The organism is Natrinema pallidum (assembly GCF_005890195.1).
GTDB classification, from domain to species: domain Archaea; phylum Halobacteriota; class Halobacteria; order Halobacteriales; family Natrialbaceae; genus Natrinema; species Natrinema pallidum.
Map to the genome: position 1 here is coordinate 1,184,817 of NZ_CP040637.1, position 56,202 is coordinate 1,241,018.

The window sequence follows — 56,202 nt, forward strand, 5'->3', positions numbered from 1 at the left end:
CCGCGAGATCGTCCCGCCGCGTCACCTCGAGTTCGCCGACAGGGTGAGAGACGAACCGGCCCTGTGCCTGCCGGGCGGGCGTCGAGAGATCGACCCCGAAGACGGCGTTGACCGGGTTGCCGGGGTCGGGGAGGAAGAAATCGGTGAAGACCGGCGTGTCGGGTGGCAGCCCGTCTGCACCGTCGAGTTCGCTCGCGGGGATCACCGAGACGCCGGTCGTCACGTCGTCGGGATCGGCGTCGCTGGCGAGCGCCAGCAGGATATCGACGAGCCCGCGGGTTACGTAGACCACGGGTGTGCTATGAGTGGCCGGTAGTTAGATGTATGCCCATTGGCGGCGGCTCGGGACGAGCGACCGACACCGGGACCTCAGATCGGAAGCATCTCCCACGCCGTTTTCGCGTACAACTGGGGCGCTCGCTTGCGGGATCGGGAGAGCGCCGCCTCGAGAACGCGCGCAGCGTCGTCCATGACGCCGGCACCGTGGCCGACGAGCACGCGTTCGGGTGCGACGCCGCGGAGGGCCCTCCGAGGGGGGGTCAGTCGCAACATCGGATGGACGCCGAGTTGCTCGTCGCCGGTCAGGAAGTAGTCGACCGCCCCGACGGATTCGGGAACGACGAACGTCCCGTCGGCGGGGTTATAGAGGGCGACCTCCTGCCAGAAGCGGCTGTCGATCACCGGGATCGCACGGATACCGGTATCGGAGAGTTCGTCGTCGAACCGGGCGACGGCGGCGTCGATCTCGTCGGTGACGCCCTCGAAGAAGTCGGGGAGATAGACGGGGACGTTGTGGCGGTTCGCGATCGCGGCGGCGTCGCGTTTGTGCCGGTCGAGTCCGACCACGACGCCGGCTACGTCGCCGAACTCGGCGACGAGTTCGTCGATCCCCTCGGCGTCGACGGGGTCGACGAGCCAGACTTCGCCGTCCACCGCGATCGCGTGGCTGGCCCGTTGCATCCGTTCGTCGGGATGGGCGATCCAGCCGACGCCGCTGTCGAAGCGGTCGATCTCGCGAAAGTCGGTCGCACGCTCGTCGGCACGAAAGCTCATGTCGACGGGTACGGTCGCTCAGTGCATAAACGTGGGTAAACGGTACGTCATGCAGTCGCCGTTGTCGACTCGGAGCGGTGCCTCGATGATCGCTCGCGGCTCGGTGCAGTCGCGTCGGGCGACGCTTCTATGCACGCCCGCCGCGTACAGCCGCCCATGTTATCCGGGCTGGACTGGCTGGCGCTCGAGGCGAAGGACCTCGAGTCGGCACGGGAGTTCTACGCGGAGCGGCTTGGACTGGCCATCCGCGAGCAGCGACCGGACGAACTCGTCTTCGCGGCGGGAGAAACCGACCTCGTGTGTCGTCGCCCCGATGCGCTCCCGCGGGGCGGGTTGCACACTCACTACGCGTTCTCGATTCCCGACGGCGAGTACGACGACTGGTGGGCTCGGCTGGCCGCGGCGTACGATCTCGAGGAGGCCCAGTTCGGCTCCGCACGGTCGCTGTACCTGTACGATCCCGACGGGAACTGCGTCGAACTCGGCCAGCGGGACGTGACTGGCCCGGGCATCGACGGGATCTTCGAAGTCGTTCTCGAGGTCGAGCGCCTCGAGCGTGCGCGGGAGTTCTACGAGGACCTGGGCTTCGAGGCGGTCGACGCGGGCGACGACCGCAAGCGCGTGCGATTGCGCGGGCCGATGGCGCTGGAACTCTGGGAACCGCACCTCGGGATCGCCGATGCCCGCGGCGGCGTCCACGTCGATCTCGGATTCGAAACCGCCGCTCCCGAAGCGGCACTCGACTCGGTGGCCGATCGCGTTCGCTCGCTCGAGCGAGCGAGCGACGACGCGGTCGTCGTGCGCGATCCCGACGGTCATTTCCTGACGTTCACGTCGGCGTGAGCGGCCGGCAACGGCGCGACCGGGTCCCGGTGCGACTTCACGCTCTGAAACTCCCGAGTGAGGACTTTACAGTCTCACCCCCTCGTGGCAACCATGTCGGTGCCCGCTCGCGGCGTGGCTGTCGTGTCCGGCAGTCTCGTCGCCGTGCTCACTGCGCCCACCGGGATCGGAGCCGCCCTTGGTGGCTGGATCGCTGCCAGTCGGACGGATGGCCCGAACGCGGGAGCGGTCGCGGGTGGGACGGTCGGCGCGCTCGCCGCGATCCCGTGGATGACCCTGGTGTACCTGGCAAGTACCGGGATGGTCGGCCGAATCGGCTATCGCAGCGAGTGGCTACGGATCGGCCTCACTCCGGCCGCGCCCGAAACGCTCGGTCCGACTCAGGAGGTCGCGCTTACCGTTCTCGTCGGGTTCGGAATCGTTACCGCCGCCGTTTCGGGCGGGTTCGTCGCCGGTCGATCGACCGACGGCTCCGACGGGGGTCGGCGGGACCCGATGCGAGCCGACTCGGAACTGTCTCGGACCGGCGACCGGTCGGATCGCGATTAGAGCCGCTCCGTACTCACGTCGACGCCCGGCGGCGTGACGATCAGAAAGCCACGGAAGTGGACGAGTTCGCCGCCCGATTCCTTGATGTCCCGTGCGAACCCGGCAGCCAACTCGTTGACATCGCCGTCGACGTTCAGGATGAGAACGTTGCCGTTCGAAATCGTCTCGAGCCATTCGTCGGCCGGCGTCTCCCCGTCGAGGACGCCGAGGACGAGGCTGCCCTCGAGATCGAGTTCGTCGTCGATGTGTTCCTCGACGGCCCGAAGATCGAGGTCGAAATCGCTCATACGGGGTGGGTCGAACCGGGGCGAGAAAAACGTTCGCCTCCACCCGTTTGTGCTGGCTCACTCGCGTCGCTCGGTCGGGGTGGCTATCAAGTGCGGACCGATCAGTCCATGGGGAACTCCTTCTGGAAGCCGCGGAACTCGGTGCGGTGGGCCTCCTCGTCGGCCAGGATCGTCACCGCCACGTCCTCCGTGACGGGGTCGTTCGCCTCGGTCGCGGCCTCGATCAGCGACCGGTAGGTCTCGATGGCGGACTCCTCGGCCGCAAGGACGCCCTCGATGACCGACTGCACGTCGGTCGTATCCGCGGGCGGCTGGAGGCTGTGTTGGTCGGCTGCGAACGATTCCGAACCGGGCGGCGACTCGTCGAGTTGTTTCAGCCGGTCGCCGAGCAGCCGTGCGTGGTCGAGTTCCTCCCGAATGTCCTCCTCTAAGCTCGTCTTGACCTCCTCGGCGTGGATGCCGTCGAGGACGATCGCGTTGGTCTGGTAGTTCATCACGGTCTCGAACTCGTCGATGTACGCCCCCGTCAGCAGGTCGGTGATCTCGTCGGTCGTCATGGACGCCGTCCTACCACGACCAGTTATAAAACACTCACACGCGGGCCGGTTCGTCCGCCCCGCCGACGGAGGGCGTTTACGGGTTCTGTCGTCACTCGAGGTGACGGGACCACTACCGTTCGTTCCGGTGCGGATCGGATCGATACCAGTGGCTGGACGAATGACCAGTTATATGGCCTACAACTCACGGAGAGGTCCATTCATCAAGCTGGGGTGGGGGTGAGGATGACCGAACGTCTATCGACGGCCGCGCGCCAGCGCTTTCGGGTGCCGGTCGCGGCGGAGCGGAGTATAATTCGCGGTGAATCCGTGGGAATCGAGCCGAACGGCGGAGTCCATCTAAACAGTACTAGGAGATACGGTCAGATAATAGGCCGACGCAGTCGTGCGGTTTTGAAACCATCACGGTTGATTATGCGTTATCCGCCCGCCGAGCATCGTTGGTCGCAGCGGTAGTTTTATATACATCGTCGCACCTCGGGTTGAGACACAATGTCTTCACAAGACAGCCCATCCTCTGATACCAATCAGGGGGGTCGAGTTCTTCCAGGGCACGTTAGATTCAACTGACGAAATAGAGTCAGCACGTGTCTTCGATACGACCCTCCGGGACGGCGAACAGTCGCCCGGCACTTCGTTCTCATACGACGATAAACGGCAGATCGCGTCCGTTCTGGACGAGATGGGGACCCACGTCATCGAGGCCGGGTTTCCCGTCAACTCCGACGCGGAGTTCGAAGCCGTTCGTGATATCGCTTCGGCAACGAGTTCGACGACCTGCGGGCTAGCCCGCGTCGTCGACGGTGACATCGAAGCGGCACTCGATTCCGGCGTCGAGATGGTACACACGTTCGTCAGCACCAGCGACGTCCAGATCGAGGATTCGATGCACGCCACCCGGGAGGAAGTCGTACAGCGCGCAGTCGAGTCGGTCGAACGCATCACCGAGGCGGGCGTAACCTGTATGTTCTCGCCGATGGATGCGACTCGAACCGACGAGGAGTACCTGCTCGAGGTGATCGAAGCGGTCACCGAGGCGGGTACCGACTGGATCAACGTTCCCGACACCTGCGGCGTCGCCACGCCGGGACGGTTCCGGGCCATGATCGAAAAGATCTGTGCCCACACCGACGCGCGGGTCGACGTTCACGCCCACGACGACTTCGGGCTGGCCACCGCGAACGCCCTGGCCGGCATCGAAGCGGGCGCGGCGCAGGCGCAGGTCTCGGTCAACTCGATCGGCGAGCGGGCCGGCAACGCCGCCTACGAGGAGTACGTGATGGCCGTCGAGTCGCTCTACCAGTGTGATACCGGGATCGACACGACGCGCATCGCCGAACTCTCGGAGATCGTCGAGGAGAAAAGCGGCATGGATACGCCCGGCAACAAGCCGGTCGTCGGCGATAACGCCTTCTCCCACGAGAGCGGCATCCACGCCGCCGGCGTCATCGAAAACTCCGATACGTTCGAACCCGGCGTCATGACCCCCGAGATGGTCGGTGCCGAGCGCCGACTGGTCATGGGGAAACACACGGGGACCCACTCGGTCCGCGAACGACTCGTCGAGCGCGGCTTCGAGCCCACCGACGACCAGGTCCGAGCGGTCACTCGTCGCGTCAAGGATTACGGGGCCGAGAAGCGCCGCGTCACCGTCGACGACCTCGAGCGCTTCGCCGAGGAGGCTGGCATCGACCGTCAGTCCCAGGAGGAGGTGCGCGTCTGAGCGATGTCCCCCCCGTTTGCCACCGTCCACGAGCCCTGGCTCTCGCGTTCGAGCGATCGGTGCCGGGAGACTCGTAAGGGTTATATCCCTCGAGGAAGCTACGTAGACAGTAATGACGGTCCGCGCTTCCCTGTCGGCGTCCGCCCACGCGGTCGACAGCAGCGCGTTCGCCCCGATTCGTATTGTAGGGGCACTATAGCCCCTCATCTAGTACTTCGTCGCTTCAGACCCGAATTCGCCGCATCGTTCTCCGAGCGACCAGCAATCCCCCAGATGACACACTACCGTACACCACCCGATCGCCGGCCAACGGCGGGAGGCAACCGATGAGCGAACGCGCAGCAAAGGTGCCGCCAGCGGAAGAGGAACAGGACGACGACCCGATCACCGACAGCGCCGCGCCCGACGCGGTCGCCGAGACCGACGACGCCGAGACGACGACCGACCCCGTCACCTCGGGTGCCGAGGCCGTCGTCCGCGCGTTGGAGAACGCGGGCGTCGAGTACGCCTTCGGCGTGCAGGGCGGGGCGATCATGCCCGTCTACGACGCGCTGTACGATTCGGACATCTACCACGTGACGATGGCCCACGAACAGGGCGCGGCCCACGCGGCCGACGCCTACGGCATCGTCTCGGGCGAGCCGGGCGTCTGTCTCGCGACGTCTGGACCCGGCGCGACCAACCTCGTGACCGGCATCGCCGACGCCGACATGGACTCGGACCCGATGCTCGCGCTGACGGGCCAGGTCCCGACGGAATTCGTCGGCAACGACGCCTTTCAGGAGACCGATACTACCGGCGTCACGACCCCGGTCACGAAGGACAACACCTTCGCGAGCGATTCGGACCGCGTCGGCAGCGACGTCAGCGAGGCGTTCGCCCTCGCCCGCGAGGGACGCCCGGGACCGACCTTGGTCGACCTGCCGAAAGACGTCACGAACGGCGAGACCGACCGCGAGCCCGACGCCCCGACCGTTCCGGATACCTATCAGGTCCAGGAGCGGGCGGAGTCGGACCTCGTCGCCGCGGCGGCCGAACGCATCGAAAACGCGTCCCGTCCGGTCATGCTGCTCGGCGGCGGCGTCATCAAAGGTGAAGCCACCGATGCCTGCCGCGAGTTCGCCATCGAACACGAGATCCCGGTCATCACCACGATGCCCGGCATCGGCGCGTTCCCGGAGGATCACGAACTCTCCCTCGAGATGGCGGGCATGCACGGCACCGGCTACGCCAACATGGCGATCACCCACTGTGACACGCTGCTCGGGATCGGCACCCGGTTCGACGACCGCCTGACCGGCGGCATCGAGACCTTCGCGCCCGACGCGGAGGTCATCCACGTCGACATCGACCCCGCCGAAATCTCGAAGAACATCTACGCCGACTATCCGCTGGTCGGCGACGCCGAAACGGTCGTCGAGCAGTTGGCCGCAGCCGTCGACGAGTCGCCCGAAGCCACGAAATGGCGCGCCCAGTGCCAGCAGTGGCAATCCGACTACTCGATGGCCTACGACGCGCCGGAGGACAAGCCGGTCCAGCCGGAGTTCGTCGTCGAGGCCTTAGACGAGGCAACGGGCGACCGCGCGATCGTCACCACCGGCGTCGGCCAACACCAGATGTGGGCCTGCCAGTACTGGACCTACACCGAGCCACGAACCTGGGTCTCGAGTCACGGGCTGGGCGCGATGGGGTACGGACTCCCCTCGGCGATCGGCGCGCGACTCGCGGCCGACGACGATCAGGAGGTCGTCTGTATCGACGGCGACGGCTCGTTCCTGATGACGCTGCAGGGTCTGTCCGTCGCCGTCCGCGAGGACCTCGACATCACCGTCGCCGTGCTCAACAACGAGTACATCGGCATGGTTCGACAGTGGCAGGACGCCTTCTTCGACGGCCGCCATTCCGCGTCGGACTACGGCTGGATGCCCGAGTTCGATAAACTCGCCGAGGCGTTCGGCGCTGAAGGGTTCCGGATCGACGACTACGACGACGTCGCCGACACGATCGACGCCGCGATCGCCTACGACGGCCCCTCAGTGATCGACGTCCACATCGATCCCGACGCGAACGTCTACCCGATGGTTCCGAGCGGCGGCGACAACGGCCAGTTCGCACTGGCGGAGGAGCAGCTATGAAGCGCGGACTCGAGGGGCCGCCGCCGGAGGAACGGCCAACCCCCGCGGGACGGCGCAACAAACAGGGCATTCGTATCGACCCCGAGGTCGAAGCGACCCACGAGCCCCGACGCACCGTCATCTCCGCGCTGGTCGAACACGAGCCCGGCGTGCTCTCGGACGTCTCGGGACTGTTCTCGAGGCGGCAGTTCAACATCGAGAGCCTGACCGTCGGCCCGACCGAAGACGAGGATCGCGCGCGAATCACGATCGTCGTCGAGGAGCCCGACCCGGGAATCGATCAGGTCGAGAAACAACTGCGAAAGCTCGTGCCGGTCATCGCCGTGCGCGAACTCGAGCCCGACGCGATGCGGCGCGAACTGGCGCTCGTGAAAGTCGCCGCCGCGGACCCCGCGGCGGTCAGCGCCGTCGCGGACATGTACGACGCGACGGCCGTCGACTCGAGTCCCGAGACTGCCACCTTCGAGATCACGGGCTCGCGACAGAAGATCGAGGCCGCGGTCGAGACGTTCAGCCAGTTCGGGATTCGAGAGATTTCCCGAACGGGGACGACGGCGCTGGCACGCGGCACGGACCGGACCGCGGCCCCCGAAACGACAGCACAGCCCGCCGACGAGGCGACCCACAACGAGACATACCAGACAGCAGACGATGACTGACGAATTCACCACCGACATGTATTACGACGATGACGCAGCCGTATCGACTCTCGACGACGACACCGTGGCCGTGCTCGGCTACGGTAGCCAGGGCCATGCCCACGCGCTGAACCTCCACGAGAGCGGGGTCGACGTGGTCGTCGGGCTGCGCGAGGGCTCGTCCTCGCGATCGGCCGCCGAAGCGGACGGGCTGACGGTCGAGACGCCTGCCGAGGCGGTCTCTCAGGCGTCCTACGTCTCCGTGCTGGTGCCCGACACTGTGCAGGCGGACGTGTACGAGAACGCCATCGCGCCGAACCTCGAGGCGGGTGACACGCTCCAGTTCGCCCACGGGCTGAACATCCACTACAACCAGATCGAGCCGCCGGAAGACGTCGACGTGACGATGGTCGCGCCAAAGAGCCCGGGTCATCTCGTCCGGCGCAACTACGAGAACGACGAGGGGACGCCCGGCCTGCTGGCGGTCTATCAGGACACGACCGGCGACGCCGATGAGCGCGCGCTGGCGTACGCGAAAGGCATCGGCTGTACGCGAGCGGGCGTCATCGAGACGACGTTCCGGGAGGAAGTCGAATCCGACCTCTTCGGCGAGCAGGCCGTCCTCTGTGGCGGTGTCACCTCGCTGGTCAAACACGGCTACGAGACGCTGGTCGACGCCGGCTACTCGCCGGAGATCGCCTACTTCGAGTGTCTCAACGAACTCAAACTGATCGTCGATCTGATGTACGAGGGTGGCCACGCCGAGATGTGGGATTCCGTCTCCGACACCGCCGAGTACGGCGGCCTCTCCCGCGGCGACCGGATCGTCGACGAGAACGTTCGTGAGAACATGGAGGAGACCCTCGAGGAGATTCAAAACGGCGAGTTCACCCGCGAGTGGATCCTCGAGAACCAGGCCGGCCGCCCGAGCTACAACCAGCTTCGGGAGGCGGAGAAGAACCACGAGATCGAGGCGGTGGGCGAGCGCCTGCGCGATCTGTTCGCGTGGGCCGAGGACGAACCGACCGAAACCGACGACGAGTCCGTCCCGGTGCAGGCGGACGACTAACAACGATCCCCGAACGACCATGAACGAAACAGACGACACGACAGAGACGATGGCTACTGTCAGCCACACGAACCCCTACACTGGGCGGACGGCCGGCCAGCTGTTCAGCCGCGGACCGACCGTCGCAGCGGACGGTGGCGAGCCCGAATCGACCCCGATCGAGACTGACGAGGAGGACGAACGGGCGGAGCAACGAACGAAAATGCGCGACGTCGACCACACGCCGCCGAACAGTGCCGACGACGCGAACCGCGTCTTCGAGCGCGGCGTCGAGCACGGCGACACCGTAGAGGACGAGGAATGAGCGCGGAGACGCTGTACGACAAGGTCTGGGATCGCCACAAGGTCACTACCCTCCCGACCGGTCAGGACCAACTGTTCGTCGGCCTCCACCTCATCCACGAGGTCACGAGCCCGCAGGCCTTCGGCATGCTCCGCGAGCGCGACCTCGAGGTCGCGTTTCCGGACCTGACCCACGCGACGGTCGACCACATCGTGCCGACGGCGGACCAGTCCCGCCCCTACGAGGAGGACGCGGCCGAGGAGATGATGGCCGAACTCGAGGACAACGTCCGCAACGCGGGCATCGAGTTCTCGGACCCGACCACGGGCGATCAGGGGATCGTCCACGTCATCGGACCGGAGCAGGGACTGACCCAGCCCGGCAAGACGATCGTCTGTGGGGACTCCCACACCTCGACCCACGGTGCCTTCGGCGCGCTCGCGTTCGGCATCGGGACCTCCCAGATCCGCGACGTCCTCGCGACGGGGACCGTCGCCATGGAGAAACAGAAGGTCCGCAAGATCCAGGTCGACGGCGAACTCGGCGAGGGTGTCGAAGCCAAGGACATCATCCTCGAGATCATCCGCCGACTCGGTACCGAGGGCGGCGTCGGCTACGTCTACGAGTACGCCGGCGAGGCCATCGAGAGCCTCGGGATGGAAGGTCGGATGTCCATCTGTAACATGTCCATCGAGGGCGGCGCTCGCGCGGGCTACGTCAACCCCGACGAGACCACCTACGAGTGGCTGAAACGGACCGATTACTTCCAGGAAAACCCCGAGCGGTTCGAGGACCTCAAGCCATACTGGGAGTCCATTCGCTCCGACGCGGACGCCGAGTACGACGACGTCGTCCATATCGACGCGAACGAACTCGAGCCGGTCGTCACCTGGGGGACCACGCCCGGGCAGGGGATCGGCATCTCCGATCCGATTCCGGAACCGGAGTCGCTGCCAGCGGAGAAGCAAGACACCGCTCGACGCGCCCAAGAGCACATGCGCGTCGAACCCGGCGACACGATGGAAGGCTACGACATCGACGTGGCCTTCCTCGGTTCCTGTACGAACGCCCGCCTGCCGGACCTGCGACGCGCGGCCCGGATCATCGAGGGCCGCGAGGTCGCCGACGACGTCCGCGCGATGGTCGTCCCCGGCAGCCAGCGCGTCCAGGAGGCCGCCGAGGAGGAAGGCCTCAAGGACACCTTCGAGGAGGCCGGCTTCGAGTGGCGCAACGCCGGCTGTTCGATGTGTCTGGGCATGAACGAGGACCAACTCGAGGGCGACGAGGCTTGCGCCTCCTCCTCGAACCGGAACTTCGTCGGCCGGCAGGGATCGAAGGATGGGCGGACCGTGCTGATGAGCCCCAGAATGGTCGCGGCCGCAGCGATTACCGGCGAAGTCTCTGACGTGCGCGATCTGAAGGAGGTGAACCTCGCATGACGGATGACGTCGAGATTCCGGAAGTCAACCACGTGTCCGGTTCGGGTGTCCCGATTCGGGGCAACGACATCGACACCGACCAGATCATTCCCGCCCGGTTCATGAAGGTCGTCACCTTCGACGGGCTGGGCGAGTTCGCGTTCTTCGATCTGCGATTCGACGACGACGATAACCAGAAGGACCACCCGTTCAACGAGGCCCGCTATCAGGACTCCTCGGTGCTGGTCGTCAACAGCAACTTCGGCTGTGGTTCCTCGCGCGAGCACGCCCCGCAGGCGCTGCTGCGCTGGGGGATCGACGCGATCATCGGCGAGAGCTTCGCCGAAATCTTCGCGGGCAACTGTCTGGCCCTCGGGATTCCGACCGTCACGGCCGACAGCGAGACCATCGCGGACCTCCAGGACTGGGTCGACGCGAACCCCGACGGCGAACTCGAGATCGACATCGAGGCCGAGGAAGTGACCTACGGGGACGAGACGATCGCCGTCACCGTCGACGACGCCCAGCGGAAGGCCCTCGTCGAGGGCGTCTGGGACACGACGGCGCTGATGAAGTCCAACGCGGCGGCCGTTCGTGAGACGGCTCGTGAACTGCCCTACGTCGACGACGCGGCGATCCCCGACGCCGAGTAGGAGCGGGGTGTTTTCCGACGCCGTGGTCGCCGGTAACCGCCATCGGACGTTTCGTTCGGCTTTCATGTCCCCCGCGATCGGCGGCGTGCAGTCGTAGTGACACACCTGCGCCGACAGGAGATCGCCGAAAGCGCGACTTATGAGTTACTTAGGAATGTGATTTCTGCTGGGGGATCAGTGGCAATGAGGTCGTCGTCAGTCGTACCGGATAGCGGAAACCTCGAGTCGTCCGCCGTCTTAACTCCCCAATCGTCTTTTTCCGACGAACTCATCTCATCAAGCCGAGTATCCGGGGTGGGGACTTCGATCTCGAAACCGGCGACAGGTGCGTCCGGAGCACCACCACCCCCCTTATGTCTCCATGTCGTTCGGAAGACAGCTTCGGCGGACCGGTTATTGTGTCCGTCGTGGTTTACCTTCTCGAGTGGTTTGAACGTCTGTGAATCCGTATAGGGGTACGACTCGCCGTCACGGAGATTTCCGGAGTTGTCGTTATCGTAGTCCCACTTGTACGTCGTCGTGTATCCGGGATCCTTTTGATCGTATAACGTCTGAACGAGCGCGCTTCCGCCGTCGAATAGATCTTTGAGGGTTCCGACACCGGGAGTGTTGCCTACCAGGAAGTCGACGCCCCACGTGAAAAATTCATTCGGGCTCTCGTTTGCGTCGCTTGCGACCCCAGGACAACACTCGAGATACTCATTTTCCCGATCCGAAAGCAACCAGCCATCAGAAATCGTTTTCACGTTCAATTCGGACTCTGTGATCCAGCCTTCCGTTGTATAGACTGGATCTCCGCGTGAATCCCTGCCAGTCTGGCGGTTTGCTTCATGTGCGGTCGTTATAACCGGATTGTGCTCGAAATGTCCGTCGGAACTCCAGCTGATGTAGTAGTCGAGATTCAAATTCGAGATACTCCGATATCGTTCGTCGTATCCGTCCTCCCATGTGGACTCACGATCTCGGAGTGGCCATGATTGATCGGAGTATGCGGTAACGGTGCTGATTGCGGTGGAACCACCAAGAATCGCAGCAGCTCCAAGTGAGGCCGATTTAAGGAATCGCCGTCGCCCTTTCTGTGGGTTATTAATCATCTTCGATACTACATCATGAATCCGGACACTTATATTTTCCCAATATATAGATAAAATATATTGCATCACTCGGACGGACAGATATGACGACTTACTATACCCCAACCGGCAGAAATAGTCAAGAGTAATCGAAACCATCCGTGACGGGGGTCTCACCATAGAGTTCGCATTCGATCGGGCTCGATTCGTTACGTGATTTGCTGTGAACGAGACTGCGGACGCGAGCGACGTACACGTCTCGCCGTCGGTATCGATACCCTCTTTTCGGCTCCCCATCGATGAGTGAGTATGACTCACGAAATCGCCGTCATTCCGGGCGACGGGATCGGACGGGAAGTGACACCCGCCGCGGTCGACGTGCTCGAGGCCCTCGAGATCGACTTCGAGTTCGTCGAGGCCGACGCGGGCGACGCGGTACGGGAGGAGACCGGCGAGGCGCTGCCCCAGGAGACCTACGACCTCGCGGCGTCGGCGGACGCGACGCTGTTCGGCGCGGCCGGTGACACCGCAGCGGACGTCATCCTGCCGCTCCGCACGGCGGTCGACTCGTTCGTCAACATCCGCCCCGCAAAGGCCTATCCCGGTATCGACGCGGTGCGTCCCGAGACAGACCTGGTCTTCCTCCGAGAGAACACCGAGGGCGTCTACGCGGGCCACGAGGACCGCCTGACGCAGGACGTCTCGACGCTCACCCGCGTCGTCACGGAGTCGGCCTCGGAACGGCTCGCCGAGTTCGCCTGCGAGTACGTCGACGGCGACGACCACGACGGCTTCTCGATCGTTCACAAGGCGAACGTCATGCGCGAAACGGACGGCCTCTTCCGCGATACCGTCGTCTCGGTCGCCGATGAGCACGGCGTCGAGACCGATCAGGTCCTGATGGACGCCTTCGCGACACGGGTCTGTCTCGATCCCGACCAGTTCGACGTGGTCGTCTGCCCGAACCTCGCGGGTGATGTCCTTTCGGACCTCGCGGCCGGCCTCGTCGGCGGCCTCGGCCTCCTGCCCAGTGCCAACGTCGGCCCCGATCGCGCTCTGTTCGAACCCGTCCACGGCACCGCCCCCGACATCGCCGGACAGGGGATCGCGAACCCTGCCGCGACGATCGTTTCCGCCGCCATGCTGCTCGAGTACCTCGGCTACGACGAGAAGAGCGCGGCCGTCCACGAGGCCGTCGAGGCGACGCTCGAGAACGGACCGCGGACGCCGGATCTGGGCGGCGACGCCTCGACCGCGGACGTGACTGCAGCGATCATCGACCGGCTGTAAGCGACGGCTCGCTCGCCGTTTTTTAGTGGCCCGCCACCGCCGAAGCGAGTATGGATCGGAACGACAGGGCGGTAACCGCCTTTGCCATGCTCGGCCACGCCGTCTTCCACACCTACGAGCTGGTGATCCCGATCTTCGTCGTCAGCTGGCTCGAGGCGTTCTCGACGACGCCGGCGTTTCTCGGCGTCATAGTCGGCGCGAGCTACGCCCTGATCGGCGTCGGCGCGCTCCCGACGGGGCTGCTGGCAGATCGGGTTCGTTCCAAGCGGCTCATCCTCGCCTGTCTGCTCGGGATGGGCGGTGCCTTCGGGCTCGTTGCTGCCGCCCCGACTATCGGCGTTCTGACGGTCGGATTGCTGGTGTGGGGCGCGGCGGCGAGCCTCTATCATCCGGCGGGCCTGGCGCTGCTCAGCCGCGGAACGAAAGAACGGGGCACCGCATTCGCGTACCACGGCGTTGCGGGCAACGTCGGCGTCGCGACCGGGCCGTTGCTCGCGGCGGTTCTGCTGGCGTTCGTCGACTGGCGGACCGTCACCGCCCTGCTCCTGGTGCCGGCCCTCCTCGCGGCGGTCGTCGGGGCGCGACTGGAGTTCGACGAGACCGCCGGTACCTCGGCTCGCGGCGCGGACGATGCCACGGCTGGCGAGGGGCCGCACGGCCTCGCGGCCTTCCTCACGGGTTCGCGGCGGCTGTTTACCGTCGGCTTCGGCCTCGTCTTCGCGATCGGTATCCTCTACGGCGTCTCCTACCGGGCGACGTTTACCTTCCTGCCGGACATCCTGGCGACCCTGCCGCTGCTCGACCCGATCACGTTCGTCGGCCGCTCGTTCGAACCCAGCCAGTACGTCTACTCGGGGCTCTTGCTCGTCGGCGGGTTCGGCCAGTACGTCGGTGGCAAACTCGTCGACCGCGCGCGACTCGAGACCGTCCTCGTGGGCGGCTACGTCGCCCTGGCCGCCGTCGCGCTCGCGTTCGTGCCGTCGACGAAGGCGGGGCTGGCCCCGCTGTTGGTCGTCGCGGGCGTCCTCGGATTCCTCACGTTCATGATCGCACCGATCAACCAGGAAGCGATCTCGACGTACACGCCGGCCGATGCGAGGGGTCTCTCCTTCGGCTACACGTACACCGCGATCTTTGGGGTCGGTGCGCTCGGGTCGTCGCTCGCGGGTCTGATTCTGACGCGGTCGACGCCGACGGCGCTGTTCGTCGTCGTCGCCGCCTGCGCCGTGATCGCCGCCGTTATCGGCGGGACGCTCCGTCGCCGCTCCCCTCGGCGGCCTCGAGACGGCGTCACCGCGGACGATTGAACCGGCGCAGTCGGGTCGACCGAACGGCTCAGCGACCGAGTCTCGGCCCGGGAGTTATCAGGGGAGCCGTAGTACCGGCGGCCATGCCTCGAGACGACACCCTCGCCGGGGTCGACTCGCGAACCGTCGACACCGGCCGCCTTGACACTCATTTCCTTGCGTCGGGTGGGACCGATCGAGCCACCGACGGCGGCCGGACGATCGTCTTTCTCCACGGCAACGTCTCGTCCTCGCGGTTCTTCGAGGACGTACTGGCGGCGCTTCCGGGGCGTCACCGTGCGATCGCGCCCGATCTACGAGGGTTCGGTAATTCGGAGCCGAAACCGATCGACGCGACGAACGGGCTCGGCGACTTCGAGGCCGACGTTCGTGCGCTGGTCGTCGAACTCGGCCTCGAGAGCCCCCTCGTCCTCGTCGGCTGGTCCAACGGCGGCGGGGCCGCCATGCGGTACGCGATCGACCACCCCGATGACGTCGCCGAACTCGTACTCGTCAATCCGCTCTCGCCGTACGGTTTCGGCGGGACGAAGGGGACCGAGGGAACACCGTGTTTCGACGATTACGCCGGCTCCGGCGGTGGACTCGCGAACGACGGATTCGTCGCGGGGCTGGCGAACCGCGACCGGAGCGAGGAGGGGCGGACCGTGCCGCGGAAAGTACTACGAACCTACTACGTCGATCCGACCCACGAGTTCGACGACGACCGGGAGGAATCGTATCTGACAGGGATGCTCGACACGGCGACCGGTGACGGGCACTATCCGGGCTCGTGGGAGCCAAGCGACAACTGGCCCGGCATCGCACCGGGCGAGATCGGCGTGAACAATGCCATCTCGCCCAAATACTGCGATCTCGAGGCGATCACCGAGATCGATCCCGACGAGAAACCGTCCGTGCTGTGGATCCGCGGCGATTCCGACCAAATCGTCTCGAACGCCTCCCTGTTCGATCTCGGGACGCTCGGCCGAATGGGGGAGCTCCCGGACTGGCCCGGCGAGGACGTCTTCCCGCCCCAGCCCATGGTCGACCAGACCCGCGCCGTCCTCGAGACCTACGCGGATCGCGGCGGCGAGTTCGAGGAGGTCGTCTTCGGCAACACGGGGCACACGCCGCAGCTCGAGGTCCCCGGCGACTTCATGGATCGGCTCGAGGCCGTCCTACACGGCTGAGGGGGACATGGACCCGCCCGCGTTCGGACGTGCCGTCCGGCGCTACGGTCGGGCGTTTCGCGCCGCAGTCGCGTCCCGTTCCGTTTCCGCTTCCGCTTCGTCGGTCGCTCCCTCACTGCGCATCGATCGCAGCGTCGACAGGCCGCCTTTTCGGGTCACCCCTTTCGAGATTCTGACGCCGTCGAACGTCCCCTCCCAGCGGCTGTCGCTCGCGCCGAGATGGTCCATGTAGTACGCGAACGCACCGAGCCACAGGAGGACGGCCGTGAGTACGAGGAAGGCGATCCCCGAGCCGATCGGGGACGGTCCGACCGCGCCGACCGCGATGCCGGCGACGACGTAGACGAACGCGGCGATCACCATGAGGACGGTGATCGTCGCGAACATGTCGTTGACGGCCGTCACCCGGGCGTTGTACTCGATCCAGCGCCCGTAGCTGCGGAGCAGTCGCACTTCGAACCGATCCGCGTCGGCCGCGGGATCGGCTCGAGCCGTCGCGAGCGCGACGTCGACCGCATCGCCGTCGATGCCGCCCCGGAGGTTCGAGGCGGTGTACGTCACGCCGGCGAGTCCCGTCGACGCCAGCAGGAGGAGCGCGCTGGCGATCGTAAAGGGGTTGATGAAGGGATCGACGTCGAGTTGCGTCTGGACGACGATCGAACCGCCCGTGACGACCAGCCCGATCAACAGGAGGTTCGCCTTCAGGATCTCGATCGCCTTCTCGTCGATCTCTTGGATGCGCTCGACCTGATAGTCGAACGTGATTCGAAGTTCCTCGCGGGCCAGTTCGAGGGTCTCTCGGTCGAGGTCATCCCCCGTCATCGTCGATCCGTTGGGATCGGGCTCCCCGTCGTCCCGACTATTCATCGGCCATCGTTTTTCACTCCGATGGTAAATAACCGCCTCCGATCCCGATCGAACCACCGCCGTCCGGACGGAGTCGGTCTCAGGCGATCTCCAGGGCGTCCCGGTCGGCCCCCGCCAGTTCGACCAGTGCGTCGGCCTCGAGCAGGTGACACTCGCCTGGCACGACGAGTAGATGCAGCGGCTCGCCGAACTCCCGAGCCGCCAGCTCGGACATCGTCCCGGCCTCGACGAGCGGATCGGGGCTGCCAGCACGGGCGACGACGACGCCCACGAGGTCTGGATACTCCTCGGCGAGCAGTGTTGCACCCGTGTCGGCGGTCATGTACTCCTCCCGTTCCGTCTTGATATCCAGATAGACGACCGTGTGCAGGCCGTCGGCCCGGTTGTCGTCGATCGTCTCCGTCACGCTCGCGGGGAGACCATCGGCCCCGTGGGCGTAGGGGAAGGGCAGCGTCGTCGCTTTTCCGAAGCGGTAGTTCTGCAGGCCAGTCAGCGCGCTGGTGGCCGTCTGGGCGGTGACGCCGTGGATCACGCGGGTCTCGATGCCGCGGTCGTGAGCCCGCAGGCGGAGGTCGACGTGAGTCGTCGAGATCATCGTGTCGCCCGCGGTGAGGAACGCGACGTCGTCGCGCTCGGCCGCCTCGAGCATGTCGTCCGGATGTTGTTCGACGCCAGCGCGGTCCCGGACTTCGATCTCGATGTCGTGGACGGACTCGAGGTCGTCGATCGTCGTCCCGATCAGTTTACTCGTGTAGAACTCGGCGTAGACGCGGTCGGCCGCCTGAAGTGCCTCCCGGCCCTCGACGGTGATCGAGCGCTCGTCGTAGAGTCCGAGACCGATGAAGGTGAGCATAGGCGGTCGTACTGCCAGCGCCCGGAATACCCTTTCGAGACGACGGTCAGACCGGTGCCGACCTACCCGTCCCGTTGCTCGTCGACGACTGCCACCGCCTCGATCTCGACCGCGTGCTCCGGCTCGATCAACCGCTGGACCTCGACCATGCTGCAGGCGGGACGACCGTCGGCGAAGAACTCGCCGTGGGCCTCGCCGATCGCTTCCCAGTCGTCGATGTCCGTCACGAAGAGCCGCGTGCGGACCACGTCCTCGAGCGTCGCGCCCGCCTCTTCGAGCGCATCCTCGACGATCTCGAGCGCTCGGACGGTCTGGGCGTACGGATCGCCGGGTGCGACGACGGCTCCGTCCTTGTCGGTCGCCGTCGTCCCTGAGACGTGGACCTGCGAGCCGGCGCGGACGGCACGGGAGTATCCGACCTGTGGTTCCCACTCGGTGCCGCTCGAGACAGTTCGTTTGTCCATACGTCGAACCAGCCCGCAGTGAGTGAAAAGCCCTGTTTGACGCCGACGGTACCGCTTGAGCCGTTGGTATCGATCCGATCAGAACCCGATATGCGATGTCGACGCGGGATCGTCGTCATCGTCTCCGTCGTCGATGCCACCCTCGTGAGCGAAGCTCACGTCGCCGTCGGTCAGATAGACGATCCCGTCGTCGACGGTGATCTCGATCGACGGCAGCGTCGTGTCGGCCGCCTCGCCGTTGTCGCAGTAGCCCGAGCAGGAGTCAAACATCGAGCCGTGTTTCGGACAGATGAGCTGGCCGTCGCGCATTGCGACCCCGCGACCCGTATCGAACCGCTGCGCCTCGTGCGTACAGCGGTTGATCCACGCTTTGACACCGTCATCAGCCCCTGACTGACTACTCGTGGAGCCGCGCCCGTCGCTGCCCTCGCAGGGGACGAGGATCGCTTCGTCGGGTTCGCCGTACTGATCCCGAACCGTAAACAGCCACGATCGGTTCTCGTAGACCGTCTCGACGGTCGTGAGTCGCGTCCGGTCGTTCATCTCGAGCGAACAGTACGGGCGTCCAATAGAAAACGGTCCCGGCGACACACCACGACGACCCGGATCCGATCGCTCACTCGCCCTCGATTTCCCGTGCCGCCTGCCGGATCAGGTCGTCGTCGATGTGCTCGAGCAGTCGTTTCTGCCCGCGTTCGGTCCGGCGCTCGATCTCGTCCGCCGAGAGATGCGTCGCGAGCCTGCGGTCGACTTCCCGATCACGGAGTTCGGCGAGTCGCGCCGCCTCGAGGTCGTGATCGTCGGGCAATCGCTCGTCGAAGCGCTCGCCCAACTGCTCGCGGTCGCTCCGCTCGTCGTCGAGTTCCGCCGCTCGACGCATCCAATCGTAGTGGTTCGCTATCGGGTCGGGGTAGCCCCGCTCTCGCCGAACGGCCTCGACGACGGTGATGCCCACGCGCGTGCCGCGTCCGGCGGCCATACTCGCCTGGTAGCCGGTCTCTCCGTACGGTGATGCGACGAAGAGCCCGTCGACCGGCGTGGTCCCGTCGCGCTCGGCGTAGCTCTTGTCGAAGTGCTCGCGTTCCTCGCCGTCGTACTCGAACGTCTCGAACATCGCCGTCTCGTCGTCGAGCCCGCGCATGTACTCGCCGTCGTAGCGCGTCGCCGCGATCACCCGCCAAGCGGTGACCCGGTCCCCGTCCTGCGTGCGAACGCGGAACCCCTGCTGATCCTCGGCGCGCTCGAGTGACTCGACGAGGTCGGCGACGATCTCACACCCCGCTTGCTCGGCGTGGTCGTGTATCAGTCCGGACAGCGTCTCGATGTCGATCCCCGCCGGGAAGCCGAGATAGTTCTCGAGGTAGGCGCAGCGCCGAATCGAGGACCGCCCGCGGTCGAAGACGACCGTGTCCAGGCCGTATCGGGCGGTGAAGACGCCGGCTGCACAGCCCGCGGGACCGCCGCCGACCACGACGACATCGTGATCGAACGCCTCCTCGCGGTGGCCTGTCTCCGACGACCTCATCGTTCGAACGCTCCGGTGACGATATCCGCGACCCGTTGGCGGTCGAACAGCCGTTCGTTCCCGAACTCCTCGGGGTAGAGGTCACGAGCCGCTCGCTCGAGCTGGAAGAGGTGGATGATCGGCCCTTGGTAGGTCAGGCCGCCGTAAATGACGCGGTCGTTTTGGACCGCCCGCAACTCGCTCGCGACGTCGTGGTTCCGGAGGTGTGAGACGATCTCGTCGTCGAAGTACGCCTGCGTAATTTCGCCTTGCATCCTGATCGCGATGGCGTCCGGATCGATCTCCAACAGCGTTTCGTAGTCGATGATGCCCCCGCCAGCCTGCGCGTCCGTGATGCCGTTCCGAGCGAGACTGTCTCCGACGTTCAGGTCGTTCCAGTGTTTGGACTGCGTCCCGGAGCCGATCAGGTACGGGTAGAACGATTCCGGCGGCACCTCGGCCGGGTAGAGAACCGCGATGTTCGGCGTTTCATCCGGAATCCGTGCTCGAACGGCCGCGAGCACGTTGTCGTGATACTGCTTGAAGGACTCGTACCGTGCCTGCTCTTGGAACACGTCTGCGACCGTTTCGAACGCCTCGTACATCGTGTACGCCGTGTAGTCGTGCCAGTCGTAGGCGCGAGAGAAGATCGTGTTACCGACGAACGGCGCGACTGTCTCTCGGATCTCGTCAACGTCGGTTTGACTCCACTGGAGGCGGTTTACCATGAAGTTCGGGTCGATGAGGTGGACGTCGGCCCCGAGTTCGTAGAAAATCTCCTTGCCAGTGCCGTCCCGATAGAGTTCGATGAGGTCGTTCTCGTCGACGGAGACGCCCGGTAGCTCTTCGTAGACGTGTGATGCGAACCGAGCGTGGACGCCGATGGCTGCCAGTCCATCGCCCTGGCCGAGTGCGACGCCCATGTCCGCGTAATCACCCGTGTAGGGGACCCACGTTTCGGGAACCGCGTCGAACTCGACGGTACCGACGGGCTCCATCGTCACCGAGTACGAGCCGTCCGTGTCCGCGGGTGACTCTGTTCCCGGATCGCCCGTACAGCCGGCAAGCAGTCCGCCGCCGAGGACGGTGCCGCCGTATTCCAGTGCATCTCTGCGCGTCGGCCCCGCAGTCGTGTCGTCGGTCTCTCTCATAGATCGCTCTCTCCATTACCGATGTCCGTCCCGCTGGTACTCGAACCCCCGTGTGGCCCCACGGAGGCGGAACGGTTGCCCCTCTTTCCGTCCGAGAGGACCCGCGAGTCCGAACGCGTGCGGGCTCGAAACGACTCTTTCGGCTCGCAGACGGCCCCTGTAATCGCCCACTCTCGAGCGCGCATTCACTGTGCCCCCGTGATGATATCCGCGACCGCTTGGCGGTCGAACAGGTCGTTCCCACTGGTGATGTCGCCGAACGTGTCCGGGTAGAGTTGTTTCGCCCCGCGTTCGGTCAGGAAGAGATTGTGGATCGGTCCCTGACGGAGATACCCGCCCCGATAGACACGGCCGTTCCTGACGGCTGTCAGTTCAGTAGCGATGGGGTGGTCTCGCATGTACTCGAGGACCGTTTCGCGGAACGCCGACGCCGACTTTTGTTCGTGCCCGCGAACGAGGAGGACATCGGGATCGATCTCGAGAAGGGTCTCGTAATCGAGCTCGCTGCGGTTCTCGGTGCTGAGATTCTCGATGCCGGTCCCGGTGAGCGCGTCCGTAACGCCGAGGTCGTTCCACTGCTTTTTGCTCGTTCCCGTATCATCGAGTCGGTAGGGCGAGAACGTTTCGGGTTCGTCCGTTCCTTCGTACGTCAGAAGGACGGTCGGGCGCTCGTCCGCGGGCGGAAGTCGCGACTGAACGTCGGCGATAAACTCGTCGTGGAGTCGTTTGAGAGCCTCGAACCGCTCTCTTTCCTGGAACAGTGTCGCCATCTTTTTGAACGCCTGGTACAGCGTGTAGTATCGGTATTCGTGCCAACTGTCGGACTGTCTGAAAATCATGTTCCCGACGAACGGGCCGACGGCTTCGCTGACTTCGTCGATATCGGATTGCTCCCAGTCGAACCAGTTGCGTAGCATTCCAGTGTCGATGACGTGGACATCGTTGTCCATCTCGTAGAACAGTTCTTTGTCCATCCCCGCCTCGACCAAGTCGTTCGTCCCGATCCGCTCGCGATCGACGCTCACACCCGGGAGTTCGTCATAGATATCTGTATCGTACTCACCGGCCTGACCGATCCCGGTCATTCCGTCCGCCTGCCCCAGCGCAACGCCCATATCGGCGTAATCCCCGCCGTACGGAACCCATTTCGTCGGGACGGATTCGAACGTCACCTCGCCCATCGGTTCCATCGTCACCGAGTGTGAGCCGTTCGTGGATGGGTCAGGCTGTTCGCTCTGGCCAACGAGGTCCGAACAGCCCGCAAGGGAAACGCCGGTCACGAGCGCCCCGCCGTATTGTAGTGCGTCTCTGCGCGTCGGTGCCGCGGTCGTGCTCTCGTTTTCGTCGGTCATGCGTTGCTGCCTCCAGTGATGATATCGGCAACCGCTTGTCGATCGAACAACTGTTCATCCGCGGGAATCTCTGGATACGGCCCCTCGGTATAGGCCGGCCACTCGCCGAAGTGCTCGGGATAGAGCTGTTTGGCCGTCATCTCGAGTTGGAACAGGTTCAGGATCGGCCCTTGATACCGCGCCCCCTGGGCGTAGACTCGACCGGCGTCGACCGCGGAGAGTTGCCGTCCGACAGCGTGGGTCCGTAACCCTGCTCGAATCCTGGGCATCTTCGTTTCTGGGTGCATCCCGCCCAGTACGAAGATGACGTCCGGATCCGCCTCGAGTAGCATCTCCATGTCGACTGCGTCACCGGAAGAAACCTCGTCACCGAAGCCATCGGTCGGCGCGAGCGGACGGACATGTGCGGTCAGGAAGCCGGGCGTATCAACAGTGTAAACGTACGGACTCTCGATATCGCTGAACCCAGCCAGCACCGCGGTCGGCCGGTCGCGTTCCGGGGGAAGGTTTTCTTCGATCGTCTCCAGCAGGTTCGTGTGGATCGTCGAGAGCGCCTCGTACCGCGACTCCTCCCGGAATACTGTTGCGACCTTCTCGAACATCTCCCAGAGGGTGTAATACTGGTAGCGATCGACCCAGTCGGCTGGCGGCTGGTCACGTCTATCGCTGAATTTGTTACCGAACCACGGTGAAATGCGGTCTCGTACCTCAGCGATGTCCTCGGTGTCCCAGCTATCGAGGGCGTCCACGCTCGCCGGGTCGGCGAGATGAACATCGCTGTCGAGCTGGTAGAGAGTCTCCTTGTCCGGGTCCCAGGACGAGTACAACCCGCTCCAATCCACCGTCACACCGGGTAGTCGGTCAGTGAATTGGGCCCACAACTGATCGTAGTACTCGGGCGCGTGCATCGCGTTCACGTCGTCCCCACGTCCGAGGGCGAACGCCATTCCCGCCAGATGGGTCAGTCGCGTGAATATGCTCACTGGCGGCGAGTCGAACTCGACGGCTCCCATCGGAGCCATCGTGACCGAATACGAACCGCTGCTGGACGGTCCCGCGGTCCCGTCCCCCTTGCCCTGACCGGCTAGGTCCGAACATCCAGAGAGGGTGACACCGGCTGTGATCGTCATGCCGTATTTTAGTGTATCTCTGCGCGTCGGTGGCCCGCGTCTCGTTTCGTCTCCCATTAGGATTTAGGCTCACCTAAAAACTAATAAGCCCTCTGTTTTAGGATGTCCTAAAACAGTGGTTCGCAATCGACCACTCCACGAGAACGGGTCGATAATCTCGACAGCTGTGCGCTCTACAGTGTGGCAGACGGCCCTACGCCGCGAGCAGTGTGGTGTTTCGCTCGATGACCCGTCCGTCTGCCAGCGAAACGACCGTGTCGACTTTCCGGACAGTTCGCACGTTTTGGGCACGTACCAGCGTCGTCCGGCCGGCGGGGTTCGAAGGGAAGCCTCGGCCAGGCGATCCGTTGGTGCTGCTCGCCCGACATCCGTTCACCGTCAGATTTTACCCATGTTTTCCTGTTTTCGCATCAGATAGAGGAAGTACGGACCACCGAGGAGGCCGGTGACGATGCCGACGGGGACCTGGGTCGGACTCAGCGCGAGTCGCGCGCCCACGTCGGCACCGACCATCAGCGCCGGCCCGACGAACAGACAGCCGACGATCAGCTTCTTCGAGTCGCTCCCGACGAGGTTTCGGACCATGTGCGGGACGATAAGACCGACGAATCCGACGATGCCGGCGACCGCGATGCTCGCCGCCGCCGCGAGGACCGCGACGCCGGACAGCGCGAACCGGACCTTCTCGATCGACATCCCCAGCGATTTCGCCGTCCGTTCGCCGAGGAGGAGGACGTTCATCTGGCGCGACCCCGCGATGGAGAGCAAGACGACCACGACCGTCCACGGAAGCACGAGTCGGACCTGTTCCCAGTCCGACCCAGTGAGCGAACCAGTGGTCCACGCGATGGCCGACTGGACGATGCCGATATCGTCCGCGAAGAAAAACAGCGCCGTCTGAAGCGAGCCGAAGACCGTCCCGACGATCACCCCTGCGAGGACCAGCCGAACCGGGGACGTTCCGTTCTTCCAAGCGATCACGTAGACGATGAAAAAGGCACCGGCACCTCCCAGAGCGGCGATCAACGGAAGAAACGCCGTCAGACTCCCGAATACGACAAGCGTTAGCAAGATCATCAATCCCGCACCGGAAGAGACACCGAGAATGAACGGGCTCGCGAGTTCGTTCCGAGTTACGGCCTGGAAAATTGCCCCGGAAACGCCGAGGTTCATTCCGACGAGGGCCCCAACCAAGACCCGGGGAAGCCGAATGTTCCAGACGATGAGGCTTTCCTGACTCATCTCTGGCATCGCCTCTCCCAGCAAGAAGGCGTCCCAAGCCTGCGGATTGAACACGACATTCGGGTTGAATACCGCACGCCACGCCTCGAGGAACGTCATCGAGTACGCACCGAAACTCACCTGGATCAGTCCGCCAGCGACGACGATAGCGAGGCTACCGAGTACCACCGTGAGGAGTGCCGGATCGAAGAGCCAACCGACCCGTGTCTCGTTTCGCGTCGATGTCGCGGTCCGATCCGTCTCGATTCGTGAGCGTTCCCCGCTCATCGAGGACCCTCATCGAGCGGTTCGACTGGGATCGTGTGCGAAACCCGGTCCCGTCTTCCGTTTATCGCCCCATGGTCTCCGGGGGACGCCAAACATCTCGAGAGCGACACGCTGCGGACGATCGGCGTGTCGTATTGTCGGTGGTGTCGACCAGTCGGTGTGTCGATGTCCCCGATTTCGTTCATCGTATTACTTTAGGCCAACCTAAACAAGAAAATCGTTCCGATTTTAGGCTAACCTAATACGGACCCTCGCAGCGGGGATTCCCGCATCGCGACCACATCGACGATCCTGGCCGGAAGGGCACAGCCACACTGGGACACTGATCGCCGGCGGCCGCGATCCAGTTTGGTATCGCGGTAATCGATTTATGCAGCGGAGTGTGCTCCCACAGTGCCGGCGCAAACGTCAGCGTTACGGCGACTCGCCGGTCAGTTCGGGTATGGATGTCCCGTGCGTTCGCGTCGCTCCCGAAGCCGGAGAAGCGACGCGTTCGACGCTCGCCGACGCGGATCTGATCGACGACGAGTACGAGATCGCCGTCGACGACGGCTGGCTCTACGTTCCAGTTGTCGATCCCGACGCTGCCCGGGCGACGCTCGCCGACGATGTCGAGGTCGTTTCGCGGACGGTATCGGCCCGCGACCAGCAGACCATGCCCGCGGATCTCCTCGAGGTCGCCCCCTCCTACGAACGCCTCGGACGGGCTGCCCTCATCGACGAGGACGACGCCGACCGTGCGCGGGCAATCGCGGATGCGGTCCTCGAGTCGGATCTCCCTGTCGAGACGGTACTGAACAAGGCCTCGAAGGTCAAAGGCGAGACTCGGGTTCGGGACTGGGAGTTGCTTGCGGGCGAGAACACGGAAGTGGTCCACCGCGAATACGGCTGTGAGTTCCTGCTTGATCTCGCCGCGGTGTACTTCTCGCCGCGGCTCGCGACCGAGCGACACCGCGTAGCCGAGCAAGTCGCTGCGGACGAGCATGCCTTCGATATGTTCGCCGGCGTCGGTCCGTTCGTGATTCCGTTCGCGAAACGCGGCGCGGAGTGTGTCGGCGTCGATATCAACGCGGACGCGATCGACTACCTCCGCGAGAACGCCCGCCGGAACGGCGTCGAGGACCAGGTGACAGCGATCAACGACGACGTCCGTACCGTCGCCGCCGAGTACGACGGCTGGGCCGACCGACTCGTGATGAACCTCCCCCACAGCGCCGACGCGTTCCTCGAGTCGGCCGTAACCCTGGCAAGCGGGGACTGTACGCTCCACTATTACGACATTCAACACGAGGACGACCCCTTCGGACCGGGCGAACGCGCGATCCGTGCGGCCGCGGAACCGGCGTACGAGGTCACCGTCGAAACCCGTCACACGGTCCGATCGTACGCCCCACACGAGCTGAACGTCTGTCTGGACGTTCGACTCGAGCGATAACGAAACGTTCGGCCGTAGGCATCCGGACGCGTAACTCCGTCACACGACCGGATCGATTCGCAACCCTTATGCAGGATATCGTCCCTACGAATAAACGCGAACGAGCGCGCCGGTGTAGCTCAGACTGGCAGAGCGAATCCTTCGTAAGGATTAGGTCGAGGGTTCAAATCCCTCCACCGGCTCTTTCCTTCGGAATAGGCCAAATAGACAGACAGCGACCCGCTTACTTAGGTTATCCTGCTACGAAGTGAGTAATTAGCCCCCGCTACACGGACGGTTTTGCCGGTTCGATTCAGGGCTAATTATTGCTCTGAGGGACTGTGCCGCCGCGTTCTCGTTGTTCTCCTAAATTATCCAAGCCTATCATTTCCAAATTTTCTCCATCTACTGACGGCCTCTGCTATGGCACGCATTCTTCGGAACTCTGTTCACCATCAGATTATTATCTGTCAGTCCAAATTGTTAGAGAAATATGAGCGTGAATCCGATTGTAATAGGGGGACTTTTTCTTTCCGCTATCTCTCTCTTGGCTTTTCTCTTTGTGAACTATGACCGTATTATCTCCCGGTATATTTCATGGCGACATACTCCGTCTGTCGATTTAGGAATCACTTTAGGAAGGGAGAATTTCGTTGATTCAGAGTCAATAGCTTGTACTCAGTTACAACTATATGATGGGAAATTGATGTTCGGCGTAGCAGTCGCTAATTCTGACGAATTTGACGTTGAGATTGATTTAGAGGTAGCCACGGGTCTTTTTGTTAATACTCCAAAGGAACACTTCGATGCACCTGATGAATTCGACACAGGATATACCGTCGAATCAGTACCTCACAATTTTGGTGGGACTCCACCAAAGAGTTACAAATTCACGACTTTCTCATTACCATCAAAATCGTATGGAAGAAAACTTAATTTTATCATAGAATTGGACCCTGAAGAAGTGAAAGTATTCTGGAGTTCCAGAGTTAGAATAACCGCAAAAATTCGTGCTGAAGCCACTCAATTCTCTGTGCCGCTGTTGAATCGAAATCTCTCTGAAAATATTGGGAAGGTCGAATTCGGTACCATACAACGAGAATACGAGATACTTGGTCCACATCATGACGACGTTGATATGTCTGATATTGATAAGAATAGTGAGGATACAAAGACGATAACTATTGATGGACCAACAGTTGACCGCAGTGACGGGAGTACGGTGTGCATTGGCTATTACGAAGATAACCAAGGACGAGTAATAAGCCGATTCGCTCTACCTCCGGGAGAGCATTCAGTTACCGAAAAAGTAGACAATATAAAATATTTAGATTCGATGGACGACCTGTCGAACTATCCAGTTGATGATGCACACAAACCAGAACCTCCAGAGCCGCCGTGGGAAGAATAAGAGAGTCGATACAGAGATTTAGATGTCTCTGATATACTCACGCCTCCTTTCTGTTTTCTCGTCCTATGTTCCCTTGTCGTAGTGCTTATCCAGTACCCTCCCCGTCATATTCACCCGCTCCCCGGTCACGTCCTTCGGCTGGCCCGCGTTCCGAGCCGCAGTGACTATCCATGACGAAGCGCGTGCGGACTAACTGACCCGGACACTGAGACGTACCGTTCCACGCTGCCGCCTCGCACGTCTCGGGGTCTTCGTCGAAGGTCGCAAAAGAGGGAGCGACGGTCGATCACTGCAGTCATAAAACACATATCGATATATCAAAATTTCTCGGACGGGTCCACCAATGCGATTACAGCCGATCGCGGCACTCAGAGACAAACGGGGATGCTGATCGAGAGCAGTATTGACCCCAGGGATACCGGAAGTGGGGTGACGATCGTCGTGAGAAGCGGAATACGAGACGGCGGCAGAGTGCGTGTATCGCGCACGTGATGGTGCTTTTGCCGTCCCGGCTATGGACTCGAGCGACAACAGAGTCCCGTCCATCGGCCTGGACCACCGATGGACCCGAGTTCGAGGCGGGTGCGGTCCGCGTGTCCTCAGATGAACGCGGAGCACGCGAGGACGACCGCAACAACGAGCATGGGATAGTCAGCCCGCGAGAAGGCGAGCGGCGGGAGGGTAGGGTTCCACGCGAAACACCGCGCTTGCAGGGCGAGCGAAAGTCGGTCGGCACGGTCGAAGGCCCGCGACAGTCCGAGCATGCCGATCGTGCTGGCGCGGTCAACGGCCCCGCGTTCGGTCCCCAGTCGGGCGGCCATCGCCTCACGGATCGTCCGGAGGTCACCCCGAAGCACGGGAAGGAACCGGAAGACGAGCGCGACACCGATGCCGAGTAGTTGCCCCGGCTTTCCGGGAATCGTTCGCTGAATCGCTGCTCGAGAGTCCCGAACCGGGGTCGAACGGACGTAGGCCGCACTGACGAGCAGAACGAGCAGGACGCGATAGCTCGCCAACCCCGACGCTGTTGCGGCCGCCCGATCGAACCAGGGCGCGCCGAGTGTCACCCCCGAGAGGACGGGCGCGAGCGCGAGGACGAACAGCGCGAACCGGTAGGCGACGAGGGTCCGGCGCAGCGACACCCCGGCACCGGCCATCACGAGTCCCGCCAGCGCCGAGAGCACGAATAACGCCCGCGGGGTCGGATGTGCCAGAGCGGTCGCAGCGAACCCGATCTGAACCGCTAGCTTGGTCCGCGGATCGAGCCGATGTGCGAACGTGTCGTCGGGTTCGTAGGTCAGCATTGGTACCTCCGTACTCGCTGTGTCGGGAGCCTCGAGTCGGCTGTCGCGGTTGGCGGCCGGACCCACACCGTCATTCGCTCGGAACGCGAACGTCGAGCCCGTCGAGGTCGCCGAGCGCGTTCGCGGGCGGGCCGTCGACGACGATGCGGCCGTCGCGCATGGCGATCACGCGGTCGGCGAGTTCGCAGACGTCCCTGAGATCGTGGGTCGCCAGCAGGACGCCGGTGCCGTCGGCCGCCAGCGACTCGAGTCGCTCGAGCACCGATCGGCGGGCGGGTTCGTCGAGCCCGGTGAAGGGTTCGTCGAGGACGAGGTGGCTCGGGTTCATCGCGAGCGCGCCCGCGATCGCCACGCGAGAGTGCTCGCCGCCGGAGAGCGCGTCGATCCGGTCGTCCTCTCGGCCCGCCATGTTGACCGCCTCGAGCGCGGCCGCGACGCGGCGATCGATCTCGTCGCGCTCGAGGCCGAGGTTCTCCGGGCCGAAGGCGACATCCGCGCCCACGGTCGCCGAGACGAACTGGTCCCGTGGGTGCTGGAAGACCATCCCGACGCTCGAGCGGGCGGCGATCAGGTCGTCTTCGACCGGTGTCCCGTCGACGCGGACCGTGCCGGAATCGGGTGTCAACAGGCCGTTGCAGTGGCGCAGCAGCGTCGTTTTCCCGCTGCCATTGGCCCCTGCCAACAGGACGAACTCGCCGTCGTCGATCGACAGCGAGACGTCCTCGAGGACGAGGACATCGTCGAACGCATGGGTGACCGACTGGAATTCGATCATCGCGTCGTCACGGGCGAACCGATGTGATTCTGCCGGCCCTGACGATAGCGACTGCCGCGGCGATCTTGAGGAGTTCGCCCGGGATAAAGGGGAGTGCCCCGGCCGCGATGGCCTCCCAGGCCTCCATCTCGAGGAGCCACGCCATGTAGGCCGTCCCCATCGCGTAGATGACGATCGTCCCGGCGAGGAGCGCGCCGACGAGAATCGGGAGTCGAACGCTTCGCAGATCGCGCAACGCCGTTCCGCGGTGGACGATGAGACCGATCAGCGCCGCGGCGATCGGGTACGACCAGAGGTATCCCGCGCTATCACCGACCAGAACCCCGATGCCGCTCGCGCCGTTGGCGAACACCGGGAGCCCCACGGCCCCCGCGGTCAGGTACAGTCCGGCCGAGGCCGGCCCCCAGACCGGGCCGAGGTAGAGTCCCATGAGATAGATGACGAGGACCCCCAACGACACCGGGATCGGCGAGAACGGGATCGGAATCGATCCCACCACGGCGGCCGCCCCCATCAGCGCCGCGAGAACGGCCGCCCGCGCGAACGACCGGACGACGGCATCGTCGACGCGTTCCACCGAAGTCTGATTCGTTGCCATACCCTCGCTCTTTCGTAAACCGGGATCAAGACTTCGGTTTCCGAGATTATCGGGAAACGGACTGACACGTTTTCTCGAGCCGATTTCGCGACGAGTGGGAGTCGATCCGGGAGCGAAACAGCGGGCTTCCTCCCAGCAGCGGTGACGGTTGCCGTCGCTGTCCGATTCTGGGTGGCCCGGTCAGCGGGCGTCACGTGGCCGTCCGTGCCGACCACACGCTCGATCGGAACGGGTAATATCCGATTGTCTCGCCTCGCGAACCGGAACGACCGGCGGCCTTATGCACGCGTTCCGCGCCGTGGTGGAAAAATGCGAACCGGTAGTACGAGGACCGTCGATCGGACGACGAACGCCGCGACAGTGGGTGCCGGACGAATCGACGACGGAGTGGGCGGGCGGTCTCGAAGCGGACACAGTCGCAGCGATCACGGGAGTCGCGGCCGAAACGGCGCGGTCGAACCGACGGGAACGCATGACGCGACGGGAGGACTCGGTCGATGAGACGACTGCGACCCATCGCCGTCGTTTTGCTCACGACCGCGATGATCGGCAGCATCGTCGCACTGCCAGCACTCGGGAGCGGCCTCGAGCGGGGCGCGCCGGACGCCGCGACCGACGCGGCCGTCGAGTCGCCGGTCGGAGCCGAGCGACAGGCGGCGCTCCAGAACGGGAGCGACCGGGCGAGCGCACCATCGGCGACCGGGCTCGAGTTCGAGCCGGTGACGATGGGGCCGTCCGCGACCGACGGCGATCCGCCTCCCGCGGATGGCGGCGCGAACGCACAAGCATCGATTCAGCAGGAGCGCGAGGACATCGTGGCGTCGGGCGTCAGCGAGGGGATCGCGATCGTCCAGGCCCAGGGCGTTGCGGTGACTCAGGAACAGCGAACGGCGGCGCTCGAGGGCGCTCTCGGCTCGGTCGCCCAGTATCAGCGCGCCGAGGCCGAGCAGGTCCAAGCGGCGACGACGGGCGCAGTCCACGGCGCGCTGATTCAGAATCAGTCGGTGAACGCGACCCAGCTCCAGCAGGCGGTCGGCGGTGCGATCGCCGGCGGGCTCGCTCAGTCCCAGTCGGTCAACGCTACCCAGTTACAGAGCGCGACCTGGGGGGCGGCCCACGGCGGGATCGCGCAGCGCCAGCGCGTGAGCGGCGAGCAGCTGCAGGTCGCGACCCGCGGTGCGGCCGCAGGTGCCGCGAGCGAGGCGGGCGCGAAAGACATCGGCGAGGTGCCGAAGATACAGGAAGCCGCACAAGGAGCCGCTTACGGCGTGCTGACGCAGTATCAGTCGATATCGGTCGAGCAGCGCCAGCAGGTAACACTCGAGCACGTACAACACGCCGCGGCCGGCGGGGCTGCCGGTTCGCTCGAGGGCAGTACGCGCGCGGCGATCGCACAGGCCCAACGCGTCGACGCCGAGCAACGCCAGCGGGTGACGATCAAGCAGATACAGAAGGCCGCCGCCGGGGCGGCGAAGGGTGCGCTCGTCCAGCGCCAGTCGGTGTCGGTCGAGCAGACGCAGGCGGCGGCCCGCGGCGCGAGTCGGGGATCGCTGAAACGAGTCCAGTCCACGCGTCTCGAGCAGCGCCAGCGCGTCTCAATCACGCAGGTACAGGAGGCGTCCTACGGTGCAGCGACGGGGGCGATCTCCCAGAGTCAGGAGGCGACCGTCGAACAGATTCAGGCGGCCGCTGACGGCGGTGCGGGCGGTGCGCTCGTCCAGCGCCAGACGGTGTCGGTCACGCAGATTCAGTCGGCTGCGAGCGGTGCCGCGGAGGGTGCGGTGACCGGTGCGAGACAGCGCCAGGAGGTGACCGTCGAGCAGGTACAGGCCGCCGCCGTCGGTGCCAGCGAGGGGGCAATGAGCCAGACGCAGGTCGTCGATGTGACGCAGGTCCAGCGTCTCGCTCGCGGCGGCGCAAGCGGTGCGCTCGTCCAGACGCAGGCGGCGTCGGTCACGCAGATCCAGACGGCGGCGAGAGTCGCCTGTGAGGAGACGGCGCGGGTCGTCCAGTCCCAGCGGATCAGCGTCACGCAACTCCAGACGCTCACTCGGGAGACGGCGGCCGACGCGACCGCGTACGCAGTGCAGGTGGAGACCGATGACGTGACGCGAATTACCCAGCACGTCGAGGTCGAAGTCGTACAGCGAATCGAGACGATCGACCGGATCGAGGGGACGGCCGCGATCGACTTCCCCGACCAGGAGACCGACGGCGAGACAGTCAGGATCGAGGACGTGTCGCTTTCGGAGGGTGGCTTCGTAGCCGTCTACGAAGGCGTCGCCGTCGACGCCGATCCCGACGATATCGTCGGCGTCTCGAGCGAACTCGCGGCCGGCGAGCACGAGAACGTCACGATCGAACTCGACGAGCCGCTCGCGGAGAGCGATGCGCTCGTGGCGGTCGTCCACCAGGACACGAACGACGACGGGACGTTCCAGTACGCCGAGTCCGACGGCGAGACGGACGTGCCCTATGTCACCGAGGGCGGGACGCTGGTGCTCGACGGCGCGTTCGTGACGGTCACGGACGACCCGGCCGAGGCGAACGCGACGCTTTCGGTCGACGACCAGACGGGCGACGGTGAAACCCTCACGGTCGCGGCGGCGAACGCCTCCGTCCCCTACACCGTGACCGCGACGTACGACAGTGAAACCGCCGCAAGCGACACGTTCGCGGCCGGCGAGGCGATCACGAACCGTTCCCTCGACCTGGAGCCGCCCCTCGAGGAGAACGCGACCGTCGACGTCTCGGTTCGCGCCGCGGCGGACGACGCGGTGCTGGCGACGGACTCCATCGAGTACACCATCGCGGACGAACCCGACGAGCGCGAGGCGACGCTTTCGGTCGACGACCAGGAGGGCGACGGCGAGACCCTCGAGATCGACGCGGCGAGCGCGTCCGTGCCGTACGTCATTACGGCCGAGTACGATGGCCAGCGAGTCGATAGTGACCCCTTCGAGGCCAACGAAACGGTCGCGGAGCGGACTCTCGATCTGGAGCCGCCCCTCGAGGAGAACGCGACCGTCGACGTCTCGATTCGCGCCGCGGCGGACGATGCGGTACTGGCAACCGACTCCATCGAGTACGCGGTCGCCGAACCCGATCCGACGGAGCCGACGGCGAACCTCACGGTGGCCGATCAGACGGGTGACGGCGAGACGCTTACCATCACCGCAGCCAACGCATCGGTCGAGTACGCGGTCACGGTCACCGACGAGACCGGGACCCGACTCGCCGAGAGCGACACGTTCGCTGCCAACGAAACGATCGGGCCAACCGAGTTCGATCTGGAGCCGCCACTCGAGGAGAACACGACGCTCGAGGTCGCGGTCGTCGCGGCAGCGGACGGGACCCCCATCGTATCGGATGCCGTCGAGTACACGGTCGATAGCGAACTCGAGGAGTTCGACGTCGAGTTCACGAGTTGCTCGCGCGCGGTCGTTACTGCATCGCTCGAAGAGGGCGATCAGGTCGCCGCGAGCACGGGCTTTTACGATTCCGCCGGCTTCGGGAACACGATCATCGAGGACGCGGTTACCGCCGGTGACGAGATCGAGGCACCGTTTACCGGAACGATCGTCTTCGAGATCGGCGACGAACGCGACGTGACGACCGCGGGTGACGAGGTACTCGTCGAAGTACCCGATTACGGCACCTTCGGGACCTACATCTCCGGTATCAGTTCACCGGAGGCGGTCCCCTTCGCGTCGATCGATTTCCCGAACCCCTCGGCGAGGGACTGCGACGAGGACGCGCGACCGGCACTGCCGGCGCTGTCCGTCGCGGAGACGACGCCCGCCGAGGACGGGAACGCCATCGACGTGACGTTCGGCTACGAGAACCCGAACGACGCGACGATCGCCGGGAACAGCCAGTTCGTCGAAGGGACCACGACCGACGACCCGCCGTCCGAACTGGCTGCCGGTTCGGGGTCGTTCACTGTCGAGTGGACGCCCGAGAGCGACGACGAACGGCTCGTCTGGGCGATGGACTTCGCGAACTACGGGTACGACGACCCGGTGACGGCGGCGACACCGCCCGCCGGTGAAATCCAGCCGTCCGAGCCCGCTGCGTTCGGTGTCTCCATCGCGTCGGTCACCAGTCCGATCGAACGGGGCGACCAGCTCACGGTCGAAGCCACCCTCCAGCACGTCGGCGGCGAGGCGGGCACGCAGAACGTCACGCTCGCGATCGGCGAGACCGCGGTCGACTCGCGATCGGTCTCGCTCGAGCCCGGCGAAAGCCGGACTGTCTCGTTTACCGTCGAGACGGACGACCTCGAGCCCGGCGACTACCCGCTCGCGGTGTCGACCGACAACGAGACCGCCGAGACGACGGTGACCGTCGCGGAGAGCGGCACGCCGGCCACGTTCGCCGTGAGCGACGTGTCCGCACCCGACAGCGGTGTTGCCGGCGAAGACGTGACGGTGACGGCGACGGTCGAGAATCAGGGTGACCTCGAGGGAACACAGACGGTGGTCTACAGCGTCAACGGCCAGCCCGTCGGCGAGTCAACCGTGACGCTCGCAGCCGGACAGACGGCCGAGATCCCGTTCTCGTCGGCGTTGCCGGAGGGAACGTCGACACATACGATCACGACCGACGACGATCAGGAGTCGGTGACGATCGAGGCGGCCACAACGGAGTCCGAGGGAACGAACGGTGACGCGGAACCGGGCGGCGGCCCCGAGACGCCACCTGGCGATACAGGACCTCCTGACGAGGGACCATCTGATGACGCGGGACCTTCTGACGAGGAACCATCCGAGGGTGTGGGGCCGTCCGACGGGACGGAACCGACTGGCGACCAGGACTCCGGTCCGGTCGAGACGCCGGGCAACGCAAGCGGGGAAGCCACGGAGGAAACCGCTGCAACCGAAGAAACAGCTAGCTAAGCGGAACACGACGCCTCGCGTCTGCCATCGCTTTGCGTCCGCACTCGTGTCTCCCGGTTGCGGTGGCTGCAAAAAAGACGGGTCGGGGATCGTGCGGTGCTGATCGGTGCGTCGCGGCCGTCAGTGCTGATGTCCGGTCGCTTCGCCGAACGTGACACCGAACCGCTCCTCGAAGAGATCCATCACGCGGGCCTCCTGGGCCTCGAGGTCCTCGTCGGCGTCTTCCCCATGGTGGACGATGTGGTGGGCGCGGCTGGCAAAGGACAACAGCATGACGTCGCCGACGGTTTCGGCGTCGCTCTGGTCACCCTCGGCCACGAGGTCGACGAGACCGGACGGGACGGTGATTTCGTCGGTTGCGCCGTCGTCGGAACTGATCGAGAACGTCGTTGTCTGAACGTCGTCGCTCATATAGCTACGGTCGGGAACCGCCCGTAAAGATGCTGTGGCTTGCAGCCGAGAGCCGTCGTGACCGTCCCGCGCCGGGACGCGACGTGCCGTGGTCTTTTTGCTTCTCGGCGTCGGACCGCCAACTATGCCATCCGTCGAACTCGAGGAGGAGACGATCGACCGACTGGAGGCACTGCGCGTCGACGACGAGTCATACGACGAACTCGTCACCGAACTCATCAACATCTACGAAACAAGCGAATACACGCTCTTTCACGCTGGTGACTGACGGCGGTCGCGTCGCGATCGGGACGACTGTGCGAGGGAAGGACGGTCTATTGGGCGTCGGCGACCTGCTGCCGGATCGTCTCCCACTTCCCCTTTGACTCGAGGTGTGACTGGAGTTGCGCCGCGTACTCCTGGGTGAGCCGTTCGGCCGCCTTCCGTTGGTCGGCCTCGGATGGGCCGCTGTTGCCCCCGACGCCGAGCGCGCCCATGATCGAGTCGAGGACGCCACCGCTCGACGAGCTCGAGCCGTCGGCGGCTTGACCGCCGGCCATCGCTCCCATCCCGGTCTGGACGTTGTCGAGTTCGGGGATGACACCGTCGAGTTTGTCCGTGTTGGCGACGATCCGCGCTTGATCGGGATCGTCGGGGCGTTCGATCTCGAACTCCGTGGCGGTCATGATCAGACTCCACTGCTGGTTGGAAAACTGCGACGCCTCGATCTGCGCCGAGAACTCCTGATCGACGGCCATACGTTCGCCGACGATCCGGTCCGTCCACGGGTTGTCGCTCATGGCCTCCGGTTGGATCGGCGACTGTATCAGCGTTTTCCCTCCCGCCGCGTTCCACGACCCGACGGCGGTGCGGACGGCGAATCGGTCGCCGTGCGAGCTATCGCCTCGAGTGAGGGTCACGGACGCCGCGATAACGTTAATGTATGCCTTTGTCGTATGGTACCATGTATCGCAATGTACGACTACATTCTCGTCCCGACCGACGGCTCGCGCGAGGTCGAACACGCACTCGAGTACGCCGTCGAGTTCGCGCGTACGCACGAGGCGACGATTCGAGCGTTGTACGTCGTCAACGCGGCGGGCTACGGGGGATTGCCCATGGAGACCGCACTCGAGGGCGTCAGCGACGCGCTTCACGAGGAGGGGCGGGCGGCAGTCGGCCGGGTCGAGGAACTCGCCCCGGCGGCTGTCACGGTCGAGACGACGGTGCTCGAGGGAGCCCCGAGTCGAGTCATCGTCGAGGAGGCCGACTCCGCGGAGTGCGATCTGATCGTGATGGGCACCCACGGTCGGGGCGGGATCGATCGACTGTTACTCGGCAGCGTCACGGAACGGGTCGTCCGTCGGGCGTCGGTCCCGGTGTTGACGGTCCGAGTCGACCCCGACGATATCGACGATCGGCCAGAAGAGCCGCGACTCGCCGCCGAGTAACCGTTCTCGCAAATTCGATGGCGGGACACGGGATCGCCTGCTGACTTCTACGCACTACGGCGTCCGATCGCGTCCGACCCGTCGCGCTCGAGGGCCGATCTCGAACGGGGACACGTTCGCGGCGGTTACAGCGCTTCCGGAAGGAACGGCGTCACGTCGTCGTGGACGAACTCGACGTAGTCGTCGTTCAGCCGCCTGCAGAACAGTCGGAGTTCGCCGTCCGCCCGGATCTGCTCGAGTTTCGTCTGTCCGGACCCGGGGTCGTAGTAGGCGGGGACGAGTATAGCCGTCTCGTCGTCCGGTGCCTGCTCGACGACGAGCAGGTAGAGCATCCCGCCGTGTTCGGCTCGAAACACGTCGACCGCGGTGAACGTACAGTCGTCCGTCAGCGCCTCGAGGTCCTCGTATTCGGGCCCCGGCAAGACCACGTCGAGGCCGGTTCGCGTTTCGGCGTCCACGAGGACGGAATCCCCCGGGTGGAGCTCGAGGGCCGTCCAACCGCGGTCACGGTACTCGTCGGCGATCGCCGCCATATCCTCGATGACGGACTGCCAACCGGACTGCGCCTGGCCGGTCTCAGGGGTCTCGTCCGCCGGATGCTCGCTCATGTCTGCACCGCGTGCATCACGGGGGATAAGCGTTCCCAAGTCCCGCAAACTATTTGATGACTGCCAAGAGAACTGCTGGCAGTGACCGACCTCCTATCCCTCTCCGGACTTCGCACGCAGTTCGACACCAAACGCGGGGCAGTAAAAGCCGTCAACGGCATCGACCTCACCATCGAGGAGGGAGAAACCGTCGGCCTCGTCGGCGAGTCCGGCTCCGGCAAGAGCGTGACCGCACTCTCAGCAATGGACCTCGTGGACGACCCCGGCGATGTCGTGGCCGGGCGCGTGTCCTTCCGGGACGCGACACTCGCCGCGGACATCGCCGCCGAATTCGACGATGCCGTCGTCCCGTACCCCTTCGAACTCGTGGACGCAGTCCGAGCCGTCATCGCGGACCTCCGCGTCGGCGACGGGCGCGACTCGGCGTCGTCGGAGCTGCGTGGCATGGCCGCCGACCTCTCCGATCACGACGATCCCGCGGCGCTCGCAGCCGCCCTTCGGGACGCCGCCGACCGACTCGAGGACCAGGCGACGCCGTCCGGAGTCGCGGACGCCCTCGCCGACGCCATCGATGACGCCGACGACGGGTTCGTCTATCTGGACGAGGCGGCACGCGAGCAGTTCGATCGCGGTGCGGACGTTGGGACGATCACGGTCGAAGAGGGCGTCGTCGACCTGACGGACGCGCCCGAGGAAGCGATGCGGAAGGTCCGCGGCAGCGAGATGGGCATGATCTTCCAGGACCCGATGACCTCGCTGAACCCCGCGGTGACCGTTGGCGAACAGGTCGCCGAGTCCCTGCGACTCCACCAGTACGGTGAACGGAAACGGGACACGTGGCTGAACGCCATCCGAGAGATCCTCCCGAGAATCGGCGGCAAAGAACACGACGAGGAGGTCATGGCCGACGTCGTCGAGATTCTCACGGAGGTCGGCATCCCGGAGGCGACGACGCGTCTCGAGGAGTACCCCCACGAGTTCTCCGGCGGCATGCGCCAGCGCGTCCTCATCGCGATCGCACTCGCGTGTCAGCCGAGCCTCCTCATCGCCGACGAGCCGACGACCGCCCTCGACGTGACGATTCAGGCGCAGATCCTCGACCTCATCGACGACCTGCAGGCGGAGTTCGGCATGTCAGTGCTGATGATCACGCACGATCTCGGCGTCGTCGCGGAGACCTGCGATCGGGTCGCCGTGATGTACGCCGGCGAAATCGTCGAGGAAGGCCCCGTCGAGGAGATTTTCAACGATCCGAGTCACCCGTATACGTACACGCTTCTCGAGTCCATCCCGACGGAGGAGAAAGACCGCCTGACGCCCATCGAAGGGAACGTTCCCGACCTCATCGACATGCCCGAGGGGTGTCACTTCGCCGATCGGTGTCCGTGGGCCACGCTCGAGTGTCGCGACGGCGAAATCCCGTTCCTCCAGCACGGACCCGACGACGTCGATCACCGGTCGAAGTGCGTCCTCGAGGAGTTCGACGAGAGCGAGTACGGCGCGGACGGCGCGGCATCGACGACCGAATCCGACATCGGCGAGCCGATCGTCGAACTCAGGGAGATGCGGAAGTACTACCAACAGGAGGACGGGCTCCTCGATCGGTTCGTCGGCGAGCAGCCGAGCGTCAAGGCCGTCGACGGCGTGAGTTTGGACGTGTACGAGGGAGAAACCCTCGGGTTGGTCGGCGAGTCCGGCTGTGGAAAATCGACTGCGGGGCGAGCCATCCTGCACCTCAATCCGCCGACGGACGGCACGGTCGTCTACGCCGGTGAAGAGCTTGGAGACCTCTCGAAGTCGGAACTCCGGGAGAAGCGCAAGGACATGCAGATGGTGTTCCAGGACCCGATGTCGAGTCTCGATCCGCGGATGACCGTCGGGCAGACCATCATGGAGCCGCTGAAGATCCACGGTCTCCCGGAGATCGATCCCGACGTGGAGACGCGCGCCGCTGTCTCGACGACGGGCATCTCGGCGGCTGCGGTGTCCGTCGACGTCGCGGACAACGTGGACGCGTTACTCGAGAGTACCGACGGGGAGGTCGTCGTCCCCGTGGAGGTCGCTGTCGAAAACGGCGACGTTACCGTGGACGTCGAGGGGGCACTCGACGTGACGACGGACATTACGCGCGAGGACGGCCGCATCACGAGCGTCCAGGTGGACGTGTCTGCAGGGGACTCAAAGCGCACGCTCCGCCGCCGCCGCGTCCTCGAGCTTCTCGAGGAAGTCGGCCTCGACACGAGTCAGTACGGCCGCTACCCCCACGAACTCTCCGGCGGACAGCGCCAGCGCGTCGGCATCGCTCGCGCCCTCGCGGTGGGTCCGGACTTCATCGTCGCCGACGAACCGGTCTCGGCTCTGGACGTGTCCGTACAGGCCCAGATCATCAACCTCATGGAGGATCTCCAGGAGGAGTTCGGGTTGACCTACCTGTTTATCGCACACGACCTCTCCGTCGTCCGCCACATCTCCGACCGGGTAGCAGTGATGTATCTCGGTGAGGTCGTCGAAATCGCGACGACCGACGAACTGTTCGCGAACCCGAAGCACCCGTATACGAACGCGTTGCTCTCGGCGATACCCGAACCGGATCCGCTGGCGGAGACCGACGATCGGACCATCCTCACGGGTGACGTTCCCTCGCCCATCGACCCGCCGTCCGGCTGTCACTTCCGGACGCGGTGTCCGGCGATCATCCCACCTGAGGACCTGGACATCGAGCAGGACCGCTACCGCGAGGTCATGTTCTATCGACAGCGCGTGGAATCCCGAGACATCGATCTCGAGGCCGCCCGGGAGGAGGTCATCGCCGAGACGGAAACGCCCCGCGCCGTCGCGGACGGCGGCAGTGATCTCGCCGCCGCACTCGACGCGCAGTTCTTCGATGGACCGCTGTCGGGTCGGGCCCGCGAGGCGGTCGACGAGTCCTACCGGCACCTCGACGACGGCGACTGGGCGGCCGCCGAGGCCGTCCTCGCGGACGCGTTCGAGAGCGTCTGTGAGCACAGCGATCCCTCGCTCGGTGACGGCGAGCATCCGGCCGCCTGTCATCTCAGTCCCGACGCCGAGTAGCGAGGGCCGCGGGGCCACCGTCTCACCGCCGGACGGCGCGACCGCGAGTGACCGTTCCGGCGACGCCGATTCAATATGTGCGCCCGAAAACGCACACGTTTTTCATTATATTTAGTTAAAATAACGTCTCAGCCGCACCGATTGTGTCGTTGGGTGTGGTTTTCACTATCTTGATCGATAGCATTATATATGTAGATACAAGCACTACGCTTATGCCAGGTGATAACAACCAGGTCTCTCGGCGTCGTTTCATGAAGTCCGCCGGGAGCGCCACGGTCGTCGCGACGGCTGCGAGTTCCGTTTCCGGCTGTCTCGGCGGCAATGGCAGTGGCGGTGGGACGCTTCGATACGGTCGCAGTGCACACTCGAAAACCCTCGATCCGCAGGATACGACCAGCGGCGAAGTGTCGAAGGTCACGAACCAGATTTACGACGGGCTCATCGACTTTCAGCCCGGCGAGGCAGCGATTACCAAGAGCCTCGCGGTCGACTGGTCGATGGAGGGGACGGACGTCACGCTCCAACTGCGTGAGGACGCCCAGTTCGACGACGGGACCGACTTCACCGCCGACGACTTCATCGCGACCTACCGGCGGTTCGTCGACGAGGAGTACGAGTACCACGTCGGGGATCTGTCCTCGTACGGGCCGTTCACGCTCGGAAACTGGATCGACTCCGTCGAAGCCGACGGCGACTATACGCTGAACATCACGCTTACGGATCCGTACGCGCCGTTCCTGCGTAACCTCGCGATGTTCGCTGCCGTCGTCCTCCCGCAGGACGCGATCGAAGGCGATTTCGACTTCGCTACGGACGCCAACGGTACCGGCCCGTTCAAACTCGACGAACTCGACAATTCGAACGGTCGAATCAAACTCATCCCCAACGACAACTACTGGGGCGACGGGCCGAACGTGGACCAACTCCTGTTCATCGAACGCGGACAGAACTCCACGCGAACGCAGGCCCTCACCAAAGGCGAACTCGAGATCATCGACAATCTCGGGCCGAACAACATCGGGCAGGTCAGAGACTCCGATGCCGCCGAAGTCCAGTCGGGTGAAGGCATCAACATCGGGTACATGTCGTTCAACCAGTCCCGCGTGGAAGCGTTCCGTGACCCGCAGGTCCGCCGGGCCATCAGTTACGCCATCAATACCGAATCCATCGTCTCCGAGATCTATTCCGACATCGCCGAACAGGCCGACCAGCCGTGTCCGCCGGCGCTTTTCGGCCACAACGACGATCTCAGCCCGTATCCCAACGATCCCGAGAAAGCACAGTCGCTCCTGGAAGACGCCGGCTACGGTGACGGCTTCTCATTCGAGTTGACGACCTTCCAGAACGCCCGCGGCTACAATCCGGCACCGATTTCGACGGCGGAGTCGATCCGGACGGACCTCGGGAACATCGGTATCGATGTCACCATCGACGATCGACAGTTCTCGGACTACCTCACCTACACCTCAGAAGGGAAACACGATGCGTCGCTGGCCGGTTGGTATACGGACAACGCCGACCCTGACAACTTCTACTACGTCCTTCTCCACCCGCAGGTCGAGTCCCCCGACGGACAGGACTGGGTTGACTGGGACACGGAGGGGTACAACACGTCCAACCGAACCGCATGGGCAAACCAGGACTTCATGGACCTCATCGAGGAGGCCCAGCAGACGTCAGCCAAAGACGAGCGCGCCGAACTCTACCACGACGCCGCCCAGATCGCCTACGACGAAGCACCGTGGGTATACATCGACTACGCCGACGAGATTCGTGGCGTCCGCAACACCGTCAACAACTACCAGGTGTCGGCCATCGGTGGCCCACACCTCCATCTCGTCGACGTCGAGTAACGCGGTTGTTGACAGGAAACATTTTAAACATTCACACTCATCCCTCCGCATAATGGTATCAAAGCGGTTCATCGCCAAACGACTGCTGTTGCTCGGTCCGGTGCTGTTCGGAGTGGCGACAGTAGTCTTCGCTATTCTCCATCTCTCGCCCGGAGACCCCGCGATCGCGATCGCGGGCGAACGCGCGAGCCAGGAGTTCGTCGAACAGGTCCGCTCGGATCTCGGACTCACCGATCCGCTGTGGGAGCAGTACGTTCGTTTCCTCCGAAATACTGCGACGTTCGACTTCGGAGAGTCCTACCAGGTCCGACGCGGGACCGCCGTCGGCGATATCCTCGCCGATCGGCTCCCGATCACGATCGAACTTGCCGTTCTCGGACAGATAGCGGGGCTCCTGTTCGGGCTGCCGCTCGGAATCCTGAGCGCCGTCAAGCAAGACACGCTGACCGACCACTTCTCTCGAGTCGGTGCACTCACGGGAATCAGCGTCCCGATCTACTGGAGCGGACCGCTTCTCATCCTGCTGTTCGCACAGGTGCTGGGTATTCTCCCGACGAGCGGCCGTATCGGCTCCACCTATTTCATCGACTCGAAGACGGGGTTCATCCTGATCGACACCCTGATCGCCGGCAACCTCGCGGCGTTCCAGTCCGCGGCCCGGCATCTGGTCATGCCCGTTATCGTCCTCGGCGTGTACTCGATGGCGTTCATCTCTCGAATGATGCGCTCGTCGATGCTGGAAGTCGTCCGGCAGGACTACATGCGGACGGCCCGCGCGAAAGGGCAAGGCGCGAAAACGACCGTCATGAAACACGGACTCCGGAACGCGTTCATCCCCGTCATTACCATCATCGGGATCCAGTTCGGGTCGATGCTCGGCGGTTCCGTGCTGACCGAGACCGTCTTCGAGATCAACGGGATCGGGACGCTGCTCGTGGAGGCGATCAACAAGAGCGACTACCCGGTGGTACAAGCGACCGTCCTCGTGTTCGCGTTCATGTACACGATCGTGAATCTCCTCGTCGACATCACCTACTCCGTCCTTGACCCACGGATCGATCAATGAGTACGAAAACCCACTCCTCCGACGTCGAACGCAGTATCGTCGATCGCATCCGCGCGAGTCCGTTCCTGACGGAACTGCTATCGAACCGCATCGCCGTCGCGGGTCTCAGCCTCATCGTCGGGCTGTTCGCCGTCGCCATCTACGCTCGACTCGTGTACGATCTCGACGCCATCGTCGCGACCAGTTTCGGCTCGAACCCGAGTGAGGCAGCCCCGAGCGCCCAGTTCTGGTTCGGAACCGACGGACAGGCCCGCGACATCTTCCCGCGGGTCCTGTACGGCGCGTGGTACGCGCTGAAGTTCGGAACCGCAACCGTCCTCGCGTCGACGGTCCTCGGCATCACTGCCGGCATCGTCGCGGCGTACTACGGTGACCTCACCGACAACGTGATCATGCGGACGATGGACGTTCTCCTGTCGTTCCCGTCGCTGCTGCTGGCGCTCGCGCTCGTCACCATCTTCCCCGAGTCGCTGGGCCTGTGGCGTGCAGTCGCCGCGCTCACGCTCGTTTACACGCCGCGGTTCGCCCGCGTCGTCCGCGGCGCAGCGCTGAAAGTCCTCGAGGACGAGTACATCGAGGCGACGCGTGCGCTCGGTGCGACCGATCCGCGGCTGTTGATCCGTCACGTCCTGCCGAACTGTCTGGCCCCCATCACGGTCCAATCGACGCTGAACTACGGGCTGGCCATCATCGATATCGCGGCGCTGTCGTTCCTCGGGTTCGGCGCGAACCCCGGCGACCCGTCGTGGGGGATGATGCTCGCCAATGGCGTCGAAAAGGGACTGTTCTCCGGCGCGTGGTGGTGGTCGTTCTTCCCCGGCCTGTTCCTCGCGCTTACCGTGCTCGGATTCAACCTCCTCGGCGACGGGATGCGGGATGCCTTAGATCCCCGCATGCGAGATGCCGTCGACTGATTCCGCCGTCCCCGTCTCGAGGAGCCGCGTCGAGCGCATGCGTCGGCTCATTATTGCCGCCGCTCGTTGGGTGGCGATCGGGGCCGCGCTCGGCGCGGCCGTCTCGCTGGCGCTGCTGGTCGTCTGGTCGCCGCGAGCCGCGACCGATACGGCGTTCGCGCTCGGCGCGCTCGTGCTCGGGTTCGGCGTCACCGCGTGGTCGACCGCAGTCGGTCTCGGGCAAACCATCGAGGGCATGAAAGCCCACCTCGACGTGAGCGCCGGCTGGACCGAAGCCAGCGCTCGGGAGGCGTTTTTCGTCGTGTCGTGGACGGGTGCGGGCTGGGTCGTCGCCGCGGCCGCCTGCTCGATTCTGCTCGGCGTGTGATCGCCGAGCGCTCCGCGCCGTCGAAACGTGGCCGTCAGACGGGACGCAGGTGCTCACAGTCGCCGGCCGAGACCGTCACTCGCTCGTCGTCGGTCTCGACCACGAGCGCCCCCGACTCCGTCACGTCGATCGCCTCCCCGACGATCTCGCCCGCGGGACGATCGACCCGCACGCGCTGGCCGAGCGTCAGCGCCAACTCGCGCCATGCGGGAACGACCGCCTCGAGATCGCGCCGGTACCGATCGAACCCCTCGAGCAGGCGCTGGACGAAGCGCCTGCGGTCCACGTCGCCGGCCTCGGCGCGGACGCTGGTCGCTCCCTCGGGCAGCGCGTCGGCGTCGAGGTTCGCGTTGACGCCGATCCCGGCAACGAGCCAGTCCACGCGGTCCGTCTGGCCCTCCATCTCCGTGAGAATCCCCGCGAGCTTCCGGTAGTCGCCGTCGTCGCCGACCGGGACGACCACGTCGTTGGGCCACTTGATCCGGGCGTCGACGCCGGCTTCGCGGGCGGCAGTCGCCGTCGCGACCGACGCTGCGAGCGTGTACAGCGGTGCCTGCGCTGGCGTGATCGCCGGCCGCGTCACGACGCTCACCCAGACGCCGCCCGCGGGCGCGGCCCACTCGCGGTCGAGACGACCGCGCCCGCCGATCTGTTCGTTCGCGAGGACGGCGATGTCGGTCGCACCCTCGCCGGCCAACTCGCGCGCTCGGTCGTTCGTACTCCCCACGGAGTCGTGATACTCGATCGAAAACGGGGCCTCGAGTTCGAATTCGACCGCCGGCGCATTGTACGCATTGACGGCGACGAGTTCGTAGCCGGTCGGTCCGCTCTCGATCTCGAAATCGGCCTCGCGAAGCCCCTCGATGTGTTTCCAGACGGCCGCCCGCGAGACCTCGAGCGACTCGGCCAGTTCGGGTCCGGACACCGGCCCGTCCGCGAGCGCCGCGATGATCGCCCGTCGTGTTTCGTTCATGCCTCCGCACGGGACCCGCTCGTACTTCAATCGGCTGGATCGAGCGATGTCAGTCGAGCCACTCACAGTGACGTTCAGTCGCGACTCTAGCGCGTGACACGCTCGGAAGGGTCGCGGCGGCCGGTGGTCACCGTACGGTCTTGGAAACACACGTCCGGAAGGGGAACCAGTATGCGAGACCCGACCGGGGGCATCCGGCGCTGAGGACCCAGCAGGGAGTTCCACGGGATGCGGGACGACAGTGGTGGCTCGAGTTCGAGACCCAGGCCTCGCGTCGAACGCTCTCGTTTAGACCGGAGCGCCACCCTGCTTCGTTGGCTCCTGTCGCTCCGAATCAACTGGGTGACTGCCCCGTGTCGTCGTCGTAGTTCGTGTCCGAACCGTATCACCGTACCGTCTCTCGAGTCCGATCGGGCTGTCACCCGCGTTGTCCGACGGGATTAATCGCGCAGTTCGTACAGTTTCTCGCGGCCCGGCGCGATCAGTTCATCGAGGTAGGTCGCGAGCGTCCCCTTCGCGTCGGCGGGGTGAAGGTCGCCCGACTCGAGGTCGGCGGCCAGGTCCTCGTAGTCGTCGTAGGTCAGATCGCCGCCGTACTTTTCGGGACGCTCGACGACGATTTCGTCGAACCGCGGGAAGACGTGGTACTCGAACAGTTCGAGAACGGGGTTTTCGCGCTCGGTGCCGTCCTCGCTCGGCTCCGGGTCCCGCGTCGGCGGACAGTACGCCGAGTTGACCTTGTCCTCGAGTTCGTCGGTCGAGTCCTCCATCGAGATGGTGATCCCCTCGCTCGAGGACATCTTCCCCTCGCCGTCGGTGAGGTTGGCGACGATCGGGGTGTGGATCGCCGGGCGAACCTCGTAGTCGAGTTCGGGCAACTTCTCGCGAGCGAGCATGTGAACCTTCCGCTGGTCTAAGCCGCCAACCGCCAGATCGAGGTCGAGGTACTCGATGTCCAGCGTCTGCATCAGCGGGTAGACGAGATGGCTCACCTTCGCCGTCTCATCGCCCTGAATCTCCGCCATCGCGCGCTGGGCGCGGTTCATCGTCGTCTCGCGCTCGAGGTGGTGGAGGTCGAGGGTGTAGTCGTCCTCGAGTTGGAACTCGGAGCCGTAGACGAACTCCGTTAGCTCCTCGTCGAGGCCGTAAGCGAGGAACTGGGCTTTCATCTGTTCGGCGGTCTCCCGGATGTCCTCGAAGGACCCCTTCTCGTTGAGGTAGGCGTGGACGTCCGCCAGGAGGATGACGACCTCCATGCCCGCCTCCTGCAGATCGATGAGTTTGTTCGCGGTGAGGAGGTGTCCCAGGTGAAGCACGCCGGAGGGCTCGTAGCCGACGTAGGCCCGCTTTCCCGCGGCGTCCTCCGCGAGGTCGCGGACTTCCTCGTCGGTGACGACCTCCTCGGCGTTTCGCGTCAATAACTCGTAGGCGTCCATATGTGACAGGAACCGGAGGAGGAATTTATACCTCCTGAAAGGCGTTCGTCCGGCTGTCTCGTCCGTCATCGCCTCGAGCGTCGACACGTTTCGGTCCGTCCGTGCACCGATGGCCCCGACGGCACCGCCGGCCGGACCGGCCACGCCGCCGACTTTGCCGCCGAGTGTCGCTCCCTCGGCCGCACTGCGGGAGGCGTGTCCCGATCGGAGACACGGCGGCTCGAGTAATGGTATACGCAGCTGGTCCGGAGAGCTGATAACTGAGCGTTGGTCCCATCGGCGGACACGCACCCCGCCCGAGAATCCACCGCCCGATACTCGGCATCGACGACGCGTTCGGGGTGGCTACAAGTCACCCGATCGAATCCGTTCTTCGGCCGCCTCGAGCGCGCGCTCCCGGTCGAAGTCCTCGACGATCGCCCGAAGCGCAGTCTCGTCTGCGTCCGCGAGTTCGCGGGCGTGCTCGGTGATGGTCGGCACGGCACGAATGATGTTGTCGACGACCGGCACGTCCGCCACCTGCGGCGAGCGCGACAACGGGTTGAGGTCGATCACGATTTCGGTCTTGCCCATCTCATCTAATGCCTCGGCCCGGTCGCCGTCCTCGAGGGGCACGAGCACGACGTCGGCCTCGTAGATACCGTCGGCGTCGACCTTGGCCCGCTTGTGATCGAGGTTCGGAATTCGGGCGTCGGCCTCGAGCCCCTTCACGTCGTCCGCGCCGTGCTCGCGGAGGTGCTCGGCGATGGCTTCGATCCGGTCGGGCGTACGGTTGAAGAGGTTGACCTCGAGGTCGGCATCGACGGCGTCGGCGAGGGCGGTCATTTCGCCGGGGACCAGCGCGGCGACGTTGCCGTTGATCGAGAGCACGGGGCGGTCGGCGAGCAGGAGATGGGCGGCGGCGGCCCGCTCCGCCTCGTCGGCGCTCGGAATCGTCTCCTCGCCCAGTAAGTAGTCGAAGGCGCTGCCTCGTCCCTCGGCGTGCATCCCCTGGAGGTGCGTGATCCCCTTCTCGACGCCCGCCTCGATCCGGTGGCGGGTCAGCAGGTCCTGATATCTGGGATGATCTTCCGGAATCTCCTCCTCCGTCTCGACATCGGCGGAGACGCTGTCGTAGTCGCTCACGAGCGATTACTGGTGGTAGTCGATGAAAAACGACCCGATCGCTCGACGCGCAACCCACCGCTCCCGCCGACCGCTCGCATGGCCCGTACCTGCGATGGCACGAAAAGCCGAGCGGAACCCGAGAAGCGGCGTCCGCCTTACTTCAACACCGCACCGGCGGGATGTGTCGCACAGACCGACGGCTCGTAGCCGGCGTCGGAGAGCCCCGTTCCGAGCGCGAAGACCGTCTCGCCGAGCATGGCCATCGACGCCTGTCCGCCCGCCTCAGAGACCTCGGCGATCGTCTCCGTCACCCGTTCGGTGAGCAGGCCGGCGTCGCGTGCGAACAGCCGCGAGGCGTACATGAACGACAGCAGCGTCGGCTCCTCGACGACGCGAGCGAGCGCCTCCTTCCCGGCAGCCGTCAGCTCCTCGGTGTCGCCCGAGAGCACGTCCGCCGTCGAGAGTTCGCCGAACGAGACGTACTCGACGCGCGCCCGCGACGGAATCGCGTCGAGTTTGTTGTCCTGTGGGCCACCCGGCTCGAGGCGGATCGGAACGCCGCCGTGTGCTTGTGCGACCACGTCACCGAGCCCCGTCCCGGCCTGCACCTCGGCACCGTGGGCGATCGTGACGAGTTCGTTCGCGGAGAGTTTGCGCTCGAAGACGCGGTTCGCCGCGAGTGCCGTCCCGAGCGCCATCGCTCCCGAAACGCCGAAGCCGGCCCCGATCGGAAGATCGGCGGCGGCCTCGACGCGGGCGCTCGCATCGAGCGTCTCGAGAACGGTTGTCACCGGTTCGACCTCGGCTTCCGTCCCGTCGAGGACGACTTTTGATTCCGTCGCCGGTTCGACCGATACCTCCACACCGTCTGTGAGCGTCAATCCCGCTCCCCGTGAGCCGGCTTTCGTCGGGTCCTCGTCCGGGTGAGCGCTGAAAAATCCCGTCACGTGACCGGGGACGAACGCCGTCGCCTCCTCGCGCATTACGCCCCCCGTTTCGGCCCGAGCGATATAACGTTGAAGGTTCCCCGTGACGCGTTCGGCCGTTCCAGGTGGGACCAGGTGGTTCCGTCGATCCGATCGAATACGCCGCACCCGCTTCAGTACGTCGCTCGCTCGAGTCCCCCTCTTCAATGGACTCGATATAGAAGCGGAAAGCGCAATCCGAACGGGGCGGAAGAATGGGTCGCATCATGGCTGCCAATGACAACACAGGCGAACGGTCGGGACGCGACGCGAGGACAGCTCGACGACCCCTCCTGCGGGCCGCGGGCACGACGCTCATCGGCGGCGGAGGACTGGCTGCCACGACGGGAGCGGCGTCCGCACAGGTGGATACCCCCGATGTGATCGAGGTCAACGACGGATTCTTCGGCTGGAGCGCCGACGGCAGCCTCCCCGTCACGGACGAACTATTCGTCTTCATCCACGGCTGGTTCGGCGACACCACCGTCTCGAGTCAGGCGTCGACCGTTCAGAACGCCCTCGAATCAGGCGGCTATACGCCGACCGAATCCGTCGCGATCGAGTGGCCCGCAACCAACGTCAACTACCTCGGCGCGGAGTCCGATACCGAGGACGTCGGCGCGGTCGTCGCCGACCTCGTCGAAGACTTCGACGACGCCGGCGGCGGCAACGTCCGCCTCGTCGGTCATTCGCTCGGCGGCCGCTGTGTCTACTGGACGGCGACCAAACTCGGCAGCGATTCCGGAATCGAGACCGTCGCGGGACTGGGTACGGCCGCCCACGGGTCCGAAATCTGTGGCGAGCCGTGGAACGCCGGCCTCGGCACCGCCTGCGAGGTCCGTAACTACCACTCGCAAAACGACTCGATGGTCGGCTCGGCGTACGGCGGTATCGGTGATACCGCACTCGGGACGGACGGGGCCGGCTGTTCCCCCGCCTCGAACTACAGCGATGTCGACGTAACCGGCAGCGTCGGCAGCCACCTCGAGTATCTGGGAGACGACGCGGTCGGTTCAGACCTCGCCGACGCGATCACCACCGGCGGCTGCGAGTGAGGCGCGAGCGGGCGTTCCCCGCACTCGAGAAAGTCCTGCACGGGTCGTGCTCTTTCGTCCGACTCGCCGACTCCCGGAGAGTGCTTACGGGCTCAGCCGCTGGCGATCTCGCGGGAAGAGCACGGCTTCTCGGATGTTGTCCAGTCCGAGAATCGTCATGATCAAGCGCTCGCCGCCGAGGCCGAAGCCGGCGTGGGGCGGCATGCCGTACTTGAACATCTTGGTGTAGTACTCGAACTGGTCGGGATCGAGCCCCTGCTGTTCGAAGCCCTCGATGAGCTTCTCGTGGCGGTGTTCGCGCTGACCGCCCGAGACCAGTTCCATGCGCGGGTGCATCAGGTCGAAGCCGGTCGAGAGCTCCGGATCGTCGTCGTGATCCTTGATGTAGAACGGCTTGATCTCGCTGGGCCAGTCCGTGATGAAGTAGTGACCGCCGACGTCCTGCCCGAGGGCCTCCTCGGCCGGCGTCGAGAGGTCGTCACCCCAGACGAGTTGCTCGTCGAGTTCGCCCGTGGCGTTGATGCGCTCGATGGCATCCTCGTAGCTGATACGCGGGAAGTCGCCCTCGGGGACTTCGAACTCCTCGGCGAGGTCGAGGTCCTCGAGCTGGTCGCCGAAGTTCTCCTGCACGGACTCGTAGGCGGCTTTGACGATGCCCTCGGCGACGTCCATGGCGTCGGTATGGTCACAGAACGCGCCCTCGAAGTCGATCGAGGTGGCCTCGTTCAGGTGCCGCGGCGTGTTGTGTTCCTCCGCGCGGAAGATCGGGCCGATCTCGAAGACCCGCTCGACGTTCGAGCCCGCGACCAGTTGCTTGAACAGCTGTGGCGACTGGTTCATGAAGGCCTCCTCGCCGAAGTAGGTGATCGGGAACAGTTCCGTCCCGCCCTCGGTCCCCGTCGCGACGATCTTCGGCGTGTTGATCTCCGTACAGTCGTAGTCGCGGAACTGGTCGCGGACCGCACGCAATACGTCCGAACGGATCTCGAAGACCGTCTGGACCTCGTCCTTGCGCAGGTCGAGGGTGCGGTTGTCCAGTCGCGTCGAGAGGTCGGCATCGACCTTCCCGGACGGATCGAGCGGCAGTTCGGGGTCGGCGGGCGCGACGACCTCGACGGACTCCGGCGTGACTTCGACGCCCGTCGGCGCGCGCGGTTCCTCCTCGACCGCGCCGGAGACCGTAACGACGCTCTCGCGAGAGACGCCGAGTCCCGTCTCGACTAAGTCGTCGTCCATCTCGTCTTTCTCGAACTTGATCTGGATCTTGCCGGCGGTATCCCGGAGGATCAGGAACGCGATGCCCCCGAGGTCGCGGATCTCGTGGACCCATCCGGCGACCGTCACGTCGTCGCCCGGCTCGGCGTCGGCAGTGTAGGTTCTATCCTGCATACCACCCGATTCACGCAGGCGGAACTTAAGCGCAGTCGTTCACGCCGAGCGGCTCCCGCCGATTCTCACCGCGCGTGCGATCCGCGGGACACCGTCTCGGCGACTCTCGATACCGACCCCTCGACGGCGGGAAACCGTTTTGCCGAGCGCGCCGAGTACCGGTGTATGGACGACCTCGAGCGACTCGCTGGCGCGATCCGACGTGCAGACACGGCCGTCGCCGTCACTGGCGCTGGACTCTCGGCTCCCTCGGGCGTTCCGACCTTCCGCGGCGACGACGGCATCTGGGACCGATTCGACGAGCGGCAGTTCACTTCCGACCGGTTCCGGCGCGATCCCGCGGGGTTCTGGACGGATCGGGTCGCCCTCCACCGAGCGATGTTCGACGAGGAGTACGAGCCGAACGCGGGCCACGAAGCGCTGGCTGCGATGGGATGGGACGGGAATCTCGAGGCGATCCTCACCCAGAATACCGACGGGTTACACGGCGACGCCGCGGGGGCGGGCGGCGAGCGGACGAACGACGGCGAACCCGATGTCGCGGCCGAGACCGAAACGACCGTCCTCGAACTTCACGGCAACTCGCGGTGGGTCCGCTGTACCGACTGCGGAAACCGCCGGGACGGCGACCCGATCGTCGAGCGCGCAGCAGCGGGCGAACTGCCGCCGACGTGCGAGTGTGGGGGCGTCTTCAGGCCGGATGTCGTTCTCTTCGGCGACCGGCTTCCGGACGCCGTCCTTCAGCGGGCCCGATCGCTCGCTCGCGAGAGCGACGTGTTCCTCGCGATCGGGTCCTCGCTCGTCGTCGAACCCGCGGCCTCGCTCCCGCGACTCGCCGCGTCGACCGGCGCGACGGTCGCCATCGTGAACCTCGAGCCGACGCCGTGTGACGGGATCGCCGAGACCGTGCTTCGCGAGGACGTGACGGCGGTGCTTCCGCGGCTGCGGGATCTGACCACAGCGTGAGACACCGCGTCGCGGCGCGGTCACTCGCCGAGTCGGTCGTCGATCAACTGTGCCTGACCGCGCCGCAGCCGCTCGCTGACGGCTTGGTTCGAGATTCCGAGTTCGGCGGCGATCTCCGACAGGCCCGTCTCGCGGGGCACCTCGAAGAAGCCGTGCTCGTGAGCCAGCGTGAGTGCCTCCCGCTGGGCGTCGGTCAGCACGGCTCGGGACCCGCGGCGTCGCCCGTCGTCGCCGTCGGCGAGGCGCTGTAACTCGATCGAGACGCCTTCGCCCGCGAGAAACTCGTGATAGCGCCCGAACGAGTCGCGATCCGGAAACCGCATTTCGACCGCCCAACTGCCGTCGGAGCCGTGACACGCGAGCAACTCGCCGCCGGCGTCGACCCACTCGCGGTACGCGTCGATGACGTCCGTCTCGCTGCGCTGCAGTCGGTACAGGCTCCCGCGCTCGATCTCGCCGAGTCGGTCGAACTCGTCGATCGTGTCGTCGTCGGCAAGCGTTCGGGCGAGTCCCTCGCGGTCACGATACTGTATTCGACAGAACGCGATGGGGCGAGCGGGATCGAGGGCGTATTGGCGCTCGAGTTCGATCTCGATCGACGGCAGCGCCTCGAGGGTCGGCCCGAGTGTCAGCGCCGGCGACGACGCTTCGAACGCGGCGAGGAGGCTCATGCCCGTTCATGCGCCGCGAAACGACAAAACAGTTGAGGCCACGTTCACGTCTGTCGGCCGGTCGGACCGGATCGCGGACTACGCGTCGTTGGCCGCGTCGACGGTGTCCCGAACCGCTTCGATCCCCTCGTCGTGTGCGAGATCGCCGACGACGACGACATCGGCGTACTGGGCCATCGTGTACGCGGAGTCGTAGTCATGGATTCCGCCGCCGTAGAACAGCGTCGATTCGTCGGTCGCCTCGGCGGCGGCCTCGACGACGGCCTCATCGCCGAGGGTGCCGGAGTACTCGACGTAGATGATCTCCTGGCCGAACATGTGCTCGGCGACTGTCGCGTACGCGCCGACATCGTCGGCATCGAGGTCGCAGTTGGCCTCGGTCAACTCCGCGACGTCGGCCTCGGGGTTCATGACGATGTAGGCTTCCGTCGTCGTCCGCTCCCAGTCGAGTTCGCCCTCGAGTCGAACCCACTCCTTGTGAGCCTCGGTGATCCAGAACGGTGAGCCGGCGTTGAAGACGGTCGGAATGAGATAGCCGTCCAGCGCGTCGTCCTCGAGAACGACCTCGGGGTTCGAGGGTTCCTGATAGAGCGCAACGTCGTGTTCGGCGCAGGCCTCGATGACCGCGCCCATGTTCTCCTCGGTGATGCCCATGGTCCCGCCGACTTCGATCGCGTCGGTGCCGGTCGCACAGAGATCGCCGTAGGTCACGCCCTCGGGGAGCTCCTTGTCCGGGTCGATCTTGAGAATGTGGTTCCAGTCGTCCCAGGGGGTAGTCATACCGCGTCGTTTCCCGACAACCAGCAAAAGCGCTACGAAACGCCCCCGTCCCGCGGATCACGCGTCGCGTCCGGCCACGCCTCGGCCCGCCGGTGGTTTCCACCCCGAACGGGAGCCGGCGGTGGCCGATTTCGGTTCTCGTCGAGTGGCGACCGCGCGGCCAGCGCGCGACGGGTCGGCGTCCCCCGGCGTGGACCGGTGTCGGTGTCCGATGGCGCGCCTACAGTTGCTCGGCGCTGACGGCTCGCATCGAGCTATCGTTCTCGACTTCCCAGATCCGGAGCACGAGGTGTGCCTTACAGTAGTACTCGGCGGTCTCGAGGCCGGTCCGTCCGTTCTCGAGGACGAGCTGGCACGTACCCCCGTTCGAACACTCTGGTGAATGTTCACACATTTGAACTCGGTTCGTCTACTCGTCTCGGCGTCAAGGCTCTGTCGGTGAAGGCGTTCGGTCCCCGCGGTCGGTTCGGGAATCGGATCGCGGTTGGACGGCCGCTCCCCGAACCGGTCGCCGACGGCTTCGATCGGGGCCTAGATCCCCTGGCTCATCAGATGGCTCCGCAACACGTCGGCCTCCTTGTTGCCCGCGCCGGTGTTGACGATGACGACCGTCTCCGAGCCGTCGAACGCGCCGCGCTCCGCGAGTTCCCACGCCCCGCTGGCGGCCGCCGCCGCGCTCGGGATCAGTTCGAGCCCTTCCGCCTGAGCCACCCGCGCGGCGGACTCGAGGATGTCCGGGTCCTCGGTCGCGACCGCGCCGCCGTCGGTCTCGCGGATCGCCTCGAGCACGCGCGGGCTCGCCGCCGGATCGGCGATCTCGAGTTCGCCACAGATCGTGTCGGGGTGGTCGACGGAGCGGTGTTCGTCGCGGTCCTCGTCGACCGCCTCGACGATCGGCGCACAGCCGGCCGCCTGCGCGGCGTAGAGTGCGGGAAGGTCGTCGGTGAGTCCGAGGTCGCGGAACTCCTGTGCGGCTTTGGCGAGTCCGACGAGCCCGGTCCCGGCCCCCGTCGGGTACGCGATGACGTCGGGAACCGTCCACTCGAGTTGTTCGACGAGTTCGTAGAACAGCGTCTTCGCGCCTTCGTGGCGGTACGGCGTCTCGAACGAGCGGAGCGAGTACCAGTCGTCGTGTTCCGCGATCCCGTCGGCGAACGCGTCGACGGCATCGCCGTAGCGGCCGCCGACGACGTTCATGTCCCCGCCATGGACGTTGACCATGGCCTTGTTGGTAAAGCCGGACCGAGAGGGGAGGTAAGCGTGGGTGTCGAGCCCCGCGCGGGCCGCGTAAGCCGCGACGGCCTGACCGCCGTTACCCGGCGAGGGAAGCGCGACGTCGCTTGCGCCGTGTTGAACGGCCGCGCTGACGGCCACTGCCGCGCCGCGGTCCGCGACCGACCCCGTCGGGTTCCGTCCCTCGTCTTTGATCAGCACGCGCTCGACGCCGAGTTCGGCGGCCAGGTCGGGACAGTCGACCAGCGCCGTCGCCCCCTCGTTCGTCGTCACCGCCGACTCGCGGGCAACGGGGAGCAGTTCCGCGTAGCGCCACTGCGAGTCGAACGGTCGGTCGGCGAGCGTCTCGCGGTCGAGGTCGATCGCGTCGTCGTCGTAGCGCGGATCGAGCGCGCCGCCACAGTCCGGACAGTGATGGGACACGGCGGCGTCGACGGTCGCCCCGCAGTCGACACACTCGAGCCCGACGAAGGCGTCTGTCGGTTCCATACGCGACCCTTCGGGGCGTCGAACTAAGGGTTGTCCATCGGCACCGCGACTCCGACGCGTGGGTAGCGCGTGTCGACCGCGACATCGAGAGCAGCGGTCGCTACGCCGTGAGTCGAAAGCCCGACAGAATCGGACGGGAG

At 65.0% G+C, this 56,202-nt stretch carries 53 protein-coding genes and 1 tRNA gene (1 of these 54 cut by a window edge); 25 read left to right on the forward strand and 29 right to left on the reverse strand.

The features are described 5' to 3' along the window. Together FGF80_RS05710 and FGF80_RS05715 are read right to left on the reverse strand one after the other, a co-directional pair. Positions 1-292, reverse strand: partial view of an MPN domain-containing protein gene (locus FGF80_RS05710; RefSeq protein ID WP_138652740.1) — the 5' portion only. The gene continues 131 nt to the left of window position 1, outside the view; only the first 292 of its 423 coding nucleotides appear in the window; its start codon is at positions 290-292; its stop codon lies off the left edge, out of view. Between the two features lie 77 nt (positions 293-369). Continuing rightward, on the reverse strand, positions 370-1,053 hold the full coding sequence (locus tag FGF80_RS05715) for a hypothetical protein (RefSeq protein ID WP_138652742.1): 684 nt from the start codon (positions 1,051-1,053) through the stop codon (positions 370-372). Between the two features lie 156 nt (positions 1,054-1,209). On the opposite strand from FGF80_RS05715, the gene FGF80_RS05720 reads away from it, so the two are divergent. Both FGF80_RS05720 and FGF80_RS05725 read left to right on the forward strand, forming a co-directional pair. Next, the gene (locus FGF80_RS05720; protein ID WP_049908124.1) at positions 1,210-1,896 is read left to right on the forward strand and encodes a VOC family protein; all 687 of its coding nucleotides are present in this window, start codon (positions 1,210-1,212) and stop codon (positions 1,894-1,896) included. Positions 1,897-1,989: 93 nt separating this feature from the next. Beyond that, entirely contained in the window at positions 1,990-2,445 is a 456-nt protein-coding gene (locus FGF80_RS05725) for a hypothetical protein (RefSeq protein ID WP_006186093.1), read from the forward strand. Here the strand turns inward: FGF80_RS05725 and FGF80_RS05730 are convergent. Both FGF80_RS05730 and FGF80_RS05735 read right to left on the reverse strand, forming a co-directional pair. Continuing rightward, a complete protein-coding gene (locus tag FGF80_RS05730) occupies positions 2,442-2,732 on the reverse strand; it encodes a DUF5779 family protein (protein ID WP_006186092.1) in 291 nt (96 codons plus the stop codon). The genes FGF80_RS05725 and FGF80_RS05730 overlap by 4 nt on opposite strands. 101 nt (positions 2,733-2,833) lie before the next feature. Beyond that, positions 2,834-3,289 carry a ferritin-like domain-containing protein gene (locus FGF80_RS05735; RefSeq protein ID WP_006186091.1) on the reverse strand — a complete coding sequence of 152 codons (456 nt, stop codon included), beginning with the start codon at positions 3,287-3,289 and terminating at the stop codon, positions 2,834-2,836. Positions 3,290-3,806: 517 nt separating this feature from the next. On the opposite strand from FGF80_RS05735, the gene FGF80_RS05740 reads away from it, so the two are divergent. The 7 genes from FGF80_RS05740 to leuD all read left to right on the forward strand — a co-directional run bounded on the left by FGF80_RS05740 (position 3,807) and on the right by leuD (position 11,208). Then, complete coding sequence (locus FGF80_RS05740) at positions 3,807-5,012, forward strand: LeuA family protein (protein WP_238705369.1); 1,206 nt, start codon at positions 3,807-3,809, stop codon at positions 5,010-5,012. Positions 5,013-5,338: 326 nt separating this feature from the next. Further along, on the forward strand, positions 5,339-7,147 hold the full coding sequence (gene ilvB, locus FGF80_RS05745) for a biosynthetic-type acetolactate synthase large subunit (protein WP_006186089.1): 1,809 nt from the start codon (positions 5,339-5,341) through the stop codon (positions 7,145-7,147). After that, positions 7,144-7,806, forward strand: a complete 663-nt coding sequence (gene ilvN / locus FGF80_RS05750) for an acetolactate synthase small subunit (protein ID WP_006186088.1) — start codon at positions 7,144-7,146, stop codon at positions 7,804-7,806. Before ilvB ends, ilvN begins: the two co-directional genes overlap by 4 nt. After that, complete coding sequence (ilvC, locus tag FGF80_RS05755; RefSeq protein ID WP_138652746.1) at positions 7,799-8,854, forward strand: ketol-acid reductoisomerase; 1,056 nt, start codon at positions 7,799-7,801, stop codon at positions 8,852-8,854. The genes ilvN and ilvC overlap by 8 nt, the downstream gene beginning before the upstream one ends. 19 nt (positions 8,855-8,873) lie before the next feature. After that, complete coding sequence (locus FGF80_RS05760; RefSeq protein ID WP_138652748.1) at positions 8,874-9,158, forward strand: hypothetical protein; 285 nt, start codon at positions 8,874-8,876, stop codon at positions 9,156-9,158. After that, entirely contained in the window at positions 9,155-10,576 is a 1,422-nt protein-coding gene (gene leuC, locus FGF80_RS05765) for a 3-isopropylmalate dehydratase large subunit (protein ID WP_138652750.1), read from the forward strand. Before FGF80_RS05760 ends, leuC begins: the two co-directional genes overlap by 4 nt. Next, positions 10,573-11,208, forward strand: a complete 636-nt coding sequence (leuD, locus tag FGF80_RS05770) for a 3-isopropylmalate dehydratase small subunit (RefSeq protein WP_138652752.1) — start codon at positions 10,573-10,575, stop codon at positions 11,206-11,208. The genes leuC and leuD overlap by 4 nt, the downstream gene beginning before the upstream one ends. 137 nt (positions 11,209-11,345) lie before the next feature. On the opposite strand, the gene FGF80_RS05775 is transcribed toward leuD, so the two are convergent. Then, positions 11,346-12,113: a hypothetical protein gene (locus tag FGF80_RS05775; protein WP_138652754.1), complete on the reverse strand. Its 768-nt coding sequence runs from the start codon at positions 12,111-12,113 to the stop codon at positions 11,346-11,348. Between the two features lie 477 nt (positions 12,114-12,590). Here FGF80_RS05775 and leuB point away from each other — a divergent pair, with 477 nt between their 5' ends. From leuB to FGF80_RS05790, 3 genes are all read left to right on the forward strand, one after another. Continuing rightward, positions 12,591-13,571 carry a 3-isopropylmalate dehydrogenase gene (leuB, locus tag FGF80_RS05780; protein ID WP_006186082.1) on the forward strand — a complete coding sequence of 327 codons (981 nt, stop codon included), beginning with the start codon at positions 12,591-12,593 and terminating at the stop codon, positions 13,569-13,571. Positions 13,572-13,621: 50 nt separating this feature from the next. Further along, on the forward strand, positions 13,622-14,878 hold the full coding sequence (locus FGF80_RS05785) for an MFS transporter (protein WP_138652756.1): 1,257 nt from the start codon (positions 13,622-13,624) through the stop codon (positions 14,876-14,878). A gap of 83 nt (positions 14,879-14,961) precedes the next feature. Continuing rightward, positions 14,962-16,047: an alpha/beta fold hydrolase gene (locus tag FGF80_RS05790; RefSeq protein WP_006186078.1), complete on the forward strand. Its 1,086-nt coding sequence runs from the start codon at positions 14,962-14,964 to the stop codon at positions 16,045-16,047. A 42-nt stretch (positions 16,048-16,089) separates the two neighbouring features. Here FGF80_RS05790 and FGF80_RS05795 read toward each other — a convergent pair whose 3' ends face one another. From FGF80_RS05795 to FGF80_RS05835, 9 genes are all read right to left on the reverse strand, one after another. After that, entirely contained in the window at positions 16,090-16,914 is an 825-nt protein-coding gene (locus tag FGF80_RS05795) for a hypothetical protein (RefSeq protein ID WP_138652758.1), read from the reverse strand. Positions 16,915-16,993: 79 nt separating this feature from the next. Continuing rightward, the gene (gene dph5 / locus FGF80_RS05800) at positions 16,994-17,767 is read right to left on the reverse strand and encodes a diphthine synthase (protein ID WP_138652760.1); all 774 of its coding nucleotides are present in this window, start codon (positions 17,765-17,767) and stop codon (positions 16,994-16,996) included. A 62-nt stretch (positions 17,768-17,829) separates the two neighbouring features. Then, positions 17,830-18,231, reverse strand: coding sequence for a RidA family protein (locus FGF80_RS05805; protein ID WP_138652762.1), 402 nt, complete (start codon positions 18,229-18,231; stop codon positions 17,830-17,832). Between the two features lie 78 nt (positions 18,232-18,309). Then, a complete protein-coding gene (locus FGF80_RS05810) occupies positions 18,310-18,774 on the reverse strand; it encodes a Rieske (2Fe-2S) protein (protein ID WP_138652764.1) in 465 nt (154 codons plus the stop codon). A gap of 73 nt (positions 18,775-18,847) precedes the next feature. Next, entirely contained in the window at positions 18,848-19,756 is a 909-nt protein-coding gene (locus tag FGF80_RS05815) for an FAD-dependent oxidoreductase (protein ID WP_138652766.1), read from the reverse strand. Then, positions 19,753-20,886, reverse strand: a complete 1,134-nt coding sequence (locus FGF80_RS05820) for an ABC transporter substrate-binding protein (protein ID WP_138652768.1) — start codon at positions 20,884-20,886, stop codon at positions 19,753-19,755. The genes FGF80_RS05815 and FGF80_RS05820 overlap by 4 nt, the downstream gene beginning before the upstream one ends. A 185-nt stretch (positions 20,887-21,071) precedes the next feature. Further along, entirely contained in the window at positions 21,072-22,238 is a 1,167-nt protein-coding gene (locus FGF80_RS05825) for an ABC transporter substrate-binding protein (RefSeq protein WP_138652770.1), read from the reverse strand. After that, complete coding sequence (locus tag FGF80_RS05830) at positions 22,235-23,251, reverse strand: ABC transporter substrate-binding protein (protein WP_138652772.1); 1,017 nt, start codon at positions 23,249-23,251, stop codon at positions 22,235-22,237. Before FGF80_RS05830 ends, FGF80_RS05825 begins: the two co-directional genes overlap by 4 nt. Before the next feature lie 495 nt (positions 23,252-23,746). Continuing rightward, entirely contained in the window at positions 23,747-24,877 is a 1,131-nt protein-coding gene (locus tag FGF80_RS05835; RefSeq protein ID WP_138652774.1) for a FecCD family ABC transporter permease, read from the reverse strand. 442 nt (positions 24,878-25,319) lie between these two features. Between FGF80_RS05835 and FGF80_RS05840 the strand changes: the two genes are divergently transcribed. From FGF80_RS05840 to FGF80_RS05850, 3 genes are all read left to right on the forward strand, one after another. Next, positions 25,320-26,312, forward strand: coding sequence for a class I SAM-dependent methyltransferase (locus FGF80_RS05840; RefSeq protein ID WP_006186068.1), 993 nt, complete (start codon positions 25,320-25,322; stop codon positions 26,310-26,312). 108 nt (positions 26,313-26,420) lie between these two features. After that, positions 26,421-26,494: transfer RNA gene (locus tag FGF80_RS05845), tRNA-Thr, on the forward strand. Positions 26,495-26,784: 290 nt separating this feature from the next. Further along, positions 26,785-27,702, forward strand: a complete 918-nt coding sequence (locus FGF80_RS05850; protein WP_138652776.1) for a hypothetical protein — start codon at positions 26,785-26,787, stop codon at positions 27,700-27,702. Between the two features lie 599 nt (positions 27,703-28,301). Here the strand turns inward: FGF80_RS05850 and FGF80_RS05860 are convergent. The 3 genes from FGF80_RS05860 to FGF80_RS05870 form a co-directional block, all read right to left on the reverse strand. After that, positions 28,302-29,006 (reverse strand): energy-coupling factor transporter transmembrane component T family protein, encoded by a 705-nt coding sequence (locus FGF80_RS05860; RefSeq protein ID WP_138652778.1) that lies wholly within the window; start codon positions 29,004-29,006, stop codon positions 28,302-28,304. Between the two features lie 70 nt (positions 29,007-29,076). After that, positions 29,077-29,781, reverse strand: a complete 705-nt coding sequence (locus tag FGF80_RS05865; RefSeq protein WP_138652780.1) for an energy-coupling factor ABC transporter ATP-binding protein — start codon at positions 29,779-29,781, stop codon at positions 29,077-29,079. Positions 29,782-29,788: 7 nt separating this feature from the next. Then, positions 29,789-30,379 (reverse strand): biotin transporter BioY, encoded by a 591-nt coding sequence (locus FGF80_RS05870; protein ID WP_006186065.1) that lies wholly within the window; start codon positions 30,377-30,379, stop codon positions 29,789-29,791. Positions 30,380-30,876: 497 nt separating this feature from the next. Between FGF80_RS05870 and FGF80_RS05880 the strand changes: the two genes are divergently transcribed. After that, on the forward strand, positions 30,877-35,277 hold the full coding sequence (locus FGF80_RS05880; protein ID WP_138652782.1) for a DUF7282 domain-containing protein: 4,401 nt from the start codon (positions 30,877-30,879) through the stop codon (positions 35,275-35,277). Between the two features lie 120 nt (positions 35,278-35,397). Here the strand turns inward: FGF80_RS05880 and FGF80_RS05885 are convergent, their stop codons facing one another. Beyond that, the gene (locus FGF80_RS05885) at positions 35,398-35,688 is read right to left on the reverse strand and encodes a DUF7545 family protein (RefSeq protein ID WP_006186062.1); all 291 of its coding nucleotides are present in this window, start codon (positions 35,686-35,688) and stop codon (positions 35,398-35,400) included. A 124-nt stretch (positions 35,689-35,812) separates the two neighbouring features. Here FGF80_RS05885 and FGF80_RS19070 point away from each other — a divergent pair, with 124 nt between their 5' ends. Beyond that, positions 35,813-35,956 carry a DUF7557 family protein gene (locus tag FGF80_RS19070; RefSeq protein ID WP_006186061.1) on the forward strand — a complete coding sequence of 48 codons (144 nt, stop codon included), beginning with the start codon at positions 35,813-35,815 and terminating at the stop codon, positions 35,954-35,956. 46 nt (positions 35,957-36,002) lie between these two features. On the opposite strand, the gene FGF80_RS05890 is transcribed toward FGF80_RS19070, so the two are convergent. Beyond that, positions 36,003-36,467, reverse strand: a complete 465-nt coding sequence (locus FGF80_RS05890; protein WP_049908121.1) for a DUF5799 family protein — start codon at positions 36,465-36,467, stop codon at positions 36,003-36,005. 174 nt (positions 36,468-36,641) lie between these two features. Here FGF80_RS05890 and FGF80_RS05895 point away from each other — a divergent pair, with 174 nt between their 5' ends. Next, a complete protein-coding gene (locus FGF80_RS05895; RefSeq protein WP_006186059.1) occupies positions 36,642-37,118 on the forward strand; it encodes a universal stress protein in 477 nt (158 codons plus the stop codon). 125 nt (positions 37,119-37,243) lie between these two features. On the opposite strand, the gene FGF80_RS05900 is transcribed toward FGF80_RS05895, so the two are convergent. Next, the gene (locus FGF80_RS05900) at positions 37,244-37,726 is read right to left on the reverse strand and encodes a DUF7529 family protein (protein WP_006186058.1); all 483 of its coding nucleotides are present in this window, start codon (positions 37,724-37,726) and stop codon (positions 37,244-37,246) included. A gap of 81 nt (positions 37,727-37,807) precedes the next feature. Here FGF80_RS05900 and FGF80_RS05905 point away from each other — a divergent pair, with 81 nt between their 5' ends. From FGF80_RS05905 to FGF80_RS05925, 5 genes are all read left to right on the forward strand, one after another. Beyond that, positions 37,808-40,798, forward strand: coding sequence for a dipeptide ABC transporter ATP-binding protein (locus FGF80_RS05905; RefSeq protein WP_138652784.1), 2,991 nt, complete (start codon positions 37,808-37,810; stop codon positions 40,796-40,798). Between the two features lie 251 nt (positions 40,799-41,049). Continuing rightward, entirely contained in the window at positions 41,050-42,651 is a 1,602-nt protein-coding gene (locus tag FGF80_RS05910; protein WP_006186056.1) for an ABC transporter substrate-binding protein, read from the forward strand. A 52-nt stretch (positions 42,652-42,703) separates the two neighbouring features. Further along, positions 42,704-43,717 carry an ABC transporter permease gene (locus tag FGF80_RS05915; protein ID WP_006186055.1) on the forward strand — a complete coding sequence of 338 codons (1,014 nt, stop codon included), beginning with the start codon at positions 42,704-42,706 and terminating at the stop codon, positions 43,715-43,717. Then, positions 43,714-44,631: an ABC transporter permease gene (locus FGF80_RS05920; RefSeq protein ID WP_006186054.1), complete on the forward strand. Its 918-nt coding sequence runs from the start codon at positions 43,714-43,716 to the stop codon at positions 44,629-44,631. The genes FGF80_RS05915 and FGF80_RS05920 overlap by 4 nt, the downstream gene beginning before the upstream one ends. Next, positions 44,618-44,998 carry a DUF7268 family protein gene (locus FGF80_RS05925; RefSeq protein WP_138652786.1) on the forward strand — a complete coding sequence of 127 codons (381 nt, stop codon included), beginning with the start codon at positions 44,618-44,620 and terminating at the stop codon, positions 44,996-44,998. The genes FGF80_RS05920 and FGF80_RS05925 overlap by 14 nt, the downstream gene beginning before the upstream one ends. A gap of 34 nt (positions 44,999-45,032) precedes the next feature. Here the strand turns inward: FGF80_RS05925 and FGF80_RS05930 are convergent, their stop codons facing one another. From FGF80_RS05930 to FGF80_RS05945, 4 genes are all read right to left on the reverse strand, one after another. Further along, the gene (locus tag FGF80_RS05930; RefSeq protein ID WP_138652788.1) at positions 45,033-45,971 is read right to left on the reverse strand and encodes a biotin--[acetyl-CoA-carboxylase] ligase; all 939 of its coding nucleotides are present in this window, start codon (positions 45,969-45,971) and stop codon (positions 45,033-45,035) included. Between the two features lie 440 nt (positions 45,972-46,411). Continuing rightward, entirely contained in the window at positions 46,412-47,407 is a 996-nt protein-coding gene (locus tag FGF80_RS05935) for a tyrosine--tRNA ligase (RefSeq protein ID WP_006186051.1), read from the reverse strand. 345 nt (positions 47,408-47,752) lie between these two features. Beyond that, complete coding sequence (locus FGF80_RS05940) at positions 47,753-48,532, reverse strand: 4-phosphopantoate--beta-alanine ligase (RefSeq protein ID WP_138652790.1); 780 nt, start codon at positions 48,530-48,532, stop codon at positions 47,753-47,755. A gap of 137 nt (positions 48,533-48,669) precedes the next feature. Further along, a complete protein-coding gene (locus tag FGF80_RS05945) occupies positions 48,670-49,497 on the reverse strand; it encodes a pantoate kinase (RefSeq protein ID WP_006186049.1) in 828 nt (275 codons plus the stop codon). A 197-nt stretch (positions 49,498-49,694) separates the two neighbouring features. On the opposite strand from FGF80_RS05945, the gene FGF80_RS05950 reads away from it, so the two are divergent. Further along, positions 49,695-50,534, forward strand: coding sequence for an esterase/lipase family protein (locus FGF80_RS05950; protein WP_138652792.1), 840 nt, complete (start codon positions 49,695-49,697; stop codon positions 50,532-50,534). Positions 50,535-50,618: 84 nt separating this feature from the next. Here FGF80_RS05950 and aspS read toward each other — a convergent pair whose 3' ends face one another. After that, the gene (gene aspS / locus FGF80_RS05955) at positions 50,619-51,923 is read right to left on the reverse strand and encodes an aspartate--tRNA(Asn) ligase (protein WP_006186047.1); all 1,305 of its coding nucleotides are present in this window, start codon (positions 51,921-51,923) and stop codon (positions 50,619-50,621) included. A gap of 165 nt (positions 51,924-52,088) precedes the next feature. Here aspS and FGF80_RS05960 point away from each other — a divergent pair, with 165 nt between their 5' ends. Beyond that, entirely contained in the window at positions 52,089-52,889 is an 801-nt protein-coding gene (locus FGF80_RS05960; RefSeq protein ID WP_138652794.1) for an SIR2 family NAD-dependent protein deacylase, read from the forward strand. A 20-nt stretch (positions 52,890-52,909) separates the two neighbouring features. Here the strand turns inward: FGF80_RS05960 and FGF80_RS05965 are convergent, their stop codons facing one another. The 4 genes from FGF80_RS05965 to FGF80_RS05975 form a co-directional block, all read right to left on the reverse strand. Beyond that, entirely contained in the window at positions 52,910-53,560 is a 651-nt protein-coding gene (locus FGF80_RS05965; protein WP_138652796.1) for a helix-turn-helix domain-containing protein, read from the reverse strand. Positions 53,561-53,638: 78 nt separating this feature from the next. Next, positions 53,639-54,340 (reverse strand): phosphoglycerol geranylgeranyltransferase, encoded by a 702-nt coding sequence (locus tag FGF80_RS05970; RefSeq protein WP_006186044.1) that lies wholly within the window; start codon positions 54,338-54,340, stop codon positions 53,639-53,641. A gap of 220 nt (positions 54,341-54,560) precedes the next feature. Beyond that, complete coding sequence (locus tag FGF80_RS19075) at positions 54,561-54,734, reverse strand: hypothetical protein (RefSeq protein WP_007108874.1); 174 nt, start codon at positions 54,732-54,734, stop codon at positions 54,561-54,563. 137 nt (positions 54,735-54,871) lie between these two features. Beyond that, positions 54,872-56,062, reverse strand: coding sequence for a threonine synthase (locus FGF80_RS05975; RefSeq protein ID WP_138652798.1), 1,191 nt, complete (start codon positions 56,060-56,062; stop codon positions 54,872-54,874). Positions 56,063-56,202: the final 140 nt, after the last annotated feature.

Bases quoted from the DNA above. Each gene is read 5' to 3' on its own strand.
- FGF80_RS05785 (WP_138652756.1), top strand. From the start codon at position 13,622: ATGGATCGGAACGACAGGGCGGTAACCGCCTTTGCCATGCTCGGCCAC.
- FGF80_RS05805 (WP_138652762.1), bottom strand. From the start codon at position 18,231: ATGGACAAACGAACTGTCTCGAGCGGCACCGAGTGGGAACCACAGGTC.
- FGF80_RS05820 (WP_138652768.1), bottom strand. From the start codon at position 20,886: ATGAGAGAGACCGACGACACGACTGCGGGGCCGACGCGCAGAGATGCA.
- leuC (WP_138652750.1), top strand. From the start codon at position 9,155: ATGAGCGCGGAGACGCTGTACGACAAGGTCTGGGATCGCCACAAGGTC.
- FGF80_RS05795 (WP_138652758.1), bottom strand. From the start codon at position 16,914: ATGAATAGTCGGGACGACGGGGAGCCCGATCCCAACGGATCGACGATG.
- FGF80_RS05880 (WP_138652782.1), top strand. From the start codon at position 30,877: ATGAGACGACTGCGACCCATCGCCGTCGTTTTGCTCACGACCGCGATG.
- FGF80_RS19075 (WP_007108874.1), bottom strand. From the start codon at position 54,734: ATGTGTGAACATTCACCAGAGTGTTCGAACGGGGGTACGTGCCAGCTC.
- ilvB (WP_006186089.1), top strand. From the start codon at position 5,339: ATGAGCGAACGCGCAGCAAAGGTGCCGCCAGCGGAAGAGGAACAGGAC.
- FGF80_RS05915 (WP_006186055.1), top strand. From the start codon at position 42,704: ATGGTATCAAAGCGGTTCATCGCCAAACGACTGCTGTTGCTCGGTCCG.
- FGF80_RS05975 (WP_138652798.1), bottom strand. From the start codon at position 56,062: ATGGAACCGACAGACGCCTTCGTCGGGCTCGAGTGTGTCGACTGCGGG.
- FGF80_RS05840 (WP_006186068.1), top strand. From the start codon at position 25,320: ATGGATGTCCCGTGCGTTCGCGTCGCTCCCGAAGCCGGAGAAGCGACG.
- FGF80_RS05920 (WP_006186054.1), top strand. From the start codon at position 43,714: ATGAGTACGAAAACCCACTCCTCCGACGTCGAACGCAGTATCGTCGAT.
- FGF80_RS05900 (WP_006186058.1), bottom strand. From the start codon at position 37,726: ATGAGCGAGCATCCGGCGGACGAGACCCCTGAGACCGGCCAGGCGCAG.
- FGF80_RS05720 (WP_049908124.1), top strand. From the start codon at position 1,210: ATGTTATCCGGGCTGGACTGGCTGGCGCTCGAGGCGAAGGACCTCGAG.
- FGF80_RS05890 (WP_049908121.1), bottom strand. From the start codon at position 36,467: ATGAGCGACAACCCGTGGACGGACCGGATCGTCGGCGAACGTATGGCC.
- FGF80_RS05850 (WP_138652776.1), top strand. From the start codon at position 26,785: ATGAGCGTGAATCCGATTGTAATAGGGGGACTTTTTCTTTCCGCTATC.
- dph5 (WP_138652760.1), bottom strand. From the start codon at position 17,767: ATGCTCACCTTCATCGGTCTCGGACTCTACGACGAGCGCTCGATCACC.
- aspS (WP_006186047.1), bottom strand. From the start codon at position 51,923: ATGCAGGATAGAACCTACACTGCCGACGCCGAGCCGGGCGACGACGTG.
- ilvN (WP_006186088.1), top strand. From the start codon at position 7,144: ATGAAGCGCGGACTCGAGGGGCCGCCGCCGGAGGAACGGCCAACCCCC.
- FGF80_RS05885 (WP_006186062.1), bottom strand. From the start codon at position 35,688: ATGAGCGACGACGTTCAGACAACGACGTTCTCGATCAGTTCCGACGAC.
- FGF80_RS05870 (WP_006186065.1), bottom strand. From the start codon at position 30,379: ATGGCAACGAATCAGACTTCGGTGGAACGCGTCGACGATGCCGTCGTC.
- FGF80_RS05815 (WP_138652766.1), bottom strand. From the start codon at position 19,756: ATGAGGTCGTCGGAGACAGGCCACCGCGAGGAGGCGTTCGATCACGAT.
- FGF80_RS05935 (WP_006186051.1), bottom strand. From the start codon at position 47,407: ATGGACGCCTACGAGTTATTGACGCGAAACGCCGAGGAGGTCGTCACC.
- FGF80_RS05715 (WP_138652742.1), bottom strand. From the start codon at position 1,053: ATGAGCTTTCGTGCCGACGAGCGTGCGACCGACTTTCGCGAGATCGAC.
- FGF80_RS05910 (WP_006186056.1), top strand. From the start codon at position 41,050: ATGAAGTCCGCCGGGAGCGCCACGGTCGTCGCGACGGCTGCGAGTTCC.
- FGF80_RS05735 (WP_006186091.1), bottom strand. From the start codon at position 3,289: ATGACGACCGACGAGATCACCGACCTGCTGACGGGGGCGTACATCGAC.
- FGF80_RS05730 (WP_006186092.1), bottom strand. From the start codon at position 2,732: ATGAGCGATTTCGACCTCGATCTTCGGGCCGTCGAGGAACACATCGAC.
- FGF80_RS05825 (WP_138652770.1), bottom strand. From the start codon at position 22,238: ATGACCGACGAAAACGAGAGCACGACCGCGGCACCGACGCGCAGAGAC.
- FGF80_RS05810 (WP_138652764.1), bottom strand. From the start codon at position 18,774: ATGAACGACCGGACGCGACTCACGACCGTCGAGACGGTCTACGAGAAC.
- FGF80_RS05835 (WP_138652774.1), bottom strand. From the start codon at position 24,877: ATGAGCGGGGAACGCTCACGAATCGAGACGGATCGGACCGCGACATCG.
- FGF80_RS05790 (WP_006186078.1), top strand. From the start codon at position 14,962: ATGCCTCGAGACGACACCCTCGCCGGGGTCGACTCGCGAACCGTCGAC.
- ilvC (WP_138652746.1), top strand. From the start codon at position 7,799: ATGACTGACGAATTCACCACCGACATGTATTACGACGATGACGCAGCC.
- FGF80_RS05860 (WP_138652778.1), bottom strand. From the start codon at position 29,006: ATGCTGACCTACGAACCCGACGACACGTTCGCACATCGGCTCGATCCG.
- FGF80_RS05725 (WP_006186093.1), top strand. From the start codon at position 1,990: ATGTCGGTGCCCGCTCGCGGCGTGGCTGTCGTGTCCGGCAGTCTCGTC.
- FGF80_RS05950 (WP_138652792.1), top strand. From the start codon at position 49,695: ATGGGTCGCATCATGGCTGCCAATGACAACACAGGCGAACGGTCGGGA.
- leuD (WP_138652752.1), top strand. From the start codon at position 10,573: ATGACGGATGACGTCGAGATTCCGGAAGTCAACCACGTGTCCGGTTCG.
- FGF80_RS05960 (WP_138652794.1), top strand. From the start codon at position 52,089: ATGGACGACCTCGAGCGACTCGCTGGCGCGATCCGACGTGCAGACACG.
- FGF80_RS19070 (WP_006186061.1), top strand. From the start codon at position 35,813: ATGCCATCCGTCGAACTCGAGGAGGAGACGATCGACCGACTGGAGGCA.
- FGF80_RS05760 (WP_138652748.1), top strand. From the start codon at position 8,874: ATGAACGAAACAGACGACACGACAGAGACGATGGCTACTGTCAGCCAC.
- FGF80_RS05865 (WP_138652780.1), bottom strand. From the start codon at position 29,781: ATGATCGAATTCCAGTCGGTCACCCATGCGTTCGACGATGTCCTCGTC.
- FGF80_RS05965 (WP_138652796.1), bottom strand. From the start codon at position 53,560: ATGAGCCTCCTCGCCGCGTTCGAAGCGTCGTCGCCGGCGCTGACACTC.
- FGF80_RS05895 (WP_006186059.1), top strand. From the start codon at position 36,642: ATGTACGACTACATTCTCGTCCCGACCGACGGCTCGCGCGAGGTCGAA.
- FGF80_RS05930 (WP_138652788.1), bottom strand. From the start codon at position 45,971: ATGAACGAAACACGACGGGCGATCATCGCGGCGCTCGCGGACGGGCCG.
- FGF80_RS05830 (WP_138652772.1), bottom strand. From the start codon at position 23,251: ATGGGAGCCGTCGAGTTCGACTCGCCGCCAGTGAGCATATTCACGCGA.
- leuB (WP_006186082.1), top strand. From the start codon at position 12,591: ATGACTCACGAAATCGCCGTCATTCCGGGCGACGGGATCGGACGGGAA.
- FGF80_RS05945 (WP_006186049.1), bottom strand. From the start codon at position 49,497: ATGCGCGAGGAGGCGACGGCGTTCGTCCCCGGTCACGTGACGGGATTT.
- FGF80_RS05925 (WP_138652786.1), top strand. From the start codon at position 44,618: ATGCCGTCGACTGATTCCGCCGTCCCCGTCTCGAGGAGCCGCGTCGAG.
- FGF80_RS05970 (WP_006186044.1), bottom strand. From the start codon at position 54,340: ATGACTACCCCCTGGGACGACTGGAACCACATTCTCAAGATCGACCCG.